The following is a 55,315-nucleotide window of genomic DNA, read 5'->3' on the forward strand; positions in this document are numbered from 1 at the left end:
AGCGGCAGGCGTCGGCCCCGGCGACGTCGTCGCCGGCATGCTGCCGCGCATTCCCGAACTGGTGGTGCTCATCCTCGGCACCTGGCGCATCGGCGCGGTCTACCAGCCGCTGTTCACCGCCTTCGGCCCGAAGGCCATCGAGCACCGGCTGAAGACCATCGGTGCGAAGCTGGTCGTCACCAACACAGCCAATCGTGGCAAGCTCGACGAGGTGGAAGATTGCCCTCTGGTTGCGACGATCCTTGTCCCCGGCGAAGCCTTGCCGGCCGGCGACATCGATTTCCGCGCCGCTTTTGGCGCCGCCTCGCCCGAATGCCAGCCGGTGATGCGCAAGGGCGACGATTTGTTCATGATGATGTCGACCTCGGGCACGACCGGTTTCCCGAAGGGCGTGCCGGTGCCTCTCAGCGCGCTGATGGCCTTCGGCGCCTATATGCGCGATGCCATCGGGCTGCGGCCCGACGACGTCTTCTGGAACATCGCCGATCCCGGCTGGGCCTACGGCCTCTACTACGCCATCACAGGGCCCCTGCTGCTTGGCATCGCCACGACCTTCAACGAGGCCGCCTTCACCGCCAAAAGCACCTACGACATCATCGAGCGCCTCGGCGTCACCAGCCTCGCCGGCTCGCCCACCGCCTTCCGCCTGCTACTGGCCGAAGGCGCGGAGGCAGCCGCCCGCGTCAAGGGCCGCCTGCGCGTGGTCAGCAGCGCCGGCGAGCCGCTCAACCCGGAAGTGATCCGCTGGTTCGACGCCCATCTCGCCGCCCCCATCCATGACCATTACGGCCAGACCGAGAACGGCATGATGGTCAACAACCATCACGGCCTGTCGCATCCCGTGCGCCACGGCTCGGCCGGCTTTGCCATGCCGGGCTACCGCATCGTCGTGCTCGACGAGGCCGGCCACGAGCTTGACCCCAACCAGCCCGGCATCCTCGCCGTCGACATCGCCAACTCGCCGCTGCGCTGGTTCGGCGGCTATCACCAGACGGAGACGCCGGCCATAGCAGGCGGCTATTACCGCACCGGCGACACGGTCGAGTTCGAGCCCGATGGGTCGATCTCCTTCATCGGCCGCGCCGACGACGTCATCACCTCCGCTGGATACCGCATCGACCCTTTCGACGTCGAAAGCGCGCTGATCGAGCATCCGGCGGTCAACGAGGCAGCGGTGGTCGGTGTGCCCGACCCGCAGCGCACCGAGATCGTCAAGGCCTTCGTCATCCTGGCGCCTTCGTACAGCGGCAGCCCGGAACTGGCCGAGGAATTGGCGCAGCATGTCCGCAAGCGCCTCTCGGCCCACGCCTATCCGCGCGAGGTCGAGTTCGTCAGCGAGTTGCCGAAGACACCAAGCGGCAAGATCCAGCGGTTCCTGTTGAGGAAGGCCGAGGTGGAGAAGCGGAAGGGGTAAGCAGGGGCCGAGTGGCTCTGGACCGCAACCTTGACGGCGCGGGTACGGCAGCCTCTTGTTGCAACAGATTCGGCCGACAAGGGAGGGTGCCACCATGGAAAAGATTATCCTGGACTGCGACCCTGGACATGATGACGCCATCGCCATCCTGCTGGCGGCAGGCAACCCGAACATCGATCTCCTAGGCATCACTACGGTTTCGGGCAACCACAATGTCGAGAACACCACGCGCAATGCGCTTTCGGTATGCACCGCCTATGGCATCAAGGTGCCGGTGGCGAAGGGCTCTCCCGGCCCGCTCCTCATCGACCAGGTGCTGGCCATCGAGATCCACGGCGAAACCGGGCTCGACGGCCCCGTGCTGCCGCCCGCCTCGTTCGGGATCGACAAGCGCCATGCCGTCGACTTCATCATCGACACGGTGATGGCGCATGAGCCGAAGACGGTCACCCTGGTGCCGGTCGGTCCCTACACCAACATCGCGCTTGCCGTGCGCAAGGATCCTCGCATCGTCGAGCGGGTGAAGCGGGTCGTCGCGATGGGCGGGAGCTATACAAGGGGTAACATCACGCCCGGGGCGGAGTTCAATGTCTATGGCGACCCGGAAGCCGCGGACGTCGTGTTCCGGGCCAACTGGGACGTCACCATGGTGGGCCTCGACCTCACCCATCAGGCGCTCGCCACCAAAGAGCTTCAGGACCGGGTGCGCGCCGTCGGCGGCCCGATGGCCAAGTTCATCCTCGATATCTGGGAATTCATCGCGACCACGCATGGCGGCCTGCTGCAGATCGAGTATCCCGCCGTCCATGACGCATGCTGCGTCGCAGCCATGATCGACCCGACCGTCTTCACCACCGAGAAGGCCGACATCCGCGTCGAGCTTGCCGGCCGGTGGACCAAGGGCATGACGGTCTGCAATTTCGAGAAGATGGGTGGCATGCACCATTTCGGCGGCACGGCGAGCGAGCAGACCGACTTTCGCCACACCGTGGCGATGAAGCTCGACCACCCGAAGTTTTGTGACCTGATCGTGGATGCGCTAGAGCGGCTGACCAAGCAAAAGGCGTGACTCAAGCCGCATCCCTATGACCTGGTCGCTTCGTAAGCCATCCCTTCAATGCGCCACGCCATCCGAAGCGTGGAGCAGCCTCCAGGTCAAACCAACGCGACCATGGAACTGTGAAACAAAATGTTCGGCGGCCACATTCTCGAGGCCGTCATCGACGAGCGCCTCCATGCTTCGTCGCATCAAGGCAAGCTGCATCTGCCTGGCGTGTTCCAGGTCTGCCTCTCGCATGATTGCCGTGACGTGGTAGGCGACGACGGGCTGGCCGAGGCAAGATAGCAGCGCGTTGGCCTCGGCTGTCACTGCCGTAACTGCGTCTTCGATCTTCATTCTGGCGCTCCTCATCAAAAATGATGGTGGCGCCTCCCCACAAGGCGACGGTGGTCCGTCGCTTCTTTTTTGAGTCCAGACTGCCGCGCACGACCGAAAGCGGCACGCCAAGCTGCCAATTTCTGTCTTTCCAGGTCCCCTCGACCGCCTCGTTCGGCCAAAAACACTATCCGCTAAATTTGATTCAAAGACGACCGGATAGTTAAGCGATGGTTAATGGGCCGATCGCATCCCTTACGGTCACTGCCGCGCAATTGCCGCAAAGCTGCCCGATGGCTCCCGGCTTATGGATCACCACCGGGGGGTATGTCATGCGGCTGGTCTGGACCATCATCTTCGCACTCATGACCGGTGCGGTTTTCGCAGCCTCGCCGGAGGACGACTATATCGCCACGCGCGACAAGGCGATTTCCGCCATCGCGGCACTGGCAAGCGCGAACGAACCCGTGGAAACGCTCGATGCCACCGGGGCGAAGGCCCTGGCCGATCTCGAAGGGCGTCTGTCCACCATTCTCGGCCCCTTGTCGGTTGCCGATTTCCCGGCAAACGGCACGATCAATCTCGGAAGCCTGAGCGATGCCGATATCGGATTCGGCATGCTCGACGGTTTGCGATACGCCAAAAGTAATGACGGCCCGAGCCTCGTGGCAACGACGCGAGGGTTGCTCGAGCGCTGGCTCCAATCCAGGGCAGCCGAACTCGACGAAGACTTCAGACTGCCCGCCGACATCGATGCGGCGCTGAAGCTCGATGCCTTCTACACCCAGGCGATCAACAGCGACGCCGCGTTCACCGGGACGCTCGACTTGTCCCTGAAGAAGCCCGAAGGCGCCGACATCGCCTTTGCAAGGCTCGGCGGCTGGGCGCAGGACATAGGGCCGAACCCCGACCAGCAGGTCATCGTCACCATCGTCAAGGGCAACAGCGTCATGATTGCCGCTGCGCCCGCGGCAGCGCCCATGCCGAAGATCGCGGCCTGCGACGCCGTATGGGTCTCGGCGGACGCCGCCGCCCAGAAATTCCAGGAGGCCTACCAGGCCTCGGACCTCAAGGACGAAACGGCGTATGACGCCGCCAACGTCGCCTGGGAAAAGGGAGACGCCGACTACCGCGCCTGCATGGGCCAGCACCTGCCGAGCGAGCCGGTCTTCCCAGCGCTTCTCGCCCAGGCCCAGGCGCTTGCCGATCACATGGCCGGTAAGTAGGCCGCCTCGGGCGGGCACCATGCCTCCTCAGCCCCGCCACTGTTGGCGCTCGGCGTCCGCCATTGCCACATAGGCGCTCTCGATGGTCTCGAACGTCAGCTCCGGATAGAGCGCGCCGGCTTCCGGCGTGGCCGTCTCGAGCGCGGTCTCGCCGCGTATCCAGAACGCTCGCAGCAGTCCGAGCCAGGGGGCTGATGCGATCTTCGCCTCCAACTCCGCCGCACTGTGGGGCACGATGCGCGGCGAGCGGCCGCTCGCCCGGCACCACAGATCGATCATTTCGTTCTGGGTGATCTTGTTCTGGGCGATCCGGATTTCGCTGCGGACAGCATTGGGGTCGTTCAGCGCACGCATGGTGACCGTGGCGATGTCCTTTTCGCTGACAAACGTCGCCGGCACATTGCCGCTGCCATAAAGCGTCACCTCTTCGGGAGGCAAAGGCGACGAGCCGAAGCGCATCAGATCGCCCAGCGTCGCCACCCAGGTCGAAAAGAAGCCGTTGGTGTAGATCACCGTATAGGGCAGATCGGCCTCCTTGATCGCGTCGAACACGGCTCGCTTGAGGTCGAGCGGCGGGATCGAGCCCGGTGCGGCGGCGGCAAAGTCGAGGCCGAAGCCGGCGGAAGGCACGTAGCGGGAGACACCGGCATCGCTCAGCGCGCGCACCAGCGTCATCTCGCTGGCCGAATGCACATGCACTGAGGAGATGACGCGGTCCACCGCACCGGCGGCGCGGACAAGGCTGTCATAGTCGTCGAGATCGCCGACATGGAATTTGGCGCCGAGCTCCTTCAGCGGGCGCAGCCGCTCATCATTGCCGGCCGTTGCCGGACGAACCAGAACGTGCAGGCGATCGCCGTTGCGGGCGCTGGCCTGCGCCATCTCGCCACCGAGAAGCCCTGTCGCGCCGATGATCAGGGTGCTGGTCATATCGACCTCCCATTGCGCAGGAGGGAACCGTCCCAGTCGCGCTCCAAGCCGATGTCGTGCAGGCGGTGATCCGAGAAGCGCGCAACCCGGCGCAGCGTGCGCCGGCACTCAACGACTGCCGAGGTTCTAAGTGCAAGACCGCTCAACGCGGCGCTGATGTATTCGAGGGTCGGGTTCATTGTTCGTCTCCTGTGTTTGCCCCAAGCGCAAGCGTGCCGACGCCGTCCGCAGAGGGACGAGCATGATGATTGCTCACACTTATTTCTGGTCGTTCAGTCCAGCGGCGAGATGGGAAACCCGATCTGGATGCGCCGCTACGGTTATAGATTGGACATTTCCGGGCTGGACGACAAACGACTCTTTGTGCAGGATTTGTGAGCAACACTCACAGGTGGATCATGCCGCGCAGATTGCCGCCCCTCACCGCCCTGCCCGCCTTCGAGGCCGCCGCCAGGCACCTGAGTTTTTCGAAGGCGGCGGGTGAGCTCAACGTCACCCATGGCGCGGTCAGCCGCGCTATCCGCAACATCGAGGACAGGCTGGGCATCCAGCTTTTCGATCGGGGAACACGGTCCGTGCGCCTGACGTCGGTGGGCGCGGCCTATGCATCGGAAGTCAGGACGGCGCTGGACCAGATCGCCGCCGCCACCATCGCCGCCACGCCCGACCGCACGACAGGAATCCTGAATGTCAGCACATCGGACGGATTTGCAGGCCGCTGGCTGGTGCCGAGGCTGCATCGCTTCCACCGTGCCAATGCCGATATCGACGTGCGGCTGTCGACCTCTGGCCTGCTTTCCGATTTCGTCAGCGACGGCATCGACATCGCCATCCGCTACGGCAAGGGCGGCTATGCCGGGGTGACGGCGGAATTTCTCGCCGATGAAGAGGTCTTCCCCGTCTGCAGCCCGGAACTGCTGCAAGGCGAACATCCGCTGCGCCTGCCCGGGGATCTCAGGCATCACAAGCTGATCCATGACGCCTTTCGCATCGACTGGGCGACATGGCTGCAACATGCCGGCGTGGTAGATGTCGATCCGAAGCGCGGCGTGCGCTTCGATTCCGCCACCTTCGCCGTCGAGGCCGCGGTGCATGGCGAAGGCGTGTTGCTCGGCCGAAGCGCGCTGGTCTCGGCCGACCTTGCCGCGGGGCGGCTGGTTCGTCCCTTCGACCTCGCGCTGAAATCCGCCTCGCGCTACTACGTCGTCTACCGTGACGGCGCGCTGCGCCAGAAGAAGATCAGGGCGTTCCGCGACTGGCTGTTTGCCGAAGTGGCGGCCGATTGGATTGGTGCGACGAAGGGCGATTGAGGTAGAAGGGCTGCGCTTGCAAACCCAAGCAGCCCCGCGCAGACCCCCACCCGCTGCTTCGCATCGACCCTCCCCACAACGGGAGGGTGAGGAAGGCGCCCTGCCCGCCCGCCGAACAGCGGCTTTTTTGGAAATGCGGAAAAGCTGGGCTCCCTACCTCCCCCTTGTGGAGAGGTCCGGGTGGGGTTCTGGCGCAAACTTTGCTAGACTGGAGTTCCTCGCCTCACGGAGTCGGGAGAGGAGGCGGCCCGGCACTATTCCTTCGCGCGAAAAACTTCGGGCACGATGAACACTTCATCGGCCCGGCCATAGCCGCCATCGGCAACCTCCTCGACCAGCACCATCGTGTAGGGGCGCACACCCTCGCCGAAAAAGTCGACGAACATCTGCGTGGTTCGATGGATGAGATCTTCCTTCTGCGCCTTGGATAGGGCCGTTTGCGGTAGCTTGATGTTGGCGAATGGCATGATGTTTCCTTAATTTTTTCGAGTGTGGGGTCAGGCAGTCGGGAGAGCCAAGCCGGCCTGGTTGCCGCCTCAGACCACGCCGCCATTGGCGCGGATGATTTGCCCGTTAACCCAGAAGCTGTCCGGACCGGCCAGGAACGAGACCAGCCCGGCAATGTCGTCGGGCTGGCCGAGCCGGCCGAGCGGGATCATCTTGCCGATGGCCTCGATCTGCGCCTCGCTCTTGCCGTCAGTGAACAGCGCGGTCTCGATCGGTCCGGGCGCCACCGCGTTGACGGTGACACGGCGCGCGCCAAGCTCCTTGGCCAGGATGTGGGTCATCGCCTCGACACCCGCCTTGGTGGCGGCGTAGACGCCGTAGCCCGGCTGGTAGAGACCGACGACGCTGCTGGAAAAATTGACGATGCGGCCGCCGTCGCGAAGCCGGCGCGCGCCTTCCCGCATGCCGCGGAACACGCCGCCGAGATTGATCACGATCTGCGTGTCGAACGAAGCATCGTCGGTCTGCGCGATCGGCGAAATCTTCATGATGCCGGCGTTGTTGACGAGGATGTGGATGCCGCCGAACGCCTTCTCGCCGGCGTCGAACAGCACGGCGATGCCGTTCGGATCGGCGATATCGGCCTGCACGGCGATCGCCTTGCCGCCGTCGGCCTCGATGCTGCGCACAAGCTCTTCGGCCTCCGCACGTCCCCGTGCATAGTTGACGACGACAGCGACCCCGTCGCGGGCGAGCCGGCGTGCGATCGCCGCACCAATCCCCTTCGAGGCACCGGTCACGATCGCCGTTCTGGTTTGGTTGCCCGTACCTGTCTGCTTAGATGTCATGGAAGTCTCTCCGTGTGTTGGTGACACGGATATAGGCCGGCGCGCTTTTCGGATAATCAGCCGCCTATTGACATCACTATTCGGAAACTGCGAACAACAGCCATGGATCGACTGGACACGATGCGGCTCTTCGTTCGCGTTCTGGAGCGGCGCAGCTTCACCGCTGCCGCGGCCGATCTCGGCCTGCCGCGCTCAACCGCGACGGAAGCCATCCGGCGGCTGGAAGAGCATCTCGGCGCGCGCCTGATGGAACGAACGACGCGGCAGGTGAACGCCACGCAGGATGGCGAAGCTTACTATCGGCGCTGCCTGTCGATCCTGGCCGAAATCGAGGATGCCGAAGCCGCCTTCCGCAATGCCGAACCGTTCGGCCTGCTGCGCATCGACGCCAGCACGCTGCTCACCCGCACCTTCCTGCTGCCGCGCCTGCCGGAGTTTTTGGCCCGCTATGTCAGGATCGACCTGCAGATCGGCCAAAGCGACCGGCTGGTCGATCTCGTGCGTGAAGGCGTCGACTGTGTGATCCGCGTCGGTGAGCTGCCCGACAGCGGCATGATCATGCGCCGGCTCGCGATGATCCGCGAGATCACTTGCGCCAGCCCCGCCTATCTCGAGCGCCACGGCACGCCCGCCTCCCCCGATGCGCTCGACGGTCACCAGGCGGTGGGCTTTGTCTCGTCGCGCACCGGCGAGACCCTTCCGTTCGAATTCACCGTCGCCGGCAATATCCGTGAGGTGCGGCTGCCAAGCCGCGTCGCCGCCAACAATTCCGATACCGCCGCGGACCTGGCGCGGCTTGGCCTCGGCCTGATCCAAGCGCCGCGCTATCGCTTCGAGAAGGATCTTGCCGACGGGACGCTCATCGAGGTGCTGGCCGATTACCCGCCCTCGCCGACACCGCTGTCGGCGCTTTACCCGCAGAACAGACAGCTCTCGCCGCGCCTTCGCGTCTTCCTCGATTGGGCCTCGCGCATCTTTGCCGAGGCGGATCTCTAGGGCGCAAAAACGCGCCGCTCCCGGTCAATTCGGTTTTGCAAACCCGGCCAGGGACGCATAGCCGCGTACCACGCTCTTGCGCTCTTCGCGCGAAGCGACGACGTCGATGTCATCAAAGCCATGGGGCGCCCGGGATTCGACCATGTCTATGACCGCTTCCGGGCCGCCTTGCCGATTGGCCAGCACGATGGCCGATGTGGCCGGCCGCCGCTCCCCATCATATCGCGCGAGCGCGGCTTCGACGGTTGGTCCTGCGGCCAGATGCATCGCCAGGCAACCCGCGTCGAGTATTGCCTGGCTGGCTCCGTTCGACCCCACCGGATACATGGGATGCGCCGCATCGCCGAGCAGCGTCACCCGCCCGAACGACCATCGCGGCAGCGGGTCGCGGTCGCAGTTCGGATATTCGTAGAAGCCATCCGTTGCCTGGATGATCGAGGCAGGGTCGACAAAATCCAGCTGAAACCGGTCGCGCACGAAGGGCAGCACATCATCGATCACGCCCGGGCGGCTCCAGTCGCCGGGACGCAGCGGTGATGTGCCGCGATCACCGGTATGGGCCATCACCGCCCAGTTCGTCAGCCTGGTCTCCGGCTCTTCGCGATCCGGCTCGATCGGATAATAGACGAACTTGGCGAAATTGCCGCCGGCAACCGCCATGGTGCGCCCGTCGCGCCAGACCGGCCATGGCGTGGCGCCACGCCACAGCATCGTGCCGTTCCATATCGGCGGCCCTTCTTCGGGATAGAGCACGGCCCTGACGGCGGAATGGATCCCGTCGGCGCCTATGAGCAGGTCGCCATGCGCCTCGCCTCGCGAGCCGTCATGCCGGCGGAAATGCGCCACGACCTCGCCCTCGCTCTGCTCGAAGGCATCGACAAGGCTTGCCGTGCTGATGACGTCGCCGCCAAGCCTGTTCAACACGGCCCGGTGAATCAGCCCCAGCAGCCTGCCGCGATGGATGCTGATTTGCGGAACCTCGTATCCGGCATCGATGCCACGCAATTCCTGCATACGATTTGGCCGAAGCGGTTGGTGTAGACAAGCTCGCGTGTCCACCCCCTCCGCGTCGAGCGCCGGCATCAGCCCAAGCGCGGCCAGCGCCTTGACCGCGTGCGGCAGCATGTTGATGCCGACGCCAAGTTCGCGGATGTCGTCGGCCCGCTCGAACAGTTCGACCTCGAAGCCTGCCTCATGCAGGAACAGAGCGGTGGTGAGGCCGCCAATGCCGGCCCCGGCGATCAAAGCTTTCATCAGTCACTCCCTTGCTGTGAAAAATCGGTGCTCGCCGGCGGCCGTGGCGGCAGCGATGGCGCGCAGCGTTTCGTCCAGGGCCTTTGCCGGCTGCCTGCCGCCGGCTGGCGCTAGCAAGCGCCCTGTGAGCCAGTTGGCGTAGCAATCCATGCTCCGGCACGACAAGGCCGGCGGCACCGGCACTGCTCCACAAGGCAAGTCGCCGGGGGTCCGGTCTCCTATGGCTTGACGACGAGGCTACCGGGGTTAGGGTTCGTCCGAAATGACATAAATCGGGCGAATACTGCCATGCCGAGGCACGTTGCCGTCGTCGTTCACCCTGGTTTCCAGCTTCTCGATGCGGCCGGGCCGACAACCGTCTTCGAGATTGCGGAGCGATACCGCCCGCACAGCTACGAGCTGACGCTGCTGGCGCCCGGCGGCGGCGACGTTGAAAGCTCTTCGGGTCTGAAGCTCCTCACCAGGCCTCTGCGCGACGGCCCTTTCGACACCGTTATCGTATCGGGCGGCGAAATCATCCGCTCCATGGAGGCGATGGACGAGATCGTCGCCTGGTTGAGGCGCGCCCCGGCGCGGCGCATCAGCAGCGTCTGCACCGGCGCGTACCTGTTGGCAAAGGCGGGATTGCTCGACAGCCGCCGCGCAACCACCCACTGGGCCAGCGGCGACGACTTCCACCGCCGCTATCCGAAGGTCAGGCTCGATGCCGAGCGTATTTTCATCAGGGATGGCGACATCTGGACGTCGGCCGGCATCTCGGCCGGAATAGACCTGGCGCTTGCCCTCGTCGAAGACGACCTTGGCGCTGAGGTGGCGCGCCGCACCGCGCAGCAGATCGTCGTGCACCAGCGCCGGCCGGGCGGCCAGTCGCAATTCTCGGCCTTCGTCGAGCTGGGCGGGCGAACCGGCCGCTTCGCCGCGCTGATCGAATGGGTGCGGGCAAACCTGGCCGAACCGCTGACCGTCGAATGCCTGGCCGATCGCGCGGCCATGAGCCCCCGCAACTTCGCCCGGGCCTTCACGGCCGAGACCGGCGTCACGCCGGCAAAGGCCGTTGAGCGCATGCGCCTTGAGACGGCCCGCACGGCGATCGAGACCAGCCATCTCCCGCTTGAGCGCATCGCCGAAACCGCCGGTTTTGGCGATCCCGGACGCATGCGGCGCGCATTCCTGCGTACACTTGGCCAGCCGCCGCAGGCGTTTCGGGCGGCCGCCGAACACAGGGGGGTTCAGCAGGGAAAGCCAAGCAGCGGCTCTGCCCGGCTTAAAGGCCGTTCCGGCCCAAAGGCGGACAAAAGCGAATGAGCGCACTTGATCCATAACCGAAGTTTCACGAAAATCGTCCCAAAGCCGGTTGCTGCCATTCAGTGCGCCACTTTCGGTCTGTTGGACTGGATATTGCGGCGCCTGGCCTAATCGCCGCAGATGAGGAACCGGATAGCCATTATGAGGAGACTGTTTATAACGGTCGCTGAAATCGCGATGACCAAGGGGAGACGATGCGCTACATACGTCCGCTTTCAATAGAAGATGCCGTTGGCCAGTTGGCCGGGTCGGCTGGTACGGCCGCCATCCTCGCGGGAGGCAGCGACCTCCTGGTCAGAATGAAGGGCGGCTTTGCCGAACCAGAGCTGATCGTCGACATCAAGGCCATCGACGGCTTGAGCGAAATCCGGGAAACGGCTGAAGGCTTCAGCATCGGCGCCGCGGTTCCCTGCGCCGTCCTGGGGGAGAACACCGCCCTCAAGAAGGCATGGCCCGGTGTCGTCGAGGCGGCCAAGCTGATCGGCTCCAAGCAGGTGCAGGGACGCTGCACCATCGTGGGCAATCTCTGCAACGCATCGCCGGCAGCCGACAGCGTGCCGGCGCTGGTTGCCGCCGGCGCCAAGGCAGTGGTCGTCGGGCCGGGGGGCAGGCGCACTGTCCCCGTGCAGAGCGTGCCGACCGCGCCGGGCAAGACGTCGCTGGCCAAAGGCGAGATCATCGAGGCGATCCTGCTCGACAAGCACGCGCCGCGGTCAGGCGATGCCTATCTGCGTTTCATTCCGCGCACCGAGATGGACATTGCGGTGGTCAGCGCCGGGGTGAATTTGACGCTCGATGAACACGGTGTCGTCAAATCGGCACGCGTTGCGCTGGGCGCCGTCGCGGCGACGGTGCTTCTGGTCGAAGAAGCGGCGGAGGTGCTCATCGGCTCCAAGCTGGACGAAGCGACGCTGGAGCGGCTCGCCAAGGTTTGCGCGGGGGCCTGCCGTCCCATCGACGACAAGCGCGGCACCATCGAATTCAGACGAAAAGTTGCGGGCGTGCTGGCCAAGCGGGCCGCCACGACCGCCTATGCACGCGCAGGAGGCAAATAATGGCTGGAGTTGCGGTTTCAACGACAATCAACGGCGACGCTGTCGAGTATCTTTGCCAGCCGGACGAGACGCTGCTCGACGTCCTGCGCGATCGGCTGGGGCTGACGGGCGCCAAGGAAGGCTGCGGCACCGGCGACTGCGGCGCCTGCAGCATCATTCTCGACGATCGGCTGGTGTGCTCGTGCCTGGTGCTCGGCGCCGAGGCTGAAGGCCGGCGCGTCGAGACCATCGAGGGCATGGCCCATGGCGATACGCTGCACCCGCTGCAGCAGAAATTCCTCGAGCACGCCGCATTGCAATGCGGCATCTGCACGCCGGGCTTCCTGATCGCGGCCAAGGACCTTTTGGCCAAGAACCCCGACCCGACCGAGGAGGAAATCCGCTTCGGCCTTGCCGGAAACCTCTGCCGCTGCACCGGCTACGACAAGATCGTGCGCGCTGTCCAGGACGCGGCCATAGTGATGAAGGGAGCCTGAGATGAATTTCGATCCACGCTTTTCCGGACGGAAATTCACCTCCGTCGGCACGCGTCCGATCCGTCCCGACGGCATCGACAAGGTGACGGGCCGCGCGCGCTACGGCGCCGACTTCAACATGGCCGGCCAATTGGTCGGGCGTGTTCTCAGAAGCCCGCACGCCCACGCCAGGATCGTGAAGATCGACACGTCGAAAGCGGAGAAGCTCGCCGGCGTCAAGGCGGTGATCACTGCGGCCGACCTGCCGGACCTCACCGATGGCGATGCCGCCATGTACGACGTCCTCGACAATTGCATGGCGCGCACGAAAGCGCTCTATGACGGCCACGCGGTGGCCGCGGTCGCTGCGATCGACGCCCGCACGGCCAGGCAGGCGCTGAAGCTCATCGAGGTCGAATACGAGCTTTTGCCGCACGTCACCGATGTCGACGAGGCGGCGAAGCACACGGCGCCCTTGATCAATGATGCCATCTTCACCGAGGGTCTTGAGGAAAAGCCGGTCAAACCCTCCAACGTCACCAAGCGCAGCCAGTTTGGCCATGGCGATGTCCATCAGGGTTTCGGGCACGCCGACTTCATCGTCGAGCGCTCCTTCAAGACCGAGCAGACGCACCAGGGCTATATCGAGCCGCATGCCTGCGTGGCGAATTTCAGCTCCGACGGCACCGCCGACCTCTGGGTGTGCACGCAGGGCCATTTCGTCTACCGCCAGCACTGCGCCCAGCTGCTTGGCATGGAAGCCTCGAAGCTGCGCGTCACCTCCTCGGAGATCGGCGGCGGTTTTGGCGGCAAGACCCATGTCTGGGCCGAGCCGGTGGCGCTGGCGCTGTCGCGCAAGGCCGGACGGCCGGTGAAGCTGGTGATGACACGCGACGAAGTGTTCCGCGCCTCGGGCCCGACCAGCGCCACCTCGATCGACGTGAAGATCGGCGCCCGCAAGGACGGCACGATCACCGCCGCCGAAGCGACGCTGCGCTACAGCTGCGGCCCGTATGCCGGCTCCTGGGCCGAGATCGGCGCCATGACGGCGTTCGCCTGCTACAAGCTCGATAACGTCAAGACGGTCGGCTACGAAGTGCTGGTCAACCGGCCGAAGACCGCGGCCTATCGCGCGCCCTCGGCGCCGATGGCGGCGTTCGCGGTGGAAAGCGCGGTCGACGAGCTGGCCAAGAAGATCGGCATGGACCCGGTCGACTTCCGCATCAGGAACGCAGCCCAGGAAGGCACAAGGTCGTCCTACGGCCCGGTCTACGGCCCGATCGGTATCGGCCCGACGCTGGAGGCGGTGAAGAGCCATCCGCACATGAAGGCGCCGCTGGGCAAGAACCAGGGCCGCGGCATGGCTTGCGGCTTCTGGTTCAACTTCGGCGGCCAGACCTGCACCGACCTCAACATCGGCATGGACGGCTCGGTCTCGCTTGCCGTCGGCACGGTCGACGTGGGTGGTTCGCGCGCGTCGCTGTCGCTGGTGGCGGCGGAGGAACTCGGCATCGACTATTCCCAGGTCAAGGCGATCGTCGCCGATACGTCCAGCCTCGGCTACAACGACATGACGGACGGCAGCCGCGGCACCTTCTCGTCTTCCATGGCGACGATCTCGGCCGCCCGCAACGCCATCAAGATCCTGCGCGAGCGCGCCGCGCAGATGTGGGACATTGCCGTCGACGACGTGGTCTGGGAAAAGGGCCATGCGATCGCCAAGGGCGAGAAACACGGCAATCTCGGCAAGCTGTCGCTGAAGGAGATCGCGGTCGAGTCGGGCAAGACCGGCGGACCGATCGCCGGCCACAGCGAGCTCGTCGCCGATGGCGCCGGCGTCTCCTTCGCCACCCATATCTGCGATATCGAGGTCGATCCCGAGACCGGCGCCGCCAGGGTCATCCGCTACACGGTCGTGCAGGACGCCGGCAAGGCGGTGCACCCGACCTATGTCGAGGGGCAGTACCAGGGCGGTGCGGCGCAAGGCATCGGCTGGGCGCTCAACGAGGAGTATATCTACGGCAAGGACGGGCGGCTGCAGAACGCCGGCTTCCTCGACTACCGCATCCCGGTCTGCTCCGACCTGCCGATGATCGACACGCAGATCCTCGAGATCCCCAACCCCAATCATCCGTACGGGGTGCGCGGTGTCGGCGAGACGTCGATCGTGCCGCCGCTGGCGGCGATCGCCAATGCGGTGTCGAACGCCGCGGGCGTGCGCATGACGCACATCCCGATGTCGCCGCCGCGCATCCTGGCGGCGATCGAGGCGGAACGGGAATGGTCGAAGTAACGCTCTGGGGCTCGCTCGCCGCAACCGCCGGAGGCAACAGCAAGGTCGAGATCGAGGCCAAGGACATAAGGGAGCTGTTCAGGAAGCTGGCTGAACAGTATCCCGGCCTCGAACCCTTGATCGACAAAGGCATCGCCGTCGCCATCGACGGAACGATCTATCGCGATACGTGGTCGAAGAAGCTGCCGCAGGGGGCGGAGATTTTTCTGCTGCCGCGGCTGGCTGGGGGATAGGCGAACAGCTGACAGAGTAAAAAGTGCACTGTGATCAGGCCGATATAGAGGCAGGCCCGTGATGCCGGCGAGCACGCTGGAGATCACGTAGAGCGCTGTTATGACCTGCCAGTATTGCACGCCCGACAGGCGCGTTGCGGCGTAGAGCAGGCGGCCGAAGCCGGTTTGGCGAGCGTGAAGACGATCAGCGCCATGAGGCCCAACGGCGGCTTTCCATCACTCGCGCCGCTTCGCAGCCCGGCGCCTTCTGCCCGGAAGGCGCCGCAGGGCTATGGATACTTCGTTGGCGGCACCCCAGGGTTCAAATCGCCCTGCAGTTCCTTCGGCAGCGGCAGGCTTGAGCATTGCAGGTGCACTTCCCGCGCGAAGAGCTTTCGTTGCTTCTGCTCATGCTCCTTGATGGCTGCGACGAGCCCCATTGAGTATGGACCAAGCAGGACGCCGAAACCCCACCCCGGATGCTCTTTCTCGCGAGCCTCGTAATCTGAAGCCGCCATGCGGGCCTGCTGGCATGCCGGCGAAGCCCATTTCTGGTCCTGCTGCGAAAGCGACGCCTCATAGTCGACCGGGGAAGCCGCGCATCCAGCCACTGCCGCAGTCAATGCGAGGCAGATTGCGATTCTCATCCGAAGCCTCTCCTAAGCCTTGTGGAGGGCCTGCATAGACCTCTTCATCCCACAAGGCGATAGCTGCGGTCGGGCGCCTACCCCACCCTCCGTAACCCGCCGCCCTCTCCTCGGCCCTCCAGCCGCCGGATTCGAACCCATACTGGTACCAAATCGCGGGGCTTGGAACCAAATCACGGGCGAGACTGTTCAGTTGTAACTTTGATCCCACGCTGCGGCCGGCAAAGCGGCGACATTGAGGAGTTCTCACCATGAAGATTTCATCCGGATTTCGTTCCATCGCGGTCGCCGCCATCGCCACGGCGAGCATCGGCTTTGCCAGCGCCGCGCATGCCGACAGCGGCACGATCCGCTTCGCCGTCTACAAGGCGGCCTTCTTCGTCGGTGGCTCCGGCGGCGAAGGAACGCTGACCTTCCATGGCCGCCGCTATCCCATTTCGGTCGGTGGCGTCTCGGGCGGTCTCGCCTTCGGTGTCTCCAAGACCTATTTTCAAGGTACCGTGCGCCACATCAAACGTGCACGGGATGTGACCGGGGTTTATGGTGCGGCGGGGGGTGGCGGCGCGCTTGGCAAAGGGGCTCAGGTGATCGTCATGAGCAACGACAAGGGCGTCCGGCTCGAATTGACGGGCAGGCAGGTCGGCCTGCAGGTCAACGCCGACCTCAGTGGCATGAGCATCTCGCTGCGGTAAGCGGCTAGCTCCTCGAGCCCGGCGCTTCCTGCCCGGTGCGCTCGACATATTCCGTATAGCCGCCGCCATAGGAGTGGATGCCTTCGGGCGTCAGTTCCAGCACGCGGTTGGAAAGCGCCGCCAGAAAATGCCGGTCGTGCGACACGAACAGCATGGTGCCCTCGTACTGCGACAGTGCCGTGATCAGCATCTCCTTGGTGGCGATGTCGAGATGGTTGGTCGGCTCGTCCAGCACCAAAAGGTTGGGCGGGTCGAACAGCATCAGCGCCATCACCAGCCGCGCCTTCTCACCGCCTGACAGCACACGGCATTTCTTCTCGATCTCGTCGCCGGAAAAGCCGAAGCAGCCGGCGAGTGCCCGCAGCGGCGCCTGGCCGGCCTGCGGGAACGCATCTTCCAGCGTCTGGAACACGGTGCGCTCGCCTTCCAGCACTTCCATGGCGTGCTGGGCGAAGTAGCCCATTTTCACACTCGGCCCGCGCGCGACAGTGCCGGTGTCGGGCTCGGAAGCGCCGGCGACCAGCTTCAAGAGCGTCGACTTGCCGGCTCCGTTGACGCCCATGATGCACCAGCGCTCGCGGCGGCGGACCTGGAAGTCGAGCCCCTCGTAGATGGTGCGGCTGCCATAGCCCTTGTGGACGTTCTTCAGCGTCACGACATCCTCGCCGCAGCGCGGCGCCGGCAGGAAATCGAAGGACACGGTCTGGCGGCGCTTCGGCGGTTCGACGCGGTCGATCTTGTCCAGCTTCTTCACCCGGCTCTGCACCTGTGCGGCATGCGAGGCGCGCGCCTTGAAGCGCTCGATGAAGGCGATCTCCTTGGCCAGCATCGCCTGCTGGCGCTCGAACTGTGCCTGCTGCTGCTTGTCGGCGATCGCCCGCTGCTGCTGGTAGAATTCGTAGTTTCCGGAATAAGCGGTCAGCGAACCGGCGTCGATCTCGACCACCTTGTTGACGATGCGGTTCATGAACTCGCGGTCGTGCGAGGTCATCAACAGCGCGCCATCATAGTTCTTCAGGAAGGACTCCAGCCAGATCAGGCTCTCCAGGTCGAGATGGTTGCTTGGCTCATCGAGCAACATGGCGTCGGGCCGCATCAACAGGATGCGGGCCAGCGCCACGCGCATCTTCCAGCCGCCGGACAGCTTGCCGACATCGCCGTCCATCATCTCCTGCGAAAAGCCGAGACCGTCCAGCACTTCTCGCGCGCGGCCGTCCAGCGCATAACCGTCGAGTTCCTCGAAGCGGTGCTGCGCCTCGCCATATTTTTCGATGATCTCGTCCATCTGGTCGGCCTGCTCGGGATCGGCCATGGCCGCCTCGAGCGCTGCCATCTCGGCCGCGACTTCGGACACCGGCCCGGCGCCGTTCATCACTTCGGCCACGGCGCTGTGGCCTTCCATGTCGCCGACATCCTGGCTGAAATAGCCAATGGTGACGCCGCGATCGACCTGCACCTGGCCTTCGTCAGGCTGCTCCTGGCCGGTGATCATGCGAAACAGCGTCGTCTTGCCGGCGCCGTTCGGCCCGACGAGGCCGACCTTCTCGCCCTTCTGCAGGGACGCCGACGCTTCGATGAAGACAAGCTGACGGCCGTTCTGCTTGCTGATGCTTTCAAGTCTGATCATGCGGTGTCCGGGGAATTGGAATTGGGAGGATTTCCCCGGGCCATACGCGATGAGTGGCGTAAGAGGAAGAGGCGCAAGCGCCGCAGCGCTTCACCCTCCCCTTGTGGGGAGGGTCGGCGCACCGGCGTTGCGAAGCAAGGTCGGTGGGACGGGGTGGGGGTGCGGCGCTGCAAAAGCCCCCACCCCGCTCCGTTGCGCGGAGCGACCCTCCCCACAAGGGGGAGGGTGAAGACGCACCTCAGACACACTCCAGAAACAAGATTCAACATCCGGGAAAAATTCGCGAAAACATCGCCTGTCATAACCACCCTCGCGGCGGTCAAGCGGCCTGCGGCACAACGCGAAGAAATGGTCCCGAAACATGCAACGACGTTCGACCGGATGGATGGGTGCCCTGACAGGCATTTCGCTGGCCATGCTGGCGGTCGCACAATCGGGTGCGGAAGCGGCGGTCACCCGGAGCGAGTATTGCAGCCGGCTCGGCCTTCAACTCGACGGGGCTATCCAAACGAAGGCCACCTTAGGCGCCAGCGCAAGCCAGATCGCCGAGGCAACCGCGCTCCAGGACAAGGCGAACCGGTTTTGTGCCGAGCGCAAGCAGGCCCAGGGCATCAGGACCTACGCCAACGCCCTGAAACTCCTTGGCGTGACACCGGTCGACCTGAACCAGTGACGGCAACCATCAATCCTTGAAAGATAGGCCGCCACTCTCGGAGAGAGAGGGCGGTTCTTCCAGCGCATCGCACCGCCGAAGTTCCTGCCGACTACTTCTCGCCCAGATACTGGAAAACGGCCTGCTTCCACCAATCGCTTTCGATGGTCTGCAGGAGGGCGACATCGAGAGACTTCCGCAACGGGCTGCCGAGCGGCAGCGCAATGGCATATTGCTGCTGGTCGAAGGTCGCATCGAGAACCTGCAGGCTCGTCGCGTAATTCTGCCCGACCAGCCAGCCCAGCAGCGGCTTGTCGTGCACCAGCGCATCGATCTTGCCGGCGCGAAGCGCGTTGAGGCCCTGCTGGATCGAGGCAAAGTCCTGATGACGTATCTGGGTCGAATCCAGATAGGACGCCGTCGACGAGCTCTGCACGGCGCCGACCCTGACCGCGGCGAGATCGCTTTCGCCCTGCACCATTCCTTCCATCTGCGTCACCGTCAGCACCGATGTGACACCCGCGGTAAACACCGCGATCGCAATGATCGATCCCATCATCCAGAGCGCGGCCAGCACGCGTCCCGGCACGGTTCGCGGGCCGAAATCACCGGTGCTGGCCTGCGTCGCAGCGATGGTCGACCACCACATGCTGGAAAACAGTCCCTTGGCGACGCCGCCGCCGAAATCGTCATTGTGCCGACGTTCGAACATCCAGATCAAAACGCCGACCACCACAGATATGATGACCAGCGCCAGCACCGCCTGCAGGAAGCCGAACGACGTCAGGGCATGCAGCACCGGCCGCCATGACGGCTGGTTGTTGAGGGGCGTCGCGATGCCGAGCCCGGTCGTGAAGAAGGGCTGCGTGAAGTCGACAGCCTTTTCGCGGTCGGCCGTGACCGTGATCGCGGCCATCGCCGCATCGAACCTGCCGCTGACGACACCATCTATCTGGTCCTGCACGGCAGGCACTTCGACATAGCGGAAGCGAAGGTTGAGCCTCCCGGCCATTTTCTGCCAGAGGTCGATGCTCAATCCCGACCAACTGCCGTCCTGCAGCTTGAACGCAAAAGGCGGCGCCTGCTTTATCCCAACCGAGATCTCTTTTGCCGGCGAGGCCGAGGGGGATGCCAAGTCGGGGGAAGGCTGGTCGGGAGAAGTCTGATCGGGCGAAGTCTGGGCAAGCGTGGCGCCGGCTCCCACACACGCGACGATGACAATGAGACCCAGCGCCATCGTCCACGAAGCAACTCTTCTCAACGGCAACGACTCCCAGCGACCAGTCCGCCGCTCGATCGTCGCGGCTTTCGAAGGGTAACCGCCGTGCCCTCCTTCGTCCACCGGCGATGTCGTTGCTGAAGCGGCCGCGCCACGCACCGACCATCGAATTGCGCAAAAACAAGCAGTTGGAACAATTTCACGATTCAGATCCTGAAGCGCTTCGCGCAACGCCGGATCCCGTGACGACAGGCTTGCCGTGCCGAAGACAAGTCCGTGCCAAACCTCACTTCCTGCCTTGCGGATGGATCGTCTCGCCGCGCTTCAGCATGGCCACAAACGCCTCGATCTTCTTCTTGCGCCCGGCTTCGGTCTTCATGTTGTGGGTGCGGAAGGCGAGCGCGAAGCGGTTTTGCGCGCTGAGTTTTTCAAGCATGGCCTTCGCAGCGGGTTCGGCGTCTATGGCTGCTTGCAAATCATCGGGAATTTTCATCTGCTTGCCGCTGCCATAGGCGCGCGCCCAGCGCCCGTCGGCCTTGGCCGCCTCGACCTGTTTGAGCCCATGCTCGGTCATACGGCCCTCCTCGACCAGCCGCGCCACATTGTCGATGTTGATCAGGCTCCAGATACTCTTCCTGCCGCGCGGCGTGTAGCGCTGCAGGAAGCTCTTGTCGTCCAACCCCTTGCGCACCGCATCGATCCAGCCAAAGCACAGCACCACGTCGATGGCTTGCTTGGGGGTGATCGACTTCAGTCCCGACCCTACCTTGTGAACCTTGATCCACACTTCGGTTTCCGTGGCGTGGTGCTTGCCGAGCCACGCGTAGAAACTGCCCGGATCCGGGAATTCATGAACCTTGTCGGGATCAACCTTGACCGGCGCCATTAGTTGGCCTGCCTGTGCGGTGTCGCTCGCGCCATCATGTCCTCTGTTTTCACTGCCATCCTGCCTCCGGCATCATGCCCATCGTCATCGACCAGAATGGCACGAGTCGCTGTCAGTTTCCGGCAGCAAACTTGGCGGGCAGGTACGGCGTTCCTTCGCGCCCTTCGACGTGAACATTTTTCTCCCGGCCCCGCTGTATAAAATCCCGGAATACCTGCCATGCTCGCGCTCGGGCACGCCATCTCGCTCCCGGGGGAATACGCCATGAAATCTCTGTTGCTCGCCTTTGCGTTGTTTCTCCCCACGGCAGCCCTCGCCGAGCCGATCGAAACCCGGAAAATCATCACGGCTGTGACTGGCGACTTCAACGGCGACGGCGCCGTCGATCTTGCCATGGTGGTGGAGACCGAGCCCGGCCATCCGATGGACGTCCACTTCTTCCTCAGGGACAAGGAGCACAATTACCTCAAACCCGTGGAGATCGTGCACGAGCAGATCCACGGGGAATGGAACGGCTACGACCGGCCGGGTTACAACAACTCCGACACTGAGCCGGAACTGACGATGCTGCCCAACGGCTCGATCAAATTCTACCTGCCTGCGATGGAGATCGGCAGCGAACGGACCGACATGACGCTGACCATCGCCTGGCGCAATGATGCCTTCATCGTCGCCGGCTTTGCCTATGACCACTATGACTATTTGAAGGAGAATGCCGAAAGCGCCTGCGAGTACAATGTGCTGACCGGCAAAGGCACCAGCAGCGAAAGGCAGCCGGACGGCAGCACGAAGCACAAGACGGTCTCGGTCGAAGGCCAGACCATCGCCTTCAAGGACTGGAACGCGGGCACCACCTTCACCGCTTGCGGCGAGTGACCGGCGCCTCTTCGACCGACTTCAGGTTGGCGGCGGCGCAGCAGGCGTCAGCCCGTGGCGGCGCATGATCTCCATCATCCTGGCCTTGTCCGGCGGACCGCCGGCGGCGGCGTTGAGCAAGCCGAAAGCCTCGCGGAAATAGTCCGGGCCGATCGCCGCCGGCGAGATGACGCACAGCGCCTTCGCATCCATGCTGCCATTGTTGTCGAAGCGGTGGACAGCGCCACGCGGAATGCACAGCGCCTCTCCCGGTCCGACCTCGATCGGCCTGCCGTCGAGGTCCAGGTCAGTACGCCGTCAATGCCATAGATCGTCTCTTCATAGTGGTCATGGCTGTGCGCCGGCGCCGGCAGCCGCTGCGCGCCGGGCACCATCAGCTCGAAGGCAGCAACGCTGCCGTTCGAATTGTCGCCCGTCACCAGGAAGCGAACCGACAGACCGGTGGTGCCGATGATTTCGTTGGCTGGATTGACCTGAAGATTCATGAGACCGAGAACCTGTTGATCGGCGCCCTGCTGCGCGTGCCGGCACAAGCGATCCAGCGGCGGCTGATCAAGGAGCTCAACGCTGCCGGTTTCGACGAGTTGCGCCTGCCCCATATGGCGGTATTGCAGTTTCCCGGGCCGGACGGCGCGCGGCCCGGCACCATCGCCGAGCGTGCCGGCATGAGCAAACAGGCCATCAACCAACTCCTCAGCAGCCTCGAAGGATACGGCTATCTCGTCCGCTCGGACATTCCCGGCGACGGCGGTGCGCGCGTGGTGCGATCCACGGAACGCGGCCATGCCGCCTTCTGGAAAATGGTCGATATCCTGCGCAACATAGAGGAGGAGTGGCGCATCGAACTTGGGCCGGAGCGCTTTGCCCAGCTGAAGGCTTTGCTGTTTGTCGTCTGGGAAAGTCCGCTGGCGCGCTGAGCCAGAGACGGCACTCGTCTGCCCTGCTCCATCGGCCTTTCCGATGGTGCCATCGGTTTCTTCCGTTTCCCTTGACCCACGCCGAACTGCCAAGCCCTGCCCTTGTCCATTCAAACAAAAGGCAGAGCGATATGAACATCTCGAACCACAAAATCCTGATCGTCGGCGGCGGCTCCGGCATGGGTCTGTCGCTGGCCCGGCGCTGCGTCGAGGCCGGCGCCGAGGTGATCATCGCCGGGCGCGGCGAGAACCGGCTGCGGCAGGCGCGCGAGGCGCTTGGCACTCCCGCCGGGCTGGAGACGGCCGTCGTCGACATCACCCGCGAAGACCAGGTCGCGGCTCTGTTCGCAGGGATCGGCGACGTCAATCACATCGTCAGCACCGCAGCCGACATCGAAGGCGCCTACCAGCTGCTGCCGGCGCTTGATCTGAAGGCGGCGCAAAAGGTGGTCGAGAGCAAGCTTTATGGCCCGCTGCTGCTCGCCAAGCACGGTGCGCCACGGCTGGCAGCGACCGGTTCGATGACCTTCGTATCCGGTATTGCCGCCTACAGGCCAGCCGCGCGCGGCTCCGTCGTTGCCGCTGTCAACGCAGCGCTCGAAGGCCTCGTGCGGGCGCTGGCGGTCGAGTTGGCGCCGATCCGCGTCAATGCCGTGTCACCCGGCTGGGTCGACACCACGATCTGGTCGCAGGTGGCCGGCGATCGCAATGACGAGACCCTGGCCGCGATGGCCGAGCGGCTGCCGGTCGGGCGGATCGGCCAGCCCGACGACATCGCCGACGCCATCGCCTTCCTGATCGGCAATGGCTTTACCACGGGAACGACACTGCATGTCGAGGCGGCCACCGCCTCGTCTAAGCCACCGCCGCTTCCGTCAGGAATTGTTTGCAAACAAGGCCTTGGAGCGGTTCGCCGATTCAAGGCCTGAACCAGCCTTGGCGGGCGACGGGACCGGCACGAGCGTGTTGCGCGCAGCGGTGAGCAATTGCCTGAGCGCCGGCGGCTGGACGCGCCGGCGTCGCCAGATCATCGTCAGCGGCGCCGTCCGTACCTGGCCGGGCCATGGCAGTTCGACGATGTCGCCACGCGCCAGCGCATCCGTGACGGCAAGGCGCGGAACGAGGCCCAGTCCAGCGCCGGCAGCCACCAGCCGTGCAATAGCGCCGATGCTGCCGACCTCGGTTGCAAGTTTTGGCGCGGCAATACCCGCCTCGGCAAAGGCCGTATCGAACATGTGTCGGTAGATGCATCCGGGCTCCGTCGCCACGAACTGCAGTTTGGCAAGCGCGACAAGGTCGCCTGGCACGCTGCCCTGCCCCGGAGCCGCGACCAGCACCACGAGTTCGGCTGCAATCGCGCGGCTGGCGAAGCGTTCATCGGCGGCGTTCTTCGCGAAATCACGGCGGTCGAAGCAGAACGCAACATCGATGTCGCCGTCTTCCAACTGGCGCAGCAGCATGCTGCTGTCCGCCACCTTCATCCGCACGGTGATGTCGGGATGGCCGGCCTGGAACCCGGGCAGCCAGGGCGCCAGCCGGGCAGACGCAATTGTTTCCAGCGCGCCGATGGTCAGCTGTCCGCTTGTCGAAGCTGCCGCCGCCTGCACGGCCGCGCGCGCCTCGCCATCGAGACGCAACAAATCCTCGGCGATCGGCTTCAGCGCCAGTCCCGCCGGCGTCAGCTCGAGGCCGGACCTGGCACGCGTGAACAGAGGCGTGCCAAGCTCCGTTTCGAGCGTTTGTATCTGGTCGCTGACGCTCGATTGCGCGAGGTGGACCACTTCTGCGGCGCGCGTGACGTTGCGGCTCCGCGCCACCGCCAGGAAGGTTTTGAGCAGTCTTGGATGCATCGCGTGGCTGATGCGCCTACTGCAGCTGCGGTTTCTTCAAGAAACTGCCACGGTCGGCCGATTTGACGCGCAGCCAGGTTTCGCGGCCGTCACGCAGCACCCGCATCGGGATCTCGGCACCGGCCGAGCCGCTCTCCCACAGCTTGCGATAGAAATCGGCCAGCCCATCGACCGCGCCATCGCGGATGTCCGAGATGATGTCGCCCTGGCGCAGGCCGGCCTTGGCCGCCGGACCACCTTCGGTCACGCTCATCACCACCACCCTGCCGTCGCTTTCAGCCGACAGGGCGCCGAGCCACGGGCGCGGCGGCTTGGCCACCTGGCCGCGCGTCAGGAGATCGTCGAGAATTGGCGGCAACAGATCGATCGGCACCACCATGTTGATGTCGGCGACCTCGCCGTTGCGGCTCATCTGCAGGCGCAGGGAACCAATGCCGAGCAGCGAGCCGTCGGCGCCGAACAGCCCGGCACCGCCCCAGGACGGGTGCGCCGGCGCAATGAAGATCGCCTCGTCGAGCAGATACTCCCAATAGCCGGCGAATTCCTGCTTGGTGACGATCCTGGCCTGCACCGACTGGCCGATGCCGTCGGCCAGCACCACGGCATCGCCGATCCTCGCCTTGCCGGCATCGCCCAGCGCCACGGCCGGCAGGCCGAGCGGCGCCAGCGCCTGCACCAGGCCGAAGCCCGATTCCTGGTCATAGGCCAGCGCGTGCGCCGGGATGACGCGACCATCATGACTGGTCAGCCAAACCTCTTCTGCTTCGGTGATGAGATAGCCGATGGTCAGCACCAGCCCATCATTGCGAATGACGACGCCACTGCCTTCCCTGAGCGTGCCGAGCGCCCCGGCCGTAAACGCATCTTCGGGAACAGTGGCCCGCACGGCAACGACCGAGCGCGGATTGGGATTGATGGTCATGCTTTTGTCCTGGGTGGGCTTTGGCGACATCTTCTATAGGTATGCCACGCAGGAGAAGGCGCAAGGGTGAGGAAGAGCCCAATTGCCGATGTTGGCACTCCGGGCATCGACAATAGTTCAACGCAAGTTGAACTTACACATCCGCAGCCCTAATTTATGGCGACCTGCCATCCTTCCCCGACACGAGGCCCCGAAATGACCGATTACACACCGCCGAAAGTATGGACCTGGAACAAGCCGAGCGGCGGAGCCTTTGCCAGCATCAATCGACCGATCGCCGGGCCGACGCATGACAAGGAACTGCCTGTCGGAAAGCATCCGTTGCAACTCTATTCGCTGGCGACGCCGAACGGCGTCAAGGTCACCGTCATGCTGGAAGAGCTTCTGGCGCGCGGCCACAAAGGTGCCGAATACGATGCCTGGCTCATCCGGATCAACGATGGCGACCAGTTCGGCAGCGGCTTCGTCGAGGTCAATCCAAACTCCAAGATTCCGGCCCTGATGGACCGCAGTGGCACCACACCTGTGCGCATCTTCGAATCCGGTTCGATCCTGGTCTATCTCGCCGAGAAATTCGGCGAATTCCTTCCGACCGAACAGCCGGCCCGCGCCGAGGTGCTGTCCTGGCTGTTCTGGCAGATGGGCTCGGCGCCGTATCTGGGCGGCGGCTTCGGCCACTTTTATGCCTATGCGCCGGAAAAGTTCGAATACGCCATCGATCGCTTCTCGATGGAGGTGAAACGCCAGATGGATGTGCTCGACCGCCGGCTGGCCGAGGTTGAATATCTCGGCGGCAAGGACTACTCCATTGCCGATATAGCCGTGTGGCCGTGGTATGGCGGGCTGGCGCTCGGCCGCATGTACAATGACTCCGGCGAGTTCCTGTCGGTGCAGGAGTACAAGCATGTGCAGCGTTGGGCCAAGGCAATCGACGCCCGCCCGGCGGTCAAGCGCGGCCGCATGGTCAACCGCGCTTTCGGCGAGCCTGCCATGCAACTGCATGAACGCCACGACGCCGGCGATTTCGAGACGAAGACGCAGGATAGACTAGCCGCCGAATAGGCCATCGCGGGTCGCGGCAAAGGAAAACCCGCCACCGACGCGACGTCGGGGCGGGTTTTCCCAAGGCCCAGTGCTGCGGGAACCCCCTAGTGCAGCACTTCCACGATCTGGCGGGTCTCCGGATCGACAAGGACCGTCCGGTCATTGATCACCGCGACGCGGTATTTGACGTCGGGCACCTCACGCAGTTCGACAGTGTCCGGCACCGAGGATCCGAGCTTGAGTTCGACTCCCAGAAGGTTCACCGAGGCAAGCGGTTCCCTCTTGATGTATTCGCGAACGACCGTCTCCTGCTCCGGCTGGACGACGACGACGTTTTCCGCCAGCGCCGCACCAATGCCGCCCATCAGGACGACGGCGGCCGCCGCACTCGTAAGATAAAGCTTCATGACCATTCTCCTGGGTGATAATTAAATTCCGCCCTCCTTGAAAACTCCACCGCTGCCGTACGGTTCCATCGTAACTACAAAATTGAAGACATTGCGATTTCGGTCCGGATATTAATTTGTTGCTGATCAGACGTCTGGCAGGCAAAACGGAAAAGCATGAAAACTTGCACAAATATGTACGGATATTTAGGAGTGAAAAGTTCTATCTGAAGCCGGATTGCGAGCCAACCGGCCTCGCATCCCTCATCTGGATGATGTGAACGGCTCCGGCACGAAAAAGGCTCGCCCCGCCGGGAGCAGAGCGAGCCATGACGGTATCGATGGAAGTGGCAACCTCATCGGTACTGCTAGAGAACGCGAAGCATCAGCACTTGTTCCCAACCTGTCGGCCTGAGCAATATGAGAAGCCGGTCGCGCATGCATCATGTTCACATGATGGCGCGGTGCCGAAATCTTCAGCCGGGATATGCTCAGACGTCGCCGTGCTCAGTGACCAAATACCTTGCGTCGGTCGTGATCACGCTGGCGGCGACGTTCCCCGAGTTTGCCCCAGCGCACGCGCGTGGACAGCCTGGTATGGAAACGCCATTCCTTATCGCTCTCGGTTACCCGGACTCAAAGCTGGACACCGTCGCGATGCAATGGCGGGAAGGCGTCTACCGGATCCTCGCTCGGCACGATATCGTGTGTGCGCCTGAAGATCAGCCTCACGATGAGTACGAAATAGCCGACCTGCAGGACAAGCAGCGTCGCTATCGTCCAGGCAAATGCCTCCCAGAAGGAGCCGGTGGCCATATACGTCCAGACCGCGACAATGATGGCCGTGGCTGACATTCCTACGAGAAACTGTCCAAAATACATGGTTTTCCAAAACCATCGAAACCGCGCCGGCTCCGATCAGTCCCTGCCTCATTCCCATTTCCCACGGACAACATTTCATTATTTTAGCAACTTCGCAAGTAAGCGGCCGGTCGCCGCTACGCGTTCTCCCTTGCGCGACTTGACAACGGTGGCTATCCGGAGCGCGGTGCTGACGCGCCAGCCGTCGACAATCCAGAAGCACGCGGCTTTGCACTTCGAGCACGGGAACAAACGCCGGCACGCCGAGTTTCGCTTCCAGTTTTTTCAAGGACAGGAGGCCAGCATGGCACCGCGCAACAAACCGAGCGCCGACATCGAAGATGACGCACCGCAGGCGGATGGGCCTACCATCGAGCAGCAGGATTGGGATGCGATCAAGGGCGGCGAGATCCTGCCAGACTCCGTGCCGGAAAACGGCGACATGCGTTACGGCATCGAAAAAGACGGCGATCTGCCCGACGAGGACGACGATAACGCCTACCAGGACAGCGACGACGCCCTCCCCGACGATGAGGAAGAAGCCGCAATCACGCGTGATCAGACCCGCGAGGGCCGATTCGACGAGACATGAGCCATTCGTCGCGCAGATATGACTGCCTGTTGTTGAACTTGCCAAAGCCACATTTTCCATGCCCGGTTTGCGGGCAAATGTGCTTGGCGGCTAAGTTTTCCGCCCAGGCATTATATCAGATTTACCTAAAATAGCGGAACATCCAAGGGACATTATCGGAACTGAACAAGGCCTCTTGGACTTTTGCGCACGATGGACAAGACCTTGGTCCTATAGGAAAAAGCAAAAGCCCGACGTGACCGATTGAAGCTTCCAACGAGGGAACATCGGGCCTCGCTTGTCGTTTGTCGCAAAGGCTCGGCACGCCGGGTGCCATGCCTTGGAGAACAGCACGATGCCCCACCGATCCACCATCATCAGGACAGGCTATGGCCCGGGAACGGCGATCGCCGTGCTCATGGTTGGATTGACGGCGGTGGGCATGGTGTTCCTCGTCCTCGGCAGTTCGCTCTACTTCAGTGAGCAGCCTGCGGATCAACGTGCCCTGTCTTCGCCGCCCGCGCGATCGATACACGCGACCGATAGCAAAGCGGCAAACTAACGAGCAACTGCTGAGCGATAGCAGGTTGACGCCGCGCGGGTCTCCAGGCTTCGGCCGAACCGCCATTCCCGCTGCCTGCGACGCGGCGGCCGTGCTGGTGATGGTGCCAGCGGAGCGGACGGCTTCGGTGTTTTGTCCACCGGTGAAGTTTCGGTTCGCTTGCATCAACATTAGATATAACTAATGTAACAATGGCCGGCGACCGCCAGAAGCCGGCTGGCCCGGCGGCCTGCCTTTGCACTTGGCAGCCGGGCCATTTCTTGTCCTTGCCTCGTGCGTCGGCGGGCGGCCCCGCCATCTTGCCGTCTTCGCCTCTGTCTGGCGCGGATTCATTTTCGCGCCGCCTCGTCATGTATAGCGTCAGCCCCGGCAAACAGCCTTCGGCTCTGCAACCGCAGGAAAATATGCGGATGCCAAGCCGATTGCGCTGATCAAATCGCTAAGACGTGCAGGCTAGCTGCTAAAATCGAAGGACGACAGAAGGACCGCGTCTGCGATAGCACCGGACGCGACGGCGACCATGCCGCCAATAACTACGGCAGACCCGTCTCCAACGCCGCCCGTGCCGGCGCCGGCGCCAACCCCGATCCCAGCGTCGATGGTCGACCGGCTGCACCTCCGCATGTGCACCTTCGTCGCCGAAGGCCTCTGTTTGTGATGCCCCAATTTCATCGAGAATGCCGTTTCCGGCGCCCGGAACACCAGCCGCTGCCTCGATCGGGCGAATTACCCCTGCAAGGGCCGCCGCCCCGGCAATGCCAAATATCGCCGTTAAGAAGGATCGCCGATCCATAGTAACCTCCAACGTTGCATAACAAGGCGCTCGGTTGCCGAATGAGCAGGCCGGCGCATAATGAAAATAGAGGATTCGCCAGCCACCGGAGCGGCTTGCGAATCCTATCAGCGCAGGAAGGGACGTTGCTGCGCCGATCGACGACATGTCAGCCTAATACTATCCCCAGAAAGGTGACGGCTGTCGCGAAAATCGGTGCGAGCAACCAGCGCGCTTGGCCAACACTTTTGTCCATCTGTCTCTCCGAATTCCGGAGACAAACAGCCGTGACCAGAGAGCCGTTCCCGTTGGTAAGACCAATGCGCTCGCGGACCAGACTTAAGTCGCACGTATCATCCGACCGAAGCCCAATCCGAGGAACATTTTCATTTGGCTCAAGTTCAGTTGCCGTCAGCGTCGGACGATCCTGTCATGCTGACTCGCAAGGAGAAAACGGTATGAAAATGCACCTAACGAGCGCCGCAGCGGCGCTATTGCTGTTGGCCGGTGTTGGCGCCGTTGCCGCTCAGGACGTTGTCATTCAGCCTGAGCAGGACACGGTCATCCGCGAGTATGTGAAGAAGCAGCCCTTGGCTTCGGTCAAGGTTCCCGGTGTGGAGCTGAATATTGGTAGCCCGTTACCGGACACGGTCGAGCTGCATGAGATCCCCAATGTCAAATACCGCTACGTGGTGGTCGACAACCGCACCGTCCTGGTGGATCCGAGCACCCGCAAGATCATCAAGGTCTACGACTGAATCTCGAAATGTCCAAACCCGCCGCCAGCCATGGCGGCGGGTTGCCCAGCTTCCAATCAGGACGAGTGAAGATGATAAGCAAAGCTGTGACATCCACCGCGTTGGGCGTTCGCCTGGCCGATCTCCAAGCCAGGATGCATGATGCGCGGGTGACGGATGCCGAAATGAAAACCTTTCAAAAGGTCGCGGCCATCATGGAAGATCGTCATGGGCGGATCGATGGCGACGACCTGATTGCGGCGTCGTTCCTCGCCGAGGCGGTCCAGGACCGGCAGACGCCTTGAGGGCATGCCGACAACCAGCAGACTTTTTGACTGCGTACCGGGAAAGCGCGCCGAAAGTCTCAGCCGAATCCGCACTTTTGCTCCGGCCTATTCCGCTTTCGCGGAAGTTTCGAGCGGCCCGCAATGTGCAATGTTGCTAATGCGGCGGTACGAGCCGCCCTGGTTGACGCGGGCGCCCGAGCCATCCCAACAATGCGCCCCCCCCGTCCGCGTCGACCACGGCAGCCCCCTGGCGCTGTCTTCCCTCGCGAAGTCCTCAAGCCGGCCCGCCTGATAATGCGGCCTGCGGCGACGTTCGGGCTTCAGCCGCCGACAAGCGCCTTTGTGGTCACCAGATTGACGCCGGCCTCGGCGAATTCGCCATTGTGCCTGATAACGACCTGTTCGGCACTCTCGCTGGCATTGTCCAGCGTGCTGTGCGCATCGGATACCACGGTCACGCCGAGCCCTCTGGCGATCGCGCCCTTGACCGTCGCGGCCACGCAAAAATCGGTCTGTGCACCCAGGAGCACGACGGCGCCCGCACCCTGCCCGGCAACCCAGTCGCCGAAGGCAGGATTGCTGAAAGCATCGCGCACGGATTTGGCAAAGATCGGCTCGTCCGCCGCTTGGCCAAGTGCGGGCCAAACCGGCCAGCCCGGTTCATCCGGTGCCAACGGATCGCCTTCGGGTCCGTCATGCCTGATAAAAGCGACCTTGCGCCCGCCGCGCCGCGCCCAGTCGATCACCGCCTTGGTGCGCTCGACAATATCAGGCGCATCATGGATCGGCGGTTCGTGCACGCCGTCGAACATACCGGTCTGGAGATCGATGACGATGAGCGGCGCGTTGTCTGGGAGGCTGGGTACTGGCATGGGCTTTACATAGCACGGCGGACAGGGTGATCAAGATTTCGCTCATTCCGGCGCGCCGCCAAACAGCACCACGCCGTCGCCGCTGGTGGGCGGCCAGTCGCGGATGGTGCGGTCGTTGCCGCCGGTGTCGCCATCTGCCATTCTCGCTTGGGGATAAGGAGAAATCACAATGAAGAAGACTTACGCGAAGCCGACCTTCGTCAAGAAGGGCAAGCTTTCAGCCATCACGGCAAACGGCCCGACCAGCGCCACGCTTTAATCCGGCGCATCTTTGGCGGATCGCGCCGGCCGCTGGAGAGCAAACTCCAGGTGCAATGGTTTTCGAAATAGCACGAAACAAAGAATTGGGCCCTGGCTCTTTGTCGCTCATTGTTGGATTTATTGCAGGTTTGGTGCTTTCAGCTCGCATGGTTGACAGATGGCCGCAGTATGGCATCATCAAGCTGGGATTTTAGGAGAGTCTGAAAATGAAGAAGATTTATGTGAAGCCGTCGTTCCTGAAAAAGGGCCGTCTGTCGGCGGTCACAGCGTCAAACGGCGCCTCGATTATTATTGTGCCGGCGCCAACCTGATTGCAGCGGGGCGAAATTTCGCTCCGCTTTGGCATGCCCAAATCTCAACGCGTCAGGACCAAATCGTCCACGACCATTTGCCAATAGTGTTTCGTCGACAGGCGAACACGCGTTACCGATTTGAGCATCGGGGCGTAATGAAGCGGCGTGAGCGCCGACAGCGTGATCTGATCGCTTGAGATCAGCTGCTCGCCGAGCCAACTTTCGATCAGCGCCACCTCCCCTTCCGACGCCAGCCAGGCGGCGCTCAGCATGACCGAGTGAAAGCCGAACGGCCGTTCGCGGCTGAATTCGGCCGGCAGCCCGCTGCTGGTGTAGAGCACATAGTCACCGGAGACGTTGCCATTGACATAGCCTTGGCTGTCCTTGGTGTAGTCGCGCGCCATCGCATTCAGGTTGCGCCACGCCAATCCGGCATGACCGGACGGAATTTTCCTGAAGGTGCGCGACGTCACATCGTCGAAACCGATCGTTTCGAGAGCGGCATCAGCGGCGATGCCGGCGCGTTGCGGCGACAGCAGGCCGAGATCCGCCGGATAGGGCGACAGCGTCAGCCGCCGCTCCAAGCCGCCGCCACTGACGCTGACCGTGTCGGCGCCATCGGCTAGGTCGAAGCTGAAGACGGCACCCGGCGCCAGTGCCCGCGTCTCCAGGACGTGCCCATTCCCCAACACGGACAGGGTCGCTGGTCCATCGCCGGCAACGCGCCCGCTGACGCGGCGCGGTGGTGCCAGACCGACCGGCAGCAGCATCTCCTGCGATACCATCCCGGCCGGCGAACCCGGCAGCGGCTGGAAGTGTCGGGACTGAATGTCATTTTCGCTTTTCGCCTGCCAGCCGGGCGGCACCGAAACCACAAAGCGCCAGTTGCCTGGCTTGCGGAGCACGGCCTTTCTGCTTTTCACCGACATGGCGAAATTGGCAAAGCCGGCATTGTTGGTGCGCGCGGACGCGGCGAGCTTGCCGGCTTCGTCATACAGCCGCACCATGATCCCGGCCATCGGCCGGTCTCCGGCGCCGTATTTGCCGTCGCGATCGACATCGAAATAGACGAAGGACGAGTAATTGAGCATACCCCCGCGGGCGTTCCAATCGGTACGGACGGCATAGTCGGCAGCCGGATTGGTCTGCCGCCGTCCCTTGCGGCGGCTGCGCTTCCGCCACAGCAGCCAGGACACGACAGCAGCCGCAAGCACCACAATGGTGGCGAGCAGGATCTCGACAGGGCCCAAGTCAGGCATGGAGCCTCGATTCACAAATCTCGTGGGGGATTGCGTTCATGGGCGATCCGGCTGCGTTGGAGTACTGTGCCGACAGGTCATTTGCATGTCGTCAAAAAGCGAACCCGGACTTGGGACAGCGACATGCATCAGACAAAAGACTTAGAGCGCGTTGCATGGATCCGTTCAAGCGCGACGCATGAAAGCAGTCGCCTTACTTCAATTCCACCCACACCGGCGCATGGTCGCTGGCGCCGTCCTCGCCGCGCACGTCGCGGTCGATGCCGGCGGCGGTCAGGCGACGTGCAAGTTTCTTCGACAGCAGGATGTGATCGAGCCGGAGGCCCGCATCGCGCGGCCAGCGGTTGCGGCGGTAGTCCCAGAATGTGTAAAGCGTTTCCTTCGGATGCTTCTTGCGCAGGGCATCAAGCCAACCCTGGTCGAGCAGGCGCCGGAACGACGCCCGGCTTTCCGGCTGCACCAGGGCGTTGTCGTCATAGGAGCGGGTGGCGTAGATGTCGCGCGGCTCGGGCACGATGTTGTAGTCGCCGGCCAGCACCACCGGCAGGCCGGTGTCGAGCAGCTGTTCGGCATGCGCCTCCAACCGTTCGTGCCAGGCGAGCTTGTAGGCGAATTTCGGACCGGGCTGCGGGTTGCCGTTCGGCGCATAAAGGCAAGCGACGATAATGCCATTCACCGCCGCCTCGATATAGCGGCTCTGCCTGTCGGCATCGTCGCCGGGCAAGGCATCGCGGGTCAGCACCGGTTCCGAACCCCGCGCGAGGATAGCGACGCCGTTCCAGGTCGGCTCGCCCTTCCACACCGCGCCATAGCCGGCCGCCGCCAATGCCGAGCGCGGAAACTGCATGTCGCGTGCCTTCAGCTCCTGCAGGCACACGACATCAGGCTTTGCCACAGCCAGCCATGCCAGCAGGTTTTCTAGCCGGCTGTTGATGTTGTTGATGTTGAAGGAGGCGATCTTCATCTTCAGCGCTTCAGGAAGCGATACGGTCCGACCACGCCTTCACCGTCTTGGCCAGCGTCTTCAGATGGTCGGCCGCCGAAAATCCCGAGATGCTCTTGCGTGGCTTAAGATCATGGTCGCCATCCTCCAGCCAGATCACCTCGATGCGGTCGGAAAGGTCGTAAGTCGCAACCTCGTCCCTGGTGCCGAACTCGTCGCGGGTGCCCTGGAAGATCAGCGTCGGCGTCTTTAGGTCGGCGAGGTGTTTGGTGCGCAATTGCTCGGGCTTGGCCGGCGGATGGAAGGGATAGCCGAGGCAGACCAGCCCTGAAATCTGGCCCTTGGCAAACATCTCGTCGGCAACCATCGAGGCGACGCGCCCGCCCATCGACTTGCCGCCGATGATGAGCGGACCGGTCACGCCCCTGGCCCTGAGATCGGCGATCGCCTTGACATATTCCGGGTTCACCGTCTCGGCCCGCGGCGGCGGTTTGCGGTGGCCGTAGCGGCGGGCGGCCATGTAGTGGAATTCGAAGCGCGCGACCTGGAAATCAGCGGCGGCCAGCGCCTTGGCCGTGGCGGTCATCGAGGGGGAATCCATCGACGCGCCGGCGCCATGCGCGAGCAGGATGGTGACGGGGGCGTTGTCGTCGCCGTCGAAGAGGAAGGTGGTCACGGGGCAGCCTTTCCATAAAGGCCGAGTTCATTGGCGCCCCCCTCTGTCCTGCCAGACATCTCCCCCTCAAGGGGGGAGATCGGATGTCGCCATCGCTTTCGCAAATCGCCAAAGTAGGAAAGCGAGCGAGACAGCAAAGCTGCCGATCTCCTCCCTTGAGGGGGAGATGGCCGGTAGGCCAGAGGGGGGTGTTCAAGCGCCAGCATCCCTCACCCCGCCGTCCGCGCCAGCTGCATATCCACGAACTGCACGCCCTTGGCGGCCACCCGCGCCCATTCCGAATCCGCGTCGAGTTCCAGATAGCGCCCCCACAGCCGCCGCGCCTCCGGCAGATCGCCGGCGTCGAATTCCAGCCTCGCCAGGTTGAACACCGGATCGGCATAGGTTTTGTCGAGCGCGATCGCCTTCTGCAGGTGCCTTCGCGCCGAGGCGTCTCGGCCTTGCTCGCTCATCAGCCCGGCCAGGTTAAACCAGGCCTCGACGAAGGCCGGGTCGAGTTTTATCGCATTGATATAGTCGTGTGCGGCGTCCGCCGCGTGGCCGCCGGCGCGCAAGCAGTTGGCGCGGTTGAAGGCGGCGATCGCATCGCTCGGATCGATGGCAAGGCAGCGCTGGTAGAGTGCGGCGGCCCCATCATGGTCGCCGCCCTCCTCCGCTGCTTCCGCCTCGGCAAACAACTCTTCCAGCGTGTCGTCGGCTGCCGAACCGGCGTTGCCCAAATCGAACAGCAACTGCCCGTCGAGTTCGCTCTGGCCGCCTTCGAGATAGATAGCATCGGCGCGCCCATGCTGCGAGCCGACGTTGAGCGACTTGGCGGTCAGCGACGCCACCGGGCCGGAGCGGTGGACGGAGCGCGCGATCGCCCCCCATGTCGCACCGCCTGCAATGAGCCCGGCATATTTGCGCGCCAGGATCAGGTCGCGGAAGGAATAGGGTTCTGCGTCATGCTCGAACGCATCGAACAGGCTGAGCAGGTCGAGGTCGGCGCCGGATAGCCGCGACTGCTCGATCAGCGATTGCCGCGACAGCGAGGATGCCTCCGGTGTCTTCATCAGTCCGAGCAGGCGCAGGAATCCGTTCTCGCTGAGGAGCTTGTGCCCGGCCGCGCGCTCGGTGGCGATGCGGCGCTCGATATCGGCATCGCCGTTCCTGGAGAGCCCGGCTTTGGCCAACAGCGTCCGGCCGAAGACGACATGCGTGGTGCGCCTGGTGACGCCGCGCCGCAACTGGCCCTCCTGGCGCTCGACTTCGCGTGCCGCCAGCCGCAGCGGAAACGCCGCCAGCGCGCCGATGGTGCCGAAGACGCCGCCGACCGGTGCCGTCATTTCTTGCTCTTGCCGACCGCCTTCAGCAGATTGGCCTTCAACGGATTTTCAGCAGCACCACCCGTTGCCGCCTTCTTCGCGGCGGGCTTGGCAACCTCGTCGGCCTTGCTCTTCGACTTGGCCGGCGGCTTCGATTGCGACAGGCTCGCCTTCAGCGCATCCATCAGGTTGATGACATTGCCCCGTTCCGGTGCCGCCGCGATGATCGGCTTGTGGCCTTTCAGCTTCTCGCGAATCATCGTCATGAGTGCCGCCTCGTAGCGGTCCTCGTAATTCTTCGGATCGAAAGTGGTTTCTTTCTGCTTGATCAGAGCTTCGGCGAGCTGCAGCATTTCCGCGTCGGGCTTGCCGGCGGGGATGTTGCCAAAATATTCAGCTGTACCGCGCACTTCGTTCGGGTTCCTCAAAGTGCACACGAACATGCCGTTCTCGCGCGCGCCGATCGTCACCACGCGTTCCCTGCTGGACAGCACAAGGCGTGCGATCGCCAGCTTGCCGGATTTGCGCATCGCTTCGCGCAGCACGGCGAAGGTCTCCTCCGCCATCGCGCCGTCGGGCGCCATGTAGTAGGGCGCATCCTGATAGATGACATCGACCTCGTCCTCATCGACGAAGGCCTCGATGTTCATCGTGTGATTGGATTCGATGCGCACCGCATCGAGATCGGCATCATCGATGATGATGTACTGCTTGTCCTCGTATTCGTAGCCCTTGACCAGATCAGCACGCTCGACGAGCCCCAATTCGGGGTCGACCGGTTTCATGTTGATGCGGTTGTGGGTCTTCTTGTGCAGCTGGTTGAAGCTGATGCGCTCGCTGGCGCTGGTGGCGGGATACAGCCGCACCGGACAGCTGACGAGGCTGAGTTTGAGGTAACCTTTCCAACTTGCCCTGGGCGCCATGAAACACTCCTACGCGGCCATGCACTGACATTTGCTGCAGCACTTTCGTCCGAAGGACGATTGGCGCCGCGCAAATCCTACACCGACCCCACACGATACAGGCAAATCCCTGACGAAATCTTCCGCCACGTCTTGAGGTCGTGGCGGAGAGAATAATTCAAATTGTCGGAAGCGTCGATGGCGTTGGGTTCCTCAGGAACCTAGTTCTTCAAGGCCGGCAAATCCCGTGCGAACTCGTCGATCTCGGCCCACGGATCGCCCGAGGTCGCCAGCAGCCCCGGCAGGGAGGAATAGTTCAGATCCTGCGGCGCATCGATGGATTCGAGGTCGCTCCAGCTGACCGGCGTCGAGGCCGGCAGATTGGTGCGGGCGCGCAAGGAATAAGGGGCTGCGGAGGTGTGGCCGCGCGCATTGCGGTGGTAGTCGATGAAGATGCGCTTCTTGCGGTTGTCCTTGCCCATGGTGGTGGTGAAAGTATCAGGCGCCGTTGTCGCCAGATGCGTGGCGATCGCGCTGGTTGCCTGGTGCAGTTTCTTCCAGTCCTGCTTGCCCGTCACCGGGACGGTGATGTGGATGCCGCTGCCGCCCGAGGTCTTGGCGAACGGCACCAGCCCCAGGCGCTCCAATTCGCCCTTGATGTGCACGGCGGCCTCGACCACCTCGCGCCAGGTGATCCCTGCTCCCGGATCGAGGTCGAGGACGATCTGGTCGGGTCTGTCGAGGCTGGTGCGGTGGGTGCCCCAGGTGTGGAACTCGACGACGCCGAACTGTGCCAGCGCCAGATACCCTTTCGCGCCTTCGACCGAGAGATAGGATTTGGTCTCGCCCTCGGAATTTGTCGCCTCGAACGTCACCACCGAGGGCGGCATGCCGGTGAAGGCGTGGCGCTGGAAGAAGCAATCCTTCGGCAGGCCGGTCGGGCAGCGCACCAGCGACACCGGCCGGCCGAGGATGTGCGGCAGCATGAAGTCGCCGACCAGCGCGTAATAGACCGCGATGTCGAGCTTGGTCGGGCCGGTCTTGCCGAACAGCCGGCGCGTCGGGTTGGTCACCCAGATGGTGGCAAGGTCGGCCTCGGCGATCAGCCGCTTGCGTTTGAACGAGACCGGCGTCGACAGGCCGACATCCCTCAAACCACGGAAGACGCCGTGGCGCAGCGCATTGTCCGAGGTGCGGTTGGCGTAGTGGATGCGCGCCGACAGCAGCGGCCGCACCCAGTTCATCTCGCGCATGATTTCGCGCGGGACACCCTCGGGCGCGGTGGCGCCTTCCCGCAGCGGCTCCAGCCTGGCGAGCAACTCACCGGCGGTGGCGGCATCGAAACCGGTGCCGACCTTGCCGCGATAGTGCAATTCACCATCCTCGAACTCTGCCATGCCGAGCGCCGCCAACCCTTCGGCCGCATCGGAGATGGTGAAGCCGGCGATGACGAAGTCTTCCGACAGCAGCGCCTTGGTCTTGGTCCAGCTTTTGCTTCGGCCGCTCTGATAGATGGCCGTGGCGCGCTTTGAGACGACACCCTCCAGCCCAAGTTCCGACACCTGGTCGTAGAGCCCCTGCCCCGAGCCCTCGACATGGTCGGAGAACTGGATGGCGGAATTGGCGCCGAGGCCCGACAGCATCTGCGCCAGCAGCGCCTTGCGCCGGACCAGCGGCGCCTTGGTGAGGTCCCAGCCGTCGAGATGGAGAAGATCGAAGGCGTAGAAATGGAGCTTACTGCCGGCGCCCTCGGCCAGCGCATCCTGCAGCAGCGCGAAGCGGCTGATGCCCTGGGCGTCGAGCACGACGATCTCGCCGTCGATGATGGCATCGCGGCAGGGCAGCTTCGCGAACGCATGCGGCAGGTCGCCATAGCGCTTCGTCCAGTCGATGCCGCCACGGGTGATCAGTCTGATCACGCTGTCAGTGAGATGCGCCATGGTGCGGTAGCCGTCGAATTTGATTTCGTGCAGCCAGACTTGTTTGGTGTCTTCGCCATCGGGTGGTTTTGGCACCTGCGTCGCCAGTTGCGGCTCGATACGGGCAAGCATGGGGGCCTTGAACGCGCCCGGCAGCGTGCCGGGCTTCAGCGATCCCTGTCTGGGCGCGGGTTTGGCGGCGGGCTTTGCCGGCGCCGCCAGTTCCTCGATGCGCAATCCGGATTTGACGCTTTCCGGCCGGACCGTGAGTATGTCAAGCGCGGTGTCGGCGGCGAGGTCACGCTCCTTGAACAGCAGCCAGTTCTTCTTGTTTTCGTCTTCGCCGGGTTTCGGCTTCAGCCGGGTCAGCATCCAGCCGCCATTGAGCTTGTCGCCGGCCAGCCGGAACTTGAAGGCGCCTGTGCGCAAGCTCTTTTCGACATCGTCCATCGGCGCCCAGCTGCCGGTGTCCCAGACGATCATCGGCCCGCCGCCATATTCGCCCTCGGGAATGACGCCCTCGAAGTCGATATATTCGAGCGGATGATCCTCGGTCTCGACCGCCAGCCTTTTGTCGGCCGGATTGAGCGAAGGCCCACGCGGCACCGCCCAGCTCTTCAAGACATCGCCGACCTGCAGTCGCAGATCATAATGGTCTGCGGTGGCGTGGTGCTTGTGGACGACGAAGCGGTTGCCGTCGCTGCTGACGAGCCCGCCAACCGGTTCCGGCGTCTTGGCGAATTCGCGTTTGGCGCGATAGGCTTTGAGCTTTGGTGGAGTCGTCATCGCAAGGATCGAAGCACGGCGGCCAGGAACAAGCCAGTCACGCTCTCAATCGTCAGCGGCCGGCGTCAACTCGAGCTCCGCCGGCGACAGCCCTTGCTGCAACTGGCTCAGCCGGAATTCATCGACCCAATAGGCCTCGCCGTCGACCAGAACCCGGGCCTGGTAGGTGCCCGCCGAAAAACGCCGCGCGGTGATGTAGACCTTGTGACGATCGAGCGCCTTGCGCACCGCGGAGCGCTTGGAATTCTGACCTGTGACGGGACTGAACATGACACTGCCCTCGGTCGCCCTGACACACAACGCGGCCGCTGTCGGCAGCCTGACGACTGGGGTCAAGGATGGCGGAGACGCGCCGTCCTGTCAATTTCGCGGACAGCGCAGGATGCAGTCCGGTCAAATTTACCAATCTTTTGAATATGCTTGGGCCTTGGCCTGAATCAAGACGTGAAGCACACGGAGATGAACTGCGCACGACCGCGCCGCCAGACTATCGTCCGTCGCTGCCGCTCTGCCACGCGGTCGGCATGCCCGAATGAGCAGTTTTTTGAACTTCCGTGCCGATGAGATCGATTGTCGCCGCCGCGACGTCGGCAACCTGAAGCCGCTGGACGCAATAGACCCCACCGGCGTTGTTTTCCTTACACAAACCTGGTGCGATGCACGGACAAGGCATGGGCGGCTGGAGCGTTCGGCTGGGGACACCGAACGGGCCCCATTGCTCAGGCGACGTCAGACCGTACAGCCCCACCGCTGGAGTTCCGACAGATGCCGCGATGTGCATCGGCCCGCTCTCATTGCCAAGAAAAATTGACGCTTCGGCCAACAATGCCGTCAGAACCTCAAGCGAGGCTTTTCCGACGACACTTGCGACTGGCGACGCTGCCATTTCAAGGATCCTTTGCGCGGCAAGCCCTTCATCCGGCCCACCAACGAGCAGGGATCGCAGCCCGGTTTTGGCGTATACCTCATCGATGACGGCGGCAAAATGTTGCGGCGGCCAGCAGCGCCCTTCAAACCTCGCGCCAGCATGAACGGCCACATATGACTTCTTCGCCAAAGCGTTTTCCGCAAGAAGCCTGGCACACTCTTCCTCGGCGGTCTTGGTCGGCTGCAGCCGAGGCGTTGGGTCCTGACAATCCAGCCCGAGGGGGCGGAGTGGAGACAGGTTCCTGTAGAGATAATGGGGTCCGCCATGTCCGAAGGTCGCGGCGAGAACGTTTGCAAGCTGGATTTCCCAGAACTTCATCGGATGCTCGGAAGGATCGAAGCCGACGCGAAGTGGAGCCCCGATCAAACGATGCATGATCCGCGAGGTTTTAGAATCGGTAAGATCGATACTAAGATCGAATTTTCGACGCCGCAGATCAGAGATGACGCCACGATAGTCGCTCAAACGCTTGAGCAGAGTCCTTCCTCTGCCACGGGATTCAAAGCCAACGGCAACATCGGCCACCCCTTGCGCGACGATGAACTGCTTGAGACCCGGCGCACAAAGCATGGTTACCGAGGCTTGTGGATAAGCAAGGCGCAGATTGCGAACCAAAGCAGATGTCAGAACGACATCTCCAATGTACTTCGTTTGAATAATGAGGATGGAACGAATCCCATCTCCTAAACTTTTATTCATCGAGATGATCTGCCGAAAACGCAAATTAAAGAAAATCCGCCGGGGACACTCATTTCTGGACGTCAAGGGGCGCTTTCAAATATAGAGCTAACCAACCCTGTCAACAAGCTTGCCGGCCTCGGTGCCTCTTTGCATCGGTCGTCGGCAGGACCGGCAAACGCTCGTACTCAGTCCTTCAATCGCCGCAAGCGGCGCGTCAGGCCCTGGACGGCCTTGAGCAGCCGGGGACGCGACCGCGTCATGCCTTCGACCCGGCTGCGCAGCAAAATGGCTGCGTTCGCAGCCCTGCCCCGCACCGTTACCGGTTCGCAGATCTCGGCCAGAACCGAGCTCGAGGCGCCGATATGTTGCTTGTAGCCCTGGCCGCCGACCGACAGGTCGAAATAGTCGAAGCCCCGCTCGCATCCCCACATCATCAGCTTGCCCATCGTCGTCAGGCCGGGTGAGACATTGGCGACCGCATTCTGGTCGATGCCGAGCAGGAGGGCGTGAAGTGTGCCTTTTCTGACCAGCACATAGATGGAGGCGAGCCAGGCTTCACCGACGCGTATCCCGAAGAGCCGCACCGATCCGTTGGACAGGCCTTGCAGCGCCGCGGCGCGGTAGAAATCGACGACCGGGGTCTGCGTCAGGAGGTCGAAACGCCCGAGCTCACGAAAACGCTTCAGCCGCAGTTCCAGCAATACATCCAGGAGCTCCTCGGTCAGATCAGGCGTGTCGCCCTCGACCAGAGCGAGGCCACCAAGCTGTTCGAAGCCGCGACAATGCTTGCGGAAGGCCTTGGCGAAGGACGGCTTGCAGATCCGCCTGATGAGCGTCTCCGGGTCGCCATGCAGCATGAGGCCGGAGGTGACCTGGATGGAGTCGCGCGCCACCGAAAGCAATGCCAGCGGATTGACCACGCCGTGGATCTGCTGCGGGATTCCCGCGATATGGATGCGATCCGCCGGTGGCAGCACGGCACGGACCGCCGCCCACATGGCGTCGGCACTCTGCCTGGTCCACGCTCTCCGATCCGCCAGGAGCGGCACCGAGTAGTCGCACACGCGGCAGCTCAGCCATTCGATCACGTGGTGGCCGAGGGCTCGGCGCCGCATCAGCGGCAGCAGCATAGCCGGGGCGCCGGTCACGGCGTCACTCACCTCGACGAAGACCAGGTCTGCATCTTTGGGCATCAGCCGTGCGGCGATTCCTTCGACCCAGGCATAGTGCTGATGGGCAGTGCAGACGCCGTGCGCCTCAAGAAGCAGCCATAGCAGCCTTACGGTGTCGAAATTGGTGTGCAGCCGAGCCGTGAAGCGCGCGGTTGCATCAGCGTTGGCGACAGCCGGGAAAAACAGCCCACCGGGCAAATCCGTTGTCGGAGTCGTTCCCGTCGCGTAGCTTGCCACATGCTTCTCCCGTCATTCTGATCCCCCACGCAGGCGCCGCAAATCCCGCATCAGTCCCTGGAGCCTCTTCAGCAGCCGAGGTTTGGAGCGCACGAACACCTCGGTCCGGTTGCGGACCTCGATGGCTGCGCTCACGGCGCTGCCTCGCACCGTAATCCCGTGGCAAAGCTCGCGCAGGCCCGAACCCACGGCACCCATATGTTCCTTATAACTCTGGTTGCCTACCGACAGGTCGAAATAATCGAAACCGCGACCGCGCGCCCAGCTCATCAACTTGCCCATGATCAGAAGTCCCGGCGAGACATTGGGCACCGCGCCCTGATCGATTGAGATCAGCAGAGCATGAACGGTGACTTGATGGATCAGCAGGTATTGTACCGCGATCAGAGCTTCACCAACACGCAACCCGAAGAGCCGCACCGACCCATCCGACAGGCCCTCGAGAGCAGCGTTTCGATAGAAGTCGACAACTGTCGCCTGCGTCAGCAGGTCGAAGCGGCCCAGTTCGCGAAAGCGGCTGAGCCGCATCCGGACCAGGCCGCCGAAGATGACCTCCACCAGGGCCGGCGTGTTGGCTTCGACCAGTTCCACGTCGCCAAGCCGTTCGAGGCGGCGCCAGTCCTTGTTGAAGGCCTTGACGAAGGATGGCCGGCATAGGCGCTTGAGGACGGTTTCCGGGTCGCCGTCGATGGCGAGGCCGAAGCTGGTATGCAGGGAATCGCGCGTGGCCGCGAGCAAGGCCAGCGGATTGGCGACGCCGCTGATCGATTGCGGAATTCCCGTGATCTGGATGCGGTCCGCCGGCGGCAGCACGGAACGCACCGCGGCCCACGCGGCCTGCGCCGATTGCGTCGTCCACGGGCTGTCATCGGCCAGCAGCGGTGCCGAATAGTCGCAAACGCCATAGCTCAGCCATTCGATCACCCGATGGCGGAAGGCCGGTCGCCGTATTAGCGGCACCAGCATTCGCGGCGCGCCCGTCACGGCATCGTTCACCTCCACGATGAGCAGTTCCGCACCTTGCGGCATCAGCCGCGCGACGATCCCCTCGGCCCAGGCATAATTCTGGTGGGCGGTGCACACACCGTCCGCCTGGAGGCGCAGCCAGAGCGGCCTCACCGCTTCCAGGCTGGTGTGGAGCCGCGCCGTATAGGCATCGCCGGCGACGACGGTGGCCGGATGGGAGGACTGGCTATCGGGCGAGCCGGTCACCGCAGCAATTTGCACCGCCTGGACTGCCATGTTTTTTCCTATCGCTTTGCCGTAGCGAACGGCAGCGTCCGCCGCCACGCGCCCAACCCGCTGTCGCGCGCCTCATCGGGATGCTCGATATTCCACATGCGGTGATGCGCGAAATACCATGATGCCACGAGCACGAACATCTCCGAGACTGCGGAACCCAACAACGCCCACGGCGGAGACGCGATAGCCAGCAGGGCCGCGATCAGCGCCAGCCCGACGACCGCGCCGCCCGTCGTGATGAACGCGACGATCCGAAAATCGCCGAGTATCTCAAGCACGATGCGGGGCATGATATAGAGCATGATCGGGACAAAATTCGCGATCACGAAAACTCCGATGAACCAGGTCGAAGCGTCCTGGAGAGCCTGGGATTTTATCATCGGCAGGACGAACATGATCGCACATCCATAAGCAAGGCCGCCGAGCCCCATGACGAGCGCCCAGATCTTGGCCTGCGTCCAGACACGGCCTGTTTCATTGTTCCGCATCAGCCTGGCGAGATCCGGCTGCGTCATGTTGACGAACGCAAGGCTGATGATGCGCAGCGGAGCAAACAGCACCAGAACCGCCGCCAGCGGCGCGTAGGCGGCTGGCCCGGCAATGCCGGCGACCAGCAGCGCCAGACATTGACCCTGGATGTTGGTGGTGGTCGCGCTGAATGCCGACCAGCGCAGTTGGGGCCAGAGTCTGATATAGCGTCGCCGCGTCGGCATGCGGAAGCTGATGCGAAGCGAGCGCCGAGCCAGCCGGACCAGGACGAAAATGCCGAACACATTCGCCGCTGCAAGTGCATAGAACACGGTCTGCAGCGGGTCTTGGACCAACCAGATCGACAGCCCGGCCAGGAAACAGCCGGCGACTGTAAAAGCGCCATCGCTGATGGAGACGACAACCTGCTGGCGCCGTGCGAAAAAAGCCGTGCGCATATGGCTGCGCAACGACCAGGCACCGACGAAGCAGCCGGCGGCAATTCCGCTTGGATCGCCAAGGACATGCATCAGAACAGCCGTGCCGACGGCCATCAGCAACGCCACGATCAGCGCCGCCGTTCCGAACGCCACGTCATAGGTATCGACGCCGGCGCTGTTGGTGCTCTTGCTCATCCAGATGCTGGCGGGAACGGCGGTGAGCGACCTGATATAGGACAGGCCGACACCGCCCATGACCATGCCGATGGCGAAGAGGCCGTAGCCCTGCGCCGACAGCATGTGCAACAGCATGATGTTGAGGGCAAAATGAAAGCCGCTCTGCATCGCCTCGCCTCCGATCATCAGCACGAGGCGTCGAACCAGATGGCTTGGAAACGCTAACTTCACGACCGTGTCTCCGCTTCGCGGGCAGCAGGCTCCCTGCCCGGCCGCGCGATGGTCGTCCTCAGCTTGTCGGAGGCGATCGCGGTGATCGCCGCGGCCGCGACCGGCTCGCTGAAGATCGCCTCGTAGCGCGCGCGCCCGGCAGCGACAAACCCGCGCCAGGCCTCAGGGGCGAGGATGATCTCCTGCAATTTCGTGCCAAGAGCTGCTGCGTCGCCGGGCGGAACATGCCAGCCAGTCTCCCCGTCGCTGACCACTTCCACCAGCCCGCCGATCGCCGACACAAGCGGCGGCCGGCCATAAGCCATCGCCTCGATGGCGACGCGGCCCAGCGATTCCGGACGCCGCGACGGCACGGTGACGATGTCGGCCCAGCGATAATGCTCCGACGGGTCGGGAATGAAAGGCAGGACGGTGACGCGCCCGGTAAGCCCCATGGTTTCGACCAGTTCGGCAAGCGCACGCTCGCGCTCGGTGCTTTCGAAGGCGCCGCCGACCAGCCGCACCTCGACTCTCGCCTGGAGTGCTGCCGGCATCGAGGCGATCGCCTCCAGCAGGACCTCCTGCCCCTTGATCCGGTTGATACGGCCGAGCAGCAGCACCCGCAATGGGCGCTTGCCGTCATACGTCATCGGTTCGACCGCCGCCGGCCCGGCAACCCCGTTGTAGACGACATATGCGCGCGCCGCCTTGGGATCGCCAAACGCGGCGCGTGTCGCGCGTGAATTGAAGATCAGATCCGCATGGCTCCAGCGCATCAGACCGACAAGTACCCTGCGCATGGCGCCTTCGGGGATTTCGTGGATGTGCAGGACGGCCTTGTGAGGCAGCAAGCGCGCGGCCAGGGCATAGTCGGCCACGATCGAGGTGTTGACATAGACGAGGTCGCAAGATTTGAGGCGCCGCCACGCCCTCAACACGGCAACCGGCAATCGCGCCATCTCGACTGTCGCAAGGCGCGCAATGGCCTGGCGCCGCAGCACCCAGAGCGGTTCGAAGACGATCCGGCTGGCATGCGCTTCCAGAATCTGCACGATCGGCCCGCTGCGCGGCAAGACCACCTCAATGTCGGCCGACGGAAACGCGGCGCGCAGCGCGGCAACGCTCTCCGCGAAGCTGCGGTCAGAACCATAGAGTTCATAACCCTGATGAACGCAGGCAATCCGCATCTTTATATCCCGCCGGGTGCTGCCACCATCGCGCTGGGCGATTGTGGCAGAAGCCCGTCCGCAAGAATCATGCCCGGTTCGATATGTCCGACTATCAGTTCGATATGTCCGACTATCGGTTCGACACGTCCGACTCCCAGCCGTACGCCCCTGGCATTGCTTCGTTTCGATACAGCTACGCACAGAAGGGTTGACCGAGAATGAAACAACCACCGGGTTCAACACCGTTTTTTTACAACCCAGCGCGATGATCCCCTCCCAGGATACCGAAATCGGGAGATGGCACGGAAGTTGCGGTCTCTTCCTAAGAATTAAGCTATATCTAATATACAGAGACATGTGAAAGTGCCGCCGGCCATGAAACCAGAAACGCCCGCCATTCTGATCCTGGGGACCCGCGGCATACCCGCGGCCCATGGCGGCTTTGAAACCTTTGCCGAAAAACTGGCGCTGTTTCTTGTCGGGCGCGGTTGGAAGGTCAGCGTCTATTGCCAGGATGAGGTCGAGCGGATCGACCAGAGGGTGCGCAGCGAAACCTGGCGCGGCATCGAGCTCATTCACGTCCAGGTCGCCTCCAAGGGACCGCGCGCGACCCTGGAATTCGACTGGCAATGCGCCCGCGACGCCGCCAGGCGACCGGGCGTTTGCCTGGTGCTCGGCTACAATGGCGCGGTCTTCCTGACCTGGCTCAGGCTGAAGCGGCGCAAGATCTTCACCAACATGGACGGCATCGAGTGGCGTCGCCCCAAATGGGGGATGGCGGCGCGAACCTGGTTCTGGCTCAACGAATGGATCGGCGCCTGGGCCTCGCATCGGCTGGTCGCCGATCATCCCGCCATCGCCGATCACCTGGCGACGCGCCGGCCGCGCAGCGCCATCGCCACCATCGCCTATGGCGCCGATCCAGTGGCATCAGCGCCCGAGGCGCCGGTCCGGGCGCTCGGCCTCGAGCCCGGGCGCTATCTGGTCTCGATCGCGCGCATCGAACCCGACAACAACATCCTGCCGATCGTCGAAGCCTTTTGCTCCGCCAAGCGCGACATGAAGCTGGTGGTGCTGGGAACGCTGTCTGACGACATTCCCTACCATGCCGCCATCCGCAAGGCGGCGAACGGCTCGGTGGTCCTGCCGGGCGCCATTTACGACCAGGCAACGGTGAAGGCACTGCGCTTCCACGCCCGCGCCTATCTGCATGGCCATACAGTCGGCGGCACCAACCCGTCGCTGGTCGAGGCGCTGGCGGCCGGCAACATGGTGATCGCGCACGACAATCCCTACAACAGGTGGACCGCCGGGGCGGCGGCGATCTACTTCACCGACAAGGACAGTTGCGCCGAGCGGATGCAGCAGGCGCTGGACGACGATGCCCTGGTCAAGGCCTGCGGCGTTGCCGCCAGGGCGCGCGCCCGCGAAGCCTTTCGCTGGGACGATGTCCTGCTCGCCTATGAAAACGAGGCCTATCATTTGCTCGGCGTCACCGCCAAGACCACCGCGATGGACCACGCATCGCCAGGAACCGTATGACGGGCTGGTCGCGCCGGCGGGTGCTGCGGATGGCGCTTTCCACTGCGGCGGCTCTAGGCTCGCTCCCGGTCGCACCAATCGCTCGCGCCGCCGCCGGGCCGCGGTTTCGGCGCGGCGTCAACGCCTGGCCCTGGTTCTCGCTGACGCGCGAGTTTCCGGCACCCCGCACCGACTATGGCTGGCCACCCTTCCAGTCGCAAAGGCCGGTGCCGACACCGGACGACCTGCGTCGGCTGCGCGAGACCGGGCTCGATTTCATCCGTCTGCCCGTCGATCCTGGCCCTTTCCTGGCCGCCGATGCCAAGACGCGCGGCAAGTTGCTGGACATGCTGGACGCCGCTCTCACGGCCACCCTCGACGCCGGTCTCGGCATCATCGTCAACATCCAGGCCAATGCCGCCACCCATTACTGGAACCCCGACCGCATGGTCTCCAGCACCGTGGCACCCGCCTTCGATCTCTATCGCGGTCTGGTCGGTGAGCTTGCCGGCAGGCTGGCGCGGTTCCAGCCCGGCAGGGTGGCGCTCGAGCCGGTCAACGAACCGGCGCAGGCCTGCGCGTCGAACGTCTGGTTGCAAATTCAGCTCGCGCTTCTGACCGCGGCACGGGCATCGGCAGCGACCCTGCCGCTGGTCGTCACCGGAGGCTGCGGGTCGATGGTGAGCGGACTGACCGCGCTCGATCCGGCACCGCTGTCGCCCTTCGAGCCGATCCTGTTCACCTTCCACTTCTATGAGCCCTACCTGTTCAGCCATCAGGGCGCGCCCTGGATGCGCGAGCCCGTCTACCGGTTGCTCAACAATGTGCCGTGGCCGGCATCCGCCGGCTCGCTGGAACAGACGCTGGCATCGGTCAGGGCGCGCATGGCGCAGGACACCGAAAGCCCTGAAGATGCCAAGCAAGCAGCCTATGCCGAGACCAAGCGTGTGCTGAAAGTCTATTTCGACGCCCAGCCCGACCGCTGGTTTGTCGACAAGTATCTTCGCCAGGTTCGCGATTGGGCCGACGGCCACGGCCTTGCGCCGGAACGCATCATCATGGGCGAGTTCGGCGCGCTGCGCACCGACGCCCGCTATGTCGCCGCGCCCAACCCGGATCGCGGGCGCTACATCGCCGATGTCAGGCGGAGCGCCGAGGAACTCGGCTTCGCCTGGGCACTGTGGGATCTCTTCGATGGCATGGGCATGATGGACGACACCACCCGGGCGCTGGACCCAGATATCATCGCGGCGCTTGGCCTGACAATGCCGGCGGACTGACCGGCCTGAACGCTGCCCGCGCCGGCCGGTAGAGCACCAATGCCAGCACCACGAACTTGGTCAGCAGCGTCGTCTTCGACGCGACGCTTTCCGAGGTGTTGATCAGGATGACCCAGCCCAGCATCGGCAGCCAGATGCCGTGATGGCAGCGGCGCGCCACCTCGAACAGGAACAGCACGAAGCCGAACGTCAGCAAAAGCGTGAAGAAGGCGCCCTGATAGAGAACCGTGCGGATGATCGGGTTCTCGATGCCCTGTTCGAGACCGTTGATGCGGCGCAGGCTGTCGATCAGTTCGACATCCGGCCCAACGATCAGATCGCGCAATTCCAGGTGCTTGAAGAGCTCGAACATCTCGACGCGGGCATTGGCGCTGCCGCTGTCCGACACAAAGCGCTCAAGCAGCGCGTCGAAGAAGCCCAGATATGCCGCCACGATGATGACGACCGGCAGCAGCGCCGCAAGCATGAAGCCGAGTGCGGCCCCCAAGAGATTGACGCGGCCCTGGCGCAATTTGGTGGTGCCCTGAAAAAGCAGGTAGCAGCCGCCGAGCACCACCGTCGTCACCATCGCGGTGCGGCCGCCGAAGGCGACGAGTGCCGCGCATTGCAGGCCGATCAACCCTATCCGCACCGGCATTGACAGGGATCTGGCACCAGAGAGCAGCGCAAGCACGTAGATCGCTGTCACCATGGCATTGGCAAGCGGATGCCCCTGCAGCGCGCTCGAGCGCAGATCGGTGGTAAACGCCACGCCGTCTAGGCGATAGGGGAAGATAAGCGTCTTGGTGGCGAACTCGAAAAGGGCAAGCAGCGCATTCGCCGTCATGACCACGTGAACGACGGTCTGCAGCCCGGCGAAGGTCCGTTCGTCGTCCTCGCTGAGCATCAGCACCAGAAGTGCCGCGGCCACGAACGTATCGATCATGCCGGCCATGCCGGGCCGCTGCCTTGCGATGACGACGAACAGAAGCACGATGGATATGGCGGCCATCAGCGCGCTGGCCGGCCGCCTGTCGGCGAGATGGACGATATGGCCGACCGGATTGCCTGATGCGCAGGAGCGCCAGGCAAACAGGAGGACGATGAGATAGGTGGACGGGTGGATCTTGGTCGCCGGGTTGCCGAACAGACCATCATAATTGTAGCCGACCAGCCACAGCATGCCGCCCGAGATGCTGAACAGCACCGCTACCGCCGCGATCAGTCCGAAGCGCGTCAGCGCATCGACCGATGTGCCGGCGCGAGGTGCGGCAGCACCATGGTTCGAAGCGCTTGCGCTCCAGCTGGCCGCCATATCAGGCGGCCTCGTCGACCAGCAAGGCGGCTGTCGGCAGGCGCCCCATGACGGAGACCGCCTGCGAAGTCGTCGTGACGTCGCGCATCGGGGTGGCGTTCAGCGTGGCGACGAGCACGATCTCGTCGGCCATGGCGACCAGCGGCGAGGCATTGAGATTGTCGGCCAGCGCGCCGCCGTCGATGACGACGAGCTCGAAACTCCGGCTGGCCCGCGCCAGCATCTGCTGCGCAAAATAGATGCCATGCGCTTCCTGGAAGACCGCCTTTGAGCGGCCCCTGCCCAGCACGGCAACGTTGCTGCCGGCGGCGTAATGGCTGACGGCCTCGAAGGCGTACTCGCCGCGCAGCACATCGAGGATTCCCGGCTGCGGATCCTTCTGGTCGCCGCCGCCGGCATTGGCATCGATGAACAGCACACGGCTGCCCCTGGAGGCCGCGGCATTGGCCAGCAGCCGCGCCACCCGGCTGCGCTGCGCCCCTTCGCCCGGCGACGATGTCACCAGGATGGAAGGCACCAGCGGCCAGTCCGCCGGACGCTGGCCCGAACTGAACATGCGCCTCAGCGCAAGGCCGACGACGGCATCGGTCTTCTGGCTGGAGGCGGCGGCGCGCGCCCCGCCGAAAGGCCACCAGCGCGCGCCGGTGTCTGACTTTGCCGGCACCACCCCCAGCACCGGCGCGTCGATGGCCGACTGCATCTGGGCGCTGGAAAGCACTGTCGGCGAGGAATATTCGGCGATCAGCGCCAGACCGGTGCCGAGCCCAAGGCCGCCGAATATCGCGCCCAGCAACAGCAGCGGCAAAGGCGGCCAGCTCTTCTTCAAGGCGGGCATGGCGTTGGAAATGATGCGCGCATTGGTGCTGTCGACATTGATCTGCTCGCGCGTCTCCTGGGCGCGCTGGAGATAATTCGAGTAGACGGAGCGCAGCGCCTCGAGATCGCGTTGCAATTCGCGCAGCCGCACCGAGGCCTGGTCGGTGTCGAGCGACTTGCTCTTCATGCCCGCGACCTTGGCTTCCAGCGCCTGCTGGTTGGCCAGCGCCCGTTCGTAGTCGGTCTCGGTGGCGGTGGCGATGCGGCCGAGTTCGCGCGCGATCAGCTGGCGCGTGTCGCGCAGCTGCTGCTGGGCTGCGATCAGCGAGGGATGACGCGGCCCCAGCTCCGTGCCGAGCTGCGAGACCTGGTCGACCAGCGTCGCCTCTTGCGCCCGCAGGCTCGAAATCACCGCCGAGCGCATTGCTTCCGAAGTTGCGTCCGCCGTGCCGCTCTGCCGGCGCATCTGGTCGACCTGCGCCTTCAGCGCCGCAGTGCGGCTTTGCGCCGCCGAAAGCTGCGTGTTGATCTCGGTCAGTTCCTGGTCGCTGACCAGATTTCCCGCCGCCATCACCATGTTGTTGGCGGACTTGTAGGCCTCGACGGCATTCTCGGCCTGCTGGACGCGCTTGCGCTGCTCGTCGAGCCGCGCGGTGATCGACTCGGAGGCGTCCTTGGCCATTTTCGCGCGCGCGCTCGCCTGGTCGACCAGGTAGGCCTGCGCGATGGCGTTGGCCAGGAGGGCGGCTTTGTCGGCGCTCTTGGCGGTGACAATGACGTCGAGGACCAGCACCTTGTCGGCCCGCTTCACCGCCAGGCGCCGGCGCAGCGCGTCGAGTGTCTGCACCGACCTGTCGCCCTCGGCTGATGCCGAACCGAGCAGGCGCGACAGCAAGCCCTGCCCGTTGAATTCCGGATCTTGCGTCAGGTTTGTCGCCGCGATCGCCCGCATCAGCACGCCTGTCGACTGGACCACGCTGACCTGGCTCTCGACCTGCGTGATGCCGCCATCGGGTGAGATACGGCTGGGATTGACGTCGTTGGTGACCACCTGCAGATCCTGCGGATCGATCAGGATTTCCGCAGCCGAGCTGTACAGCGCGGGCGTGAAAAGGCCGTAGAGCAGGGCGGCTAGCGTCAGCAGTGCGACGGTACCGAAGATCCAGAACCGGCGGCGCACCAGGATGCGCTTCAGATCACCCAGTTCGACAGTCGAAGCAGCGTATGATCCCGCGCGTGCCGCATCCGGAGAGTGTTGCTGAGGAACCATGGGCAGGGATGATTGCATGGCTGCCTCCGACAATACTCCATAGGCCGGCAAGATCAGTTTGCGGCGCTAACCTAGCTATTCCTCCAACTGTTAAAACATTGTTAATTATGTTGAGAGGTGAGGTGAATTTTGGCACGCGGTTTGCTTAAAAATATACATATCGAGATGTTGGCTACGCAGCGAGCGGAGACGGATGCAAATGGGGTTACAATTTGACCGGACCGGCCTGGCCGGCAAGGCCGGGCACCGCCTTTTCGGACCTCCAAAATGCAGATAAGCCTACGCTTGGACGGCGACTGCGTCCGCGCCTTTCACGTCACACTGTTGGAGCGCCTCGCCGCGCTCGACGAAGTCGAACTGTCAGTCGATGTCAGGCCGGCAGGCGGCGGCATTCCGCGCAGCGCTGCGGCCCTGTTTCAACTCGAAACGGCGATACACGGACTGTCCCATGATGGACTGGCCAAGCGTGTGCCGCTTTCGGCACTCGCGCCCTACCGGCAGTCCCCCGCTTCGCCTGACCTGATCGTCGACCTCTGCGGCGATGTCAGGTTGGAAAGCATACGGGTCTGGCGCGTCAGCTATGACGGCGCCGGCGGCGAAGCGGCCTTGCTGGCCCTGATCCTCGCAGGTCGCACACCGCTTGCCCGCATCGAGGAGAACGGCGTTGCGATCGCCGCCGGGCGTCTGGGCACCGAATATGGCGGTATCGCGCTGGCGTCCTTCCAGGATATGCTGGCGCGCACGGCAAGCCTTATCATAGCTGCCCTGTCAGGCGCGGCAAAGTCCGTGCCTGATCTGCCCGAGCCGGCGCAGGCGGGCAGCCCGCCACCAATGCCCTCGTCCGGCAAGCTTGCAGTCAGAGCCGGCAAGGCGCTGGCGCGGCGGATCGTTCAGAAGATCTATCACCTTTGCTACAACGCGCCGCACTGGAAGGTCGGCTGGCGGCAAACCGGGGGCCGCGATCTGTTCGACCTGCGCGCGCATCCGGCGTCGGGTTGGCAAGAGCTGCCGGACGATGGCAGCCGCTTCTACGCCGATCCGTTCCCCATCCTCTACCAGGGCCAGCTGACCCTGTTCGTCGAGGACTATATCCATCGGCTCGGCAAAGCCATCATCTCCGCCGTTCCCTTCGGCCCGGCAGGCCCGCTCGGACGGCCTGAACCGGTGCTGGACCTGCCCTACCATCTCTCCTACCCCTTCGTCTTCGAGCGCGACGGCGAGGTCTGGATGGTGCCGGAAAGCTGCGCCAACGGCACGGTCGATCTCTACCGGGCCACCGCCTTTCCCGGCGGATGGGTCAAGGAGGCGACGCTTCTGGCCGGCGTCGTCGCCAGCGACGCCACGCTTGTCGAGCATGGCGGCGCCTGGTGGCTGTTCGCCACCGTCCGCGACGGCGGCGGCGCCTTCTCCGACACGCTGCATCTGTGGTCGGCGCCGGATTTTCGCGGCCCCTGGACGCCGCACCCCAAAAATCCCGTGCTGATCGACATCGCCTCGGCGCGGCCGGCCGGCCGCATGGTCAGGCGCGGCAACGACCTGCTGCGCCCGGTCCAGGACTGCCGTAGGAGCTATGGCGCGGCGCTTGGTATCGCACGCATTTCTCACCTTGATTTGATCGGCATGGAGCAGGTCGTTGAAACCATCTTAAATCCAGGTGCGCTATGGAGTGGGCGTAAACTTCACACGCTCAACGAGGCTGGCGGCTTTGAGTTCATCGACGGGTCGGCGATCGCACCGCGCTGGAAGCAGCGGGCCCGCGATTAACCTAAACATTGGTTACTACCAGGCACGCGCCCCGGTTGCTTGCGGTTGATTTAGGTCCGGAAGATGTTTTCTACCGGAGATTGTGAAACGTGCAGTTGCCACCAGAAAGGGCAGCAAAATGAGTATCTCAGAGGCTGGCCCGGCCGAAGTCGATGTGGCGATCGTCGGCGCCGGAATGGCTGGGACCACCTTGGCAATGGTGTTGGGACAAGCCGGCCGCAAGGTGGCGCTGATCGATCCGCACCGCGTCCACCACGAGGAGTTCCGGGCCGAGAAGATCGGCATGGATCAGATGCTGTTGTTCGAAAAGCTCGGCCTCGATGCGACACTCAAGCGTCTCGTCACCTCGACGACCGACACGCATGTCTTTCGCCTCGGCCAGTTCTTCGCGCATGAGAAGAAGGCTGAATTCACATTCTCCTATGGCGCGCTGATCAATGGCCTGCGCGACGCCTTGCCTCCGCAGGTGCCGCTGACGGTCGGCAAGGTAACCGAGGTCTCGACTGGACCGGACCGGCAGCGGCTTGTGCTAGCCGACGGCACCGTCATCGATGCCCGCCTGCTGGTGGTGGCAACCGGTCACGGCGAGGCGGTGCGGCGCGCCGTCGGGGTCCAGCGTATCGAGCAATCGAAGGCGCATTCACTGTCGATGGGATTCGACCTCGCCATCTCGCCGCGCGAATTCGGTCATCAGTCCGTCACCTGCTACAGCAGGCGGGCTGCCGACCGTGTCGCCTACATCAGCATCTTTCCCCTCGGCGACAAGATGCGGGCGAACATGTTCCTCTATCGCAATGTGGCCG

Annotated in this window: 55 protein-coding genes and 3 pseudogenes (2 of these 58 running past the window's edge); 26 read left to right on the forward strand and 32 right to left on the reverse strand. The window is 63.7% G+C overall.

The window, feature by feature from the left end:
• Positions 1-1,414, forward strand: partial view of an acyl-CoA synthetase gene (locus tag LB558_RS23020; RefSeq protein WP_224699633.1) — the 3' portion only. The gene continues 245 nt to the left of window position 1, outside the view; the window shows 1,414 of its 1,659 coding nt (coding positions 246-1,659); its start codon lies off the left edge, out of view; it ends in the stop codon at positions 1,412-1,414.
• 94 nt (positions 1,415-1,508) lie between these two features.
• Positions 1,509-2,483: a nucleoside hydrolase gene (locus LB558_RS23025; RefSeq protein WP_224699634.1), complete on the forward strand. Its 975-nt coding sequence runs from the start codon at positions 1,509-1,511 to the stop codon at positions 2,481-2,483.
• A gap of 45 nt (positions 2,484-2,528) precedes the next feature.
• Here the strand turns inward: LB558_RS23025 and LB558_RS23030 are convergent, their stop codons facing one another.
• Positions 2,529-2,810 (reverse strand): hypothetical protein, encoded by a 282-nt coding sequence (locus LB558_RS23030; RefSeq protein ID WP_224699635.1) that lies wholly within the window; start codon positions 2,808-2,810, stop codon positions 2,529-2,531.
• Positions 2,811-3,121: 311 nt separating this feature from the next.
• Here LB558_RS23030 and LB558_RS23035 point away from each other — a divergent pair, with 311 nt between their 5' ends.
• A complete protein-coding gene (locus tag LB558_RS23035; RefSeq protein ID WP_224699636.1) occupies positions 3,122-4,015 on the forward strand; it encodes a hypothetical protein in 894 nt (297 codons plus the stop codon).
• A gap of 27 nt (positions 4,016-4,042) precedes the next feature.
• Here LB558_RS23035 and LB558_RS23040 read toward each other — a convergent pair whose 3' ends face one another.
• Together LB558_RS23040 and LB558_RS23045 are read right to left on the reverse strand one after the other, a co-directional pair.
• Complete coding sequence (locus LB558_RS23040) at positions 4,043-4,945, reverse strand: NmrA family NAD(P)-binding protein (protein WP_224699637.1); 903 nt, start codon at positions 4,943-4,945, stop codon at positions 4,043-4,045.
• Positions 4,942-5,124, reverse strand: a complete 183-nt coding sequence (locus LB558_RS23045) for a DUF1127 domain-containing protein (RefSeq protein ID WP_224699638.1) — start codon at positions 5,122-5,124, stop codon at positions 4,942-4,944. The genes LB558_RS23040 and LB558_RS23045 overlap by 4 nt, the downstream gene beginning before the upstream one ends.
• A gap of 219 nt (positions 5,125-5,343) precedes the next feature.
• Here LB558_RS23045 and gcvA point away from each other — a divergent pair, with 219 nt between their 5' ends.
• Positions 5,344-6,255, forward strand: coding sequence for a transcriptional regulator GcvA (gene gcvA / locus LB558_RS23050; protein WP_224699639.1), 912 nt, complete (start codon positions 5,344-5,346; stop codon positions 6,253-6,255).
• Between the two features lie 254 nt (positions 6,256-6,509).
• Here gcvA and LB558_RS23055 read toward each other — a convergent pair whose 3' ends face one another.
• Together LB558_RS23055 and LB558_RS23060 are read right to left on the reverse strand one after the other, a co-directional pair.
• Positions 6,510-6,722 carry a tautomerase family protein gene (locus LB558_RS23055; protein WP_224699640.1) on the reverse strand — a complete coding sequence of 71 codons (213 nt, stop codon included), beginning with the start codon at positions 6,720-6,722 and terminating at the stop codon, positions 6,510-6,512.
• Positions 6,723-6,791: 69 nt separating this feature from the next.
• Positions 6,792-7,550 carry an SDR family oxidoreductase gene (locus LB558_RS23060; protein ID WP_224699641.1) on the reverse strand — a complete coding sequence of 253 codons (759 nt, stop codon included), beginning with the start codon at positions 7,548-7,550 and terminating at the stop codon, positions 6,792-6,794.
• Positions 7,551-7,652: 102 nt separating this feature from the next.
• On the opposite strand from LB558_RS23060, the gene LB558_RS23065 reads away from it, so the two are divergent.
• Positions 7,653-8,546 (forward strand): LysR family transcriptional regulator, encoded by an 894-nt coding sequence (locus LB558_RS23065; protein ID WP_224699642.1) that lies wholly within the window; start codon positions 7,653-7,655, stop codon positions 8,544-8,546.
• 24 nt (positions 8,547-8,570) lie between these two features.
• Here LB558_RS23065 and LB558_RS23070 read toward each other — a convergent pair whose 3' ends face one another.
• Positions 8,571-9,800, reverse strand: a complete 1,230-nt coding sequence (locus tag LB558_RS23070) for a flavin-dependent oxidoreductase (protein ID WP_224699643.1) — start codon at positions 9,798-9,800, stop codon at positions 8,571-8,573.
• A 288-nt stretch (positions 9,801-10,088) separates the two neighbouring features.
• Between LB558_RS23070 and LB558_RS23075 the strand changes: the two genes are divergently transcribed.
• From LB558_RS23075 to LB558_RS23095, 5 genes are all read left to right on the forward strand, one after another.
• Complete coding sequence (locus LB558_RS23075; protein ID WP_224699644.1) at positions 10,089-11,105, forward strand: GlxA family transcriptional regulator; 1,017 nt, start codon at positions 10,089-10,091, stop codon at positions 11,103-11,105.
• Between the two features lie 194 nt (positions 11,106-11,299).
• Positions 11,300-12,160: an FAD binding domain-containing protein gene (locus LB558_RS23080; RefSeq protein WP_224699645.1), complete on the forward strand. Its 861-nt coding sequence runs from the start codon at positions 11,300-11,302 to the stop codon at positions 12,158-12,160.
• On the forward strand, positions 12,160-12,636 hold the full coding sequence (locus LB558_RS23085) for a (2Fe-2S)-binding protein (RefSeq protein ID WP_023813348.1): 477 nt from the start codon (positions 12,160-12,162) through the stop codon (positions 12,634-12,636). Before LB558_RS23080 ends, LB558_RS23085 begins: the two co-directional genes overlap by 1 nt.
• Position 12,637: 1 nt before the next feature.
• A complete protein-coding gene (locus LB558_RS23090; protein WP_224699646.1) occupies positions 12,638-14,908 on the forward strand; it encodes a xanthine dehydrogenase family protein molybdopterin-binding subunit in 2,271 nt (756 codons plus the stop codon).
• The gene (locus LB558_RS23095) at positions 14,896-15,141 is read left to right on the forward strand and encodes a MoaD/ThiS family protein (protein WP_013530645.1); all 246 of its coding nucleotides are present in this window, start codon (positions 14,896-14,898) and stop codon (positions 15,139-15,141) included. Before LB558_RS23090 ends, LB558_RS23095 begins: the two co-directional genes overlap by 13 nt.
• Before the next feature lie 32 nt (positions 15,142-15,173).
• Here the strand turns inward: LB558_RS23095 and LB558_RS23100 are convergent.
• Positions 15,174-15,338, reverse strand: a pseudogene (locus LB558_RS23100) (ABC transporter permease); the annotation flags it as partial.
• A gap of 72 nt (positions 15,339-15,410) precedes the next feature.
• Positions 15,411-15,767 carry a hypothetical protein gene (locus tag LB558_RS23105; RefSeq protein ID WP_224699647.1) on the reverse strand — a complete coding sequence of 119 codons (357 nt, stop codon included), beginning with the start codon at positions 15,765-15,767 and terminating at the stop codon, positions 15,411-15,413.
• 251 nt (positions 15,768-16,018) lie between these two features.
• Between LB558_RS23105 and LB558_RS23110 the strand changes: the two genes are divergently transcribed.
• Positions 16,019-16,459, forward strand: coding sequence for a hypothetical protein (locus LB558_RS23110; RefSeq protein ID WP_224699648.1), 441 nt, complete (start codon positions 16,019-16,021; stop codon positions 16,457-16,459).
• Between the two features lie 4 nt (positions 16,460-16,463).
• On the opposite strand, the gene LB558_RS23115 is transcribed toward LB558_RS23110, so the two are convergent.
• The gene (locus LB558_RS23115) at positions 16,464-18,086 is read right to left on the reverse strand and encodes an ABC-F family ATP-binding cassette domain-containing protein (protein WP_224699649.1); all 1,623 of its coding nucleotides are present in this window, start codon (positions 18,084-18,086) and stop codon (positions 16,464-16,466) included.
• A gap of 385 nt (positions 18,087-18,471) precedes the next feature.
• Here LB558_RS23115 and LB558_RS23120 point away from each other — a divergent pair, with 385 nt between their 5' ends.
• The gene (locus LB558_RS23120; protein ID WP_224699650.1) at positions 18,472-18,759 is read left to right on the forward strand and encodes a hypothetical protein; all 288 of its coding nucleotides are present in this window, start codon (positions 18,472-18,474) and stop codon (positions 18,757-18,759) included.
• 91 nt (positions 18,760-18,850) lie between these two features.
• Here LB558_RS23120 and LB558_RS23125 read toward each other — a convergent pair whose 3' ends face one another.
• Both LB558_RS23125 and LB558_RS23130 read right to left on the reverse strand, forming a co-directional pair.
• Positions 18,851-19,999: a transporter substrate-binding domain-containing protein gene (locus LB558_RS23125; RefSeq protein WP_224699651.1), complete on the reverse strand. Its 1,149-nt coding sequence runs from the start codon at positions 19,997-19,999 to the stop codon at positions 18,851-18,853.
• Positions 20,000-20,243: 244 nt separating this feature from the next.
• Positions 20,244-20,843, reverse strand: coding sequence for a YdeI/OmpD-associated family protein (locus LB558_RS23130; RefSeq protein ID WP_224699652.1), 600 nt, complete (start codon positions 20,841-20,843; stop codon positions 20,244-20,246).
• A gap of 264 nt (positions 20,844-21,107) precedes the next feature.
• Here LB558_RS23130 and LB558_RS23135 point away from each other — a divergent pair, with 264 nt between their 5' ends.
• Positions 21,108-21,719: a hypothetical protein gene (locus LB558_RS23135; protein WP_224699653.1), complete on the forward strand. Its 612-nt coding sequence runs from the start codon at positions 21,108-21,110 to the stop codon at positions 21,717-21,719.
• Between the two features lie 21 nt (positions 21,720-21,740).
• Here LB558_RS23135 and LB558_RS32955 read toward each other — a convergent pair whose 3' ends face one another.
• Both LB558_RS32955 and LB558_RS33065 read right to left on the reverse strand, forming a co-directional pair.
• Entirely contained in the window at positions 21,741-21,911 is a 171-nt protein-coding gene (locus tag LB558_RS32955; RefSeq protein ID WP_263495367.1) for a hypothetical protein, read from the reverse strand.
• Positions 21,912-21,944: 33 nt separating this feature from the next.
• Positions 21,945-22,004, reverse strand: a pseudogene (locus LB558_RS33065) (cupin domain-containing protein); the annotation flags it as partial.
• A 44-nt stretch (positions 22,005-22,048) separates the two neighbouring features.
• Here LB558_RS33065 and LB558_RS23145 point away from each other — a divergent pair.
• Both LB558_RS23145 and LB558_RS23150 read left to right on the forward strand, forming a co-directional pair.
• A complete protein-coding gene (locus LB558_RS23145; protein ID WP_224699654.1) occupies positions 22,049-22,636 on the forward strand; it encodes a MarR family winged helix-turn-helix transcriptional regulator in 588 nt (195 codons plus the stop codon).
• A gap of 131 nt (positions 22,637-22,767) precedes the next feature.
• A pseudogene (locus tag LB558_RS23150) lies at positions 22,768-23,495 on the forward strand (SDR family oxidoreductase).
• Between the two features lie 16 nt (positions 23,496-23,511).
• Here LB558_RS23150 and LB558_RS23155 read toward each other — a convergent pair.
• Entirely contained in the window at positions 23,512-24,486 is a 975-nt protein-coding gene (locus LB558_RS23155; RefSeq protein ID WP_224699655.1) for a LysR family transcriptional regulator, read from the reverse strand.
• A gap of 16 nt (positions 24,487-24,502) precedes the next feature.
• The gene (locus LB558_RS23160) at positions 24,503-25,408 is read right to left on the reverse strand and encodes a S1C family serine protease (protein WP_013530631.1); all 906 of its coding nucleotides are present in this window, start codon (positions 25,406-25,408) and stop codon (positions 24,503-24,505) included.
• Positions 25,409-25,603: 195 nt separating this feature from the next.
• On the opposite strand from LB558_RS23160, the gene yghU reads away from it, so the two are divergent.
• Complete coding sequence (gene yghU / locus LB558_RS23165) at positions 25,604-26,470, forward strand: glutathione-dependent disulfide-bond oxidoreductase (RefSeq protein WP_224699656.1); 867 nt, start codon at positions 25,604-25,606, stop codon at positions 26,468-26,470.
• Between the two features lie 86 nt (positions 26,471-26,556).
• Here yghU and LB558_RS23170 read toward each other — a convergent pair whose 3' ends face one another.
• Both LB558_RS23170 and LB558_RS23175 read right to left on the reverse strand, forming a co-directional pair.
• Positions 26,557-26,859, reverse strand: coding sequence for a DUF1236 domain-containing protein (locus LB558_RS23170; protein WP_224699657.1), 303 nt, complete (start codon positions 26,857-26,859; stop codon positions 26,557-26,559).
• A 615-nt stretch (positions 26,860-27,474) separates the two neighbouring features.
• Positions 27,475-27,693: an exopolysaccharide production repressor protein gene (locus tag LB558_RS23175; RefSeq protein WP_318011660.1), complete on the reverse strand. Its 219-nt coding sequence runs from the start codon at positions 27,691-27,693 to the stop codon at positions 27,475-27,477.
• A 157-nt stretch (positions 27,694-27,850) separates the two neighbouring features.
• Between LB558_RS23175 and LB558_RS23180 the strand changes: the two genes are divergently transcribed.
• The 4 genes from LB558_RS23180 to LB558_RS23195 all read left to right on the forward strand — a co-directional run bounded on the left by LB558_RS23180 (position 27,851) and on the right by LB558_RS23195 (position 30,646).
• The gene (locus LB558_RS23180; RefSeq protein WP_224699659.1) at positions 27,851-28,291 is read left to right on the forward strand and encodes a hypothetical protein; all 441 of its coding nucleotides are present in this window, start codon (positions 27,851-27,853) and stop codon (positions 28,289-28,291) included.
• A 334-nt stretch (positions 28,292-28,625) separates the two neighbouring features.
• Positions 28,626-28,832 (forward strand): hypothetical protein, encoded by a 207-nt coding sequence (locus LB558_RS23185; protein WP_224699660.1) that lies wholly within the window; start codon positions 28,626-28,628, stop codon positions 28,830-28,832.
• A 1,230-nt stretch (positions 28,833-30,062) separates the two neighbouring features.
• The gene (locus LB558_RS23190) at positions 30,063-30,362 is read left to right on the forward strand and encodes a DUF1236 domain-containing protein (protein WP_224699661.1); all 300 of its coding nucleotides are present in this window, start codon (positions 30,063-30,065) and stop codon (positions 30,360-30,362) included.
• Between the two features lie 71 nt (positions 30,363-30,433).
• Entirely contained in the window at positions 30,434-30,646 is a 213-nt protein-coding gene (locus LB558_RS23195) for a hypothetical protein (RefSeq protein ID WP_224699720.1), read from the forward strand.
• 302 nt (positions 30,647-30,948) lie between these two features.
• On the opposite strand, the gene LB558_RS23200 is transcribed toward LB558_RS23195, so the two are convergent.
• A complete protein-coding gene (locus LB558_RS23200; protein WP_224699662.1) occupies positions 30,949-31,500 on the reverse strand; it encodes an isochorismatase family protein in 552 nt (183 codons plus the stop codon).
• A 169-nt stretch (positions 31,501-31,669) separates the two neighbouring features.
• Between LB558_RS23200 and LB558_RS23205 the strand changes: the two genes are divergently transcribed.
• Positions 31,670-31,759 (forward strand): putative RiPP precursor, encoded by a 90-nt coding sequence (locus LB558_RS23205; protein ID WP_224699663.1) that lies wholly within the window; start codon positions 31,670-31,672, stop codon positions 31,757-31,759.
• Positions 31,760-31,967: 208 nt separating this feature from the next.
• Complete coding sequence (locus tag LB558_RS23210) at positions 31,968-32,072, forward strand: putative RiPP precursor (protein ID WP_224699664.1); 105 nt, start codon at positions 31,968-31,970, stop codon at positions 32,070-32,072.
• A 44-nt stretch (positions 32,073-32,116) separates the two neighbouring features.
• Here the strand turns inward: LB558_RS23210 and LB558_RS23215 are convergent, their stop codons facing one another.
• The 12 genes from LB558_RS23215 to LB558_RS23270 form a co-directional block, all read right to left on the reverse strand.
• Positions 32,117-33,313 (reverse strand): hypothetical protein, encoded by a 1,197-nt coding sequence (locus LB558_RS23215; protein WP_224699665.1) that lies wholly within the window; start codon positions 33,311-33,313, stop codon positions 32,117-32,119.
• A 193-nt stretch (positions 33,314-33,506) separates the two neighbouring features.
• Positions 33,507-34,277, reverse strand: a complete 771-nt coding sequence (locus LB558_RS23220; protein ID WP_224699666.1) for an exodeoxyribonuclease III — start codon at positions 34,275-34,277, stop codon at positions 33,507-33,509.
• Between the two features lie 10 nt (positions 34,278-34,287).
• Positions 34,288-34,932 (reverse strand): alpha/beta fold hydrolase, encoded by a 645-nt coding sequence (locus tag LB558_RS23225; RefSeq protein ID WP_224699667.1) that lies wholly within the window; start codon positions 34,930-34,932, stop codon positions 34,288-34,290.
• 209 nt (positions 34,933-35,141) lie between these two features.
• Positions 35,142-36,257, reverse strand: a complete 1,116-nt coding sequence (locus tag LB558_RS23230; RefSeq protein WP_224699668.1) for a tetratricopeptide repeat protein — start codon at positions 36,255-36,257, stop codon at positions 35,142-35,144.
• Positions 36,254-37,159 carry a Ku protein gene (locus tag LB558_RS23235; protein ID WP_027035250.1) on the reverse strand — a complete coding sequence of 302 codons (906 nt, stop codon included), beginning with the start codon at positions 37,157-37,159 and terminating at the stop codon, positions 36,254-36,256. The genes LB558_RS23230 and LB558_RS23235 overlap by 4 nt, the downstream gene beginning before the upstream one ends.
• A 200-nt stretch (positions 37,160-37,359) precedes the next feature.
• Positions 37,360-39,843 carry a DNA ligase D gene (ligD, locus tag LB558_RS23240; protein ID WP_224699669.1) on the reverse strand — a complete coding sequence of 828 codons (2,484 nt, stop codon included), beginning with the start codon at positions 39,841-39,843 and terminating at the stop codon, positions 37,360-37,362.
• 45 nt (positions 39,844-39,888) lie between these two features.
• On the reverse strand, positions 39,889-40,113 hold the full coding sequence (locus LB558_RS23245; protein WP_127255818.1) for a hypothetical protein: 225 nt from the start codon (positions 40,111-40,113) through the stop codon (positions 39,889-39,891).
• Between the two features lie 217 nt (positions 40,114-40,330).
• Positions 40,331-41,494, reverse strand: a complete 1,164-nt coding sequence (locus LB558_RS23250) for a glycosyltransferase family 9 protein (RefSeq protein ID WP_318011662.1) — start codon at positions 41,492-41,494, stop codon at positions 40,331-40,333.
• Between the two features lie 143 nt (positions 41,495-41,637).
• Positions 41,638-42,861 (reverse strand): GNAT family N-acetyltransferase, encoded by a 1,224-nt coding sequence (locus tag LB558_RS23255; RefSeq protein WP_224699670.1) that lies wholly within the window; start codon positions 42,859-42,861, stop codon positions 41,638-41,640.
• 12 nt (positions 42,862-42,873) lie between these two features.
• A complete protein-coding gene (locus LB558_RS23260) occupies positions 42,874-44,103 on the reverse strand; it encodes a GNAT family N-acetyltransferase (protein ID WP_224699671.1) in 1,230 nt (409 codons plus the stop codon).
• Positions 44,104-44,111: 8 nt separating this feature from the next.
• Positions 44,112-45,419 (reverse strand): hypothetical protein, encoded by a 1,308-nt coding sequence (locus LB558_RS23265; protein WP_224699672.1) that lies wholly within the window; start codon positions 45,417-45,419, stop codon positions 44,112-44,114.
• Positions 45,416-46,585: a glycosyltransferase family 4 protein gene (locus LB558_RS23270; RefSeq protein WP_224699673.1), complete on the reverse strand. Its 1,170-nt coding sequence runs from the start codon at positions 46,583-46,585 to the stop codon at positions 45,416-45,418. Before LB558_RS23270 ends, LB558_RS23265 begins: the two co-directional genes overlap by 4 nt.
• A 357-nt stretch (positions 46,586-46,942) precedes the next feature.
• On the opposite strand from LB558_RS23270, the gene LB558_RS23275 reads away from it, so the two are divergent.
• On the forward strand, positions 46,943-48,109 hold the full coding sequence (locus LB558_RS23275) for a DUF1972 domain-containing protein (protein WP_224699674.1): 1,167 nt from the start codon (positions 46,943-46,945) through the stop codon (positions 48,107-48,109).
• A complete protein-coding gene (locus LB558_RS23280) occupies positions 48,106-49,368 on the forward strand; it encodes a glycoside hydrolase family 5 protein (protein WP_224699675.1) in 1,263 nt (420 codons plus the stop codon). Before LB558_RS23275 ends, LB558_RS23280 begins: the two co-directional genes overlap by 4 nt.
• Here the strand turns inward: LB558_RS23280 and LB558_RS23285 are convergent.
• The gene (locus LB558_RS23285) at positions 49,331-50,662 is read right to left on the reverse strand and encodes a VpsF family polysaccharide biosynthesis protein (protein WP_224699676.1); all 1,332 of its coding nucleotides are present in this window, start codon (positions 50,660-50,662) and stop codon (positions 49,331-49,333) included. The genes LB558_RS23280 and LB558_RS23285 overlap by 38 nt on opposite strands.
• 1 nt (position 50,663) lies before the next feature.
• Positions 50,664-52,766 carry a GumC family protein gene (locus LB558_RS23290; RefSeq protein WP_224699677.1) on the reverse strand — a complete coding sequence of 701 codons (2,103 nt, stop codon included), beginning with the start codon at positions 52,764-52,766 and terminating at the stop codon, positions 50,664-50,666.
• A gap of 249 nt (positions 52,767-53,015) precedes the next feature.
• Here LB558_RS23290 and LB558_RS23295 point away from each other — a divergent pair, with 249 nt between their 5' ends.
• On the forward strand, positions 53,016-54,512 hold the full coding sequence (locus LB558_RS23295; RefSeq protein WP_224699678.1) for a formyl transferase: 1,497 nt from the start codon (positions 53,016-53,018) through the stop codon (positions 54,510-54,512).
• A gap of 118 nt (positions 54,513-54,630) precedes the next feature.
• Positions 54,631-55,315, forward strand: partial view of an FAD-dependent oxidoreductase gene (locus LB558_RS23300; RefSeq protein ID WP_224699679.1) — the 5' portion only. It continues 506 nt past the right edge of the window; 685 of the gene's 1,191 nt are visible here — the first part of the coding sequence; the start codon lies at positions 54,631-54,633; its stop codon lies off the right edge, out of view.

The organism is Mesorhizobium sp. CO1-1-8 (assembly GCF_020164875.1).
Taxonomy (GTDB): Bacteria; Pseudomonadota; Alphaproteobacteria; order Rhizobiales; family Rhizobiaceae; genus Mesorhizobium.

Bases quoted from the DNA above. Each gene is read 5' to 3' on its own strand.
- LB558_RS23260 (WP_224699671.1), bottom strand. From the start codon at position 44,103: ATGGCAGTCCAGGCGGTGCAAATTGCTGCGGTGACCGGCTCGCCCGAT.
- LB558_RS23230 (WP_224699668.1), bottom strand. From the start codon at position 36,257: ATGACGGCACCGGTCGGCGGCGTCTTCGGCACCATCGGCGCGCTGGCG.
- LB558_RS23095 (WP_013530645.1), top strand. From the start codon at position 14,896: ATGGTCGAAGTAACGCTCTGGGGCTCGCTCGCCGCAACCGCCGGAGGC.
- LB558_RS23220 (WP_224699666.1), bottom strand. From the start codon at position 34,277: ATGAAGATCGCCTCCTTCAACATCAACAACATCAACAGCCGGCTAGAA.
- LB558_RS23200 (WP_224699662.1), bottom strand. From the start codon at position 31,500: ATGCCAGTACCCAGCCTCCCAGACAACGCGCCGCTCATCGTCATCGAT.
- LB558_RS23285 (WP_224699676.1), bottom strand. From the start codon at position 50,662: ATGGCGGCCAGCTGGAGCGCAAGCGCTTCGAACCATGGTGCTGCCGCA.
- LB558_RS23280 (WP_224699675.1), top strand. From the start codon at position 48,106: ATGACGGGCTGGTCGCGCCGGCGGGTGCTGCGGATGGCGCTTTCCACT.
- gcvA (WP_224699639.1), top strand. From the start codon at position 5,344: ATGCCGCGCAGATTGCCGCCCCTCACCGCCCTGCCCGCCTTCGAGGCC.
- LB558_RS23090 (WP_224699646.1), top strand. From the start codon at position 12,638: ATGAATTTCGATCCACGCTTTTCCGGACGGAAATTCACCTCCGTCGGC.
- LB558_RS23170 (WP_224699657.1), bottom strand. From the start codon at position 26,859: ATGAAGCTTTATCTTACGAGTGCGGCGGCCGCCGTCGTCCTGATGGGC.
- LB558_RS23275 (WP_224699674.1), top strand. From the start codon at position 46,943: ATGAAACCAGAAACGCCCGCCATTCTGATCCTGGGGACCCGCGGCATA.
- LB558_RS23070 (WP_224699643.1), bottom strand. From the start codon at position 9,800: ATGAAAGCTTTGATCGCCGGGGCCGGCATTGGCGGCCTCACCACCGCT.
- LB558_RS23205 (WP_224699663.1), top strand. From the start codon at position 31,670: ATGAAGAAGACTTACGCGAAGCCGACCTTCGTCAAGAAGGGCAAGCTT.
- LB558_RS23185 (WP_224699660.1), top strand. From the start codon at position 28,626: ATGCCCCACCGATCCACCATCATCAGGACAGGCTATGGCCCGGGAACG.
- LB558_RS23130 (WP_224699652.1), bottom strand. From the start codon at position 20,843: ATGGCGCCGGTCAAGGTTGATCCCGACAAGGTTCATGAATTCCCGGAT.
- LB558_RS23210 (WP_224699664.1), top strand. From the start codon at position 31,968: ATGAAGAAGATTTATGTGAAGCCGTCGTTCCTGAAAAAGGGCCGTCTG.
- LB558_RS23290 (WP_224699677.1), bottom strand. From the start codon at position 52,766: ATGCAATCATCCCTGCCCATGGTTCCTCAGCAACACTCTCCGGATGCG.
- LB558_RS23195 (WP_224699720.1), top strand. From the start codon at position 30,434: ATGATAAGCAAAGCTGTGACATCCACCGCGTTGGGCGTTCGCCTGGCC.
- LB558_RS23105 (WP_224699647.1), bottom strand. From the start codon at position 15,767: ATGAGAATCGCAATCTGCCTCGCATTGACTGCGGCAGTGGCTGGATGC.
- LB558_RS23030 (WP_224699635.1), bottom strand. From the start codon at position 2,810: ATGAAGATCGAAGACGCAGTTACGGCAGTGACAGCCGAGGCCAACGCG.
- LB558_RS23245 (WP_127255818.1), bottom strand. From the start codon at position 40,113: ATGTTCAGTCCCGTCACAGGTCAGAATTCCAAGCGCTCCGCGGTGCGC.
- LB558_RS23110 (WP_224699648.1), top strand. From the start codon at position 16,019: ATGAAGATTTCATCCGGATTTCGTTCCATCGCGGTCGCCGCCATCGCC.
- yghU (WP_224699656.1), top strand. From the start codon at position 25,604: ATGACCGATTACACACCGCCGAAAGTATGGACCTGGAACAAGCCGAGC.
- LB558_RS23060 (WP_224699641.1), bottom strand. From the start codon at position 7,550: ATGACATCTAAGCAGACAGGTACGGGCAACCAAACCAGAACGGCGATC.
- LB558_RS23085 (WP_023813348.1), top strand. From the start codon at position 12,160: ATGGCTGGAGTTGCGGTTTCAACGACAATCAACGGCGACGCTGTCGAG.
- LB558_RS23035 (WP_224699636.1), top strand. From the start codon at position 3,122: ATGCGGCTGGTCTGGACCATCATCTTCGCACTCATGACCGGTGCGGTT.
- LB558_RS23025 (WP_224699634.1), top strand. From the start codon at position 1,509: ATGGAAAAGATTATCCTGGACTGCGACCCTGGACATGATGACGCCATC.
- LB558_RS23175 (WP_318011660.1), bottom strand. From the start codon at position 27,693: ATGTCAGCCACGGCCATCATTGTCGCGGTCTGGACGTATATGGCCACC.
- LB558_RS23120 (WP_224699650.1), top strand. From the start codon at position 18,472: ATGGGTGCCCTGACAGGCATTTCGCTGGCCATGCTGGCGGTCGCACAA.
- LB558_RS23190 (WP_224699661.1), top strand. From the start codon at position 30,063: ATGAAAATGCACCTAACGAGCGCCGCAGCGGCGCTATTGCTGTTGGCC.
- LB558_RS23135 (WP_224699653.1), top strand. From the start codon at position 21,108: ATGAAATCTCTGTTGCTCGCCTTTGCGTTGTTTCTCCCCACGGCAGCC.
- ligD (WP_224699669.1), bottom strand. From the start codon at position 39,843: ATGACGACTCCACCAAAGCTCAAAGCCTATCGCGCCAAACGCGAATTC.
- LB558_RS23055 (WP_224699640.1), bottom strand. From the start codon at position 6,722: ATGCCATTCGCCAACATCAAGCTACCGCAAACGGCCCTATCCAAGGCG.
- LB558_RS23080 (WP_224699645.1), top strand. From the start codon at position 11,300: ATGCGCTACATACGTCCGCTTTCAATAGAAGATGCCGTTGGCCAGTTG.
- LB558_RS23160 (WP_013530631.1), bottom strand. From the start codon at position 25,408: ATGACCATCAATCCCAATCCGCGCTCGGTCGTTGCCGTGCGGGCCACT.
- LB558_RS23295 (WP_224699678.1), top strand. From the start codon at position 53,016: ATGCAGATAAGCCTACGCTTGGACGGCGACTGCGTCCGCGCCTTTCAC.
- LB558_RS23270 (WP_224699673.1), bottom strand. From the start codon at position 46,585: ATGCGGATTGCCTGCGTTCATCAGGGTTATGAACTCTATGGTTCTGAC.
- LB558_RS23045 (WP_224699638.1), bottom strand. From the start codon at position 5,124: ATGAACCCGACCCTCGAATACATCAGCGCCGCGTTGAGCGGTCTTGCA.
- LB558_RS23145 (WP_224699654.1), top strand. From the start codon at position 22,049: ATGGCTGTGCGCCGGCGCCGGCAGCCGCTGCGCGCCGGGCACCATCAG.
- LB558_RS23075 (WP_224699644.1), top strand. From the start codon at position 10,089: ATGCCGAGGCACGTTGCCGTCGTCGTTCACCCTGGTTTCCAGCTTCTC.
- LB558_RS23115 (WP_224699649.1), bottom strand. From the start codon at position 18,086: ATGATCAGACTTGAAAGCATCAGCAAGCAGAACGGCCGTCAGCTTGTC.
- LB558_RS23155 (WP_224699655.1), bottom strand. From the start codon at position 24,486: ATGCATCCAAGACTGCTCAAAACCTTCCTGGCGGTGGCGCGGAGCCGC.
- LB558_RS23040 (WP_224699637.1), bottom strand. From the start codon at position 4,945: ATGACCAGCACCCTGATCATCGGCGCGACAGGGCTTCTCGGTGGCGAG.
- LB558_RS23065 (WP_224699642.1), top strand. From the start codon at position 7,653: ATGGATCGACTGGACACGATGCGGCTCTTCGTTCGCGTTCTGGAGCGG.
- LB558_RS23215 (WP_224699665.1), bottom strand. From the start codon at position 33,313: ATGCCTGACTTGGGCCCTGTCGAGATCCTGCTCGCCACCATTGTGGTG.
- LB558_RS23235 (WP_027035250.1), bottom strand. From the start codon at position 37,159: ATGGCGCCCAGGGCAAGTTGGAAAGGTTACCTCAAACTCAGCCTCGTC.
- LB558_RS32955 (WP_263495367.1), bottom strand. From the start codon at position 21,911: ATGGATGCGAAGGCGCTGTGCGTCATCTCGCCGGCGGCGATCGGCCCG.